The sequence below is a fragment of the Lysobacter capsici genome, from assembly GCF_018732085.1.
GTDB lineage: Bacteria > Pseudomonadota > Gammaproteobacteria > Xanthomonadales > Xanthomonadaceae > Lysobacter > Lysobacter capsici_A.
In genome coordinates this window covers 5,735,713-5,793,383 of record NZ_CP076103.1, presented here as the reverse complement: position 1 = coordinate 5,793,383, position 57,671 = coordinate 5,735,713, and the positions used below count along the sequence as shown (strand labels likewise).

43 protein-coding genes (2 of these 43 only partly in view) are annotated in these 57,671 nt (G+C 68.5%); 25 read left to right on the top strand and 18 right to left on the bottom strand.

All coding sequences use genetic code 11. From position 1 onward, the window contains the following. Together KME82_RS24020 and KME82_RS24015 are read right to left on the bottom strand one after the other, a co-directional pair. On the bottom strand, window positions 1-1,636 hold the 5' portion of the coding sequence (locus KME82_RS24020; RefSeq protein WP_215496259.1) for a PA domain-containing protein. Its footprint begins 20 nt before the window's first position; the window shows 1,636 of its 1,656 coding nt (coding positions 1-1,636); it begins with the start codon at window positions 1,634-1,636; its stop codon lies off the left edge, out of view. Beyond that, complete coding sequence (locus tag KME82_RS24015) at window positions 1,629-2,063, bottom strand: hypothetical protein (protein ID WP_215499193.1); 435 nt, start codon at window positions 2,061-2,063, stop codon at window positions 1,629-1,631. The genes KME82_RS24020 and KME82_RS24015 overlap by 8 nt, the downstream gene beginning before the upstream one ends. A gap of 365 nt (window positions 2,064-2,428) precedes the next feature. Here KME82_RS24015 and KME82_RS24010 point away from each other — a divergent pair, with 365 nt between their 5' ends. Further along, entirely contained in the window at window positions 2,429-8,446 is a 6,018-nt protein-coding gene (locus tag KME82_RS24010) for a beta strand repeat-containing protein (protein ID WP_215496258.1), read from the top strand. A gap of 258 nt (window positions 8,447-8,704) precedes the next feature. On the opposite strand, the gene KME82_RS24005 is transcribed toward KME82_RS24010, so the two are convergent. Both KME82_RS24005 and KME82_RS24000 read right to left on the bottom strand, forming a co-directional pair. Beyond that, a complete protein-coding gene (locus KME82_RS24005) occupies window positions 8,705-9,703 on the bottom strand; it encodes a pteridine-dependent deoxygenase (RefSeq protein ID WP_215499192.1) in 999 nt (332 codons plus the stop codon). Window positions 9,704-9,717: 14 nt separating this feature from the next. Then, window positions 9,718-11,016, bottom strand: a complete 1,299-nt coding sequence (locus KME82_RS24000; protein ID WP_430538869.1) for an NAD(P)/FAD-dependent oxidoreductase — start codon at window positions 11,014-11,016, stop codon at window positions 9,718-9,720. 339 nt (window positions 11,017-11,355) lie between these two features. On the opposite strand from KME82_RS24000, the gene KME82_RS23995 reads away from it, so the two are divergent. From KME82_RS23995 to KME82_RS23965, 7 genes are all read left to right on the top strand, one after another. Beyond that, entirely contained in the window at window positions 11,356-11,625 is a 270-nt protein-coding gene (locus tag KME82_RS23995; protein ID WP_215496256.1) for a phosphopantetheine-binding protein, read from the top strand. Window positions 11,626-11,846: 221 nt separating this feature from the next. Continuing rightward, entirely contained in the window at window positions 11,847-12,554 is a 708-nt protein-coding gene (locus tag KME82_RS23990; protein WP_252255512.1) for a ketosynthase, read from the top strand. 216 nt (window positions 12,555-12,770) lie between these two features. Continuing rightward, entirely contained in the window at window positions 12,771-13,091 is a 321-nt protein-coding gene (locus KME82_RS23985; protein ID WP_215496255.1) for a hypothetical protein, read from the top strand. Continuing rightward, window positions 13,088-14,068 (top strand): acyltransferase, encoded by a 981-nt coding sequence (locus KME82_RS23980; protein WP_215496254.1) that lies wholly within the window; start codon window positions 13,088-13,090, stop codon window positions 14,066-14,068. Before KME82_RS23985 ends, KME82_RS23980 begins: the two co-directional genes overlap by 4 nt. Next, window positions 14,028-14,717 (top strand): LolA-related protein, encoded by a 690-nt coding sequence (locus tag KME82_RS23975; RefSeq protein ID WP_286673226.1) that lies wholly within the window; start codon window positions 14,028-14,030, stop codon window positions 14,715-14,717. The genes KME82_RS23980 and KME82_RS23975 overlap by 41 nt, the downstream gene beginning before the upstream one ends. After that, window positions 14,717-17,083, top strand: coding sequence for an MMPL family transporter (locus KME82_RS23970; protein WP_215496253.1), 2,367 nt, complete (start codon window positions 14,717-14,719; stop codon window positions 17,081-17,083). Before KME82_RS23975 ends, KME82_RS23970 begins: the two co-directional genes overlap by 1 nt. Next, window positions 17,070-17,501 carry a phosphotransferase gene (locus KME82_RS23965; RefSeq protein WP_215496252.1) on the top strand — a complete coding sequence of 144 codons (432 nt, stop codon included), beginning with the start codon at window positions 17,070-17,072 and terminating at the stop codon, window positions 17,499-17,501. The genes KME82_RS23970 and KME82_RS23965 overlap by 14 nt, the downstream gene beginning before the upstream one ends. 260 nt (window positions 17,502-17,761) lie before the next feature. Here the strand turns inward: KME82_RS23965 and KME82_RS23960 are convergent, their stop codons facing one another. Then, window positions 17,762-18,028, bottom strand: coding sequence for a hypothetical protein (locus tag KME82_RS23960; RefSeq protein ID WP_215496251.1), 267 nt, complete (start codon window positions 18,026-18,028; stop codon window positions 17,762-17,764). Between the two features lie 106 nt (window positions 18,029-18,134). Between KME82_RS23960 and KME82_RS23955 the strand changes: the two genes are divergently transcribed. The 4 genes from KME82_RS23955 (at window position 18,135) to KME82_RS23940 (ending at window position 21,209) form a co-directional block, all read left to right on the top strand. Further along, window positions 18,135-18,641 (top strand): hypothetical protein, encoded by a 507-nt coding sequence (locus KME82_RS23955; protein WP_215496250.1) that lies wholly within the window; start codon window positions 18,135-18,137, stop codon window positions 18,639-18,641. A gap of 129 nt (window positions 18,642-18,770) precedes the next feature. Then, window positions 18,771-19,511 carry a 3-oxoacyl-ACP reductase FabG gene (fabG, locus tag KME82_RS23950; RefSeq protein WP_215496249.1) on the top strand — a complete coding sequence of 247 codons (741 nt, stop codon included), beginning with the start codon at window positions 18,771-18,773 and terminating at the stop codon, window positions 19,509-19,511. Window positions 19,512-19,735: 224 nt separating this feature from the next. Next, entirely contained in the window at window positions 19,736-20,374 is a 639-nt protein-coding gene (locus KME82_RS23945; RefSeq protein ID WP_215496248.1) for a hypothetical protein, read from the top strand. Between the two features lie 337 nt (window positions 20,375-20,711). Then, the gene (locus KME82_RS23940; RefSeq protein ID WP_215496247.1) at window positions 20,712-21,209 is read left to right on the top strand and encodes a DUF4156 domain-containing protein; all 498 of its coding nucleotides are present in this window, start codon (window positions 20,712-20,714) and stop codon (window positions 21,207-21,209) included. 417 nt (window positions 21,210-21,626) lie between these two features. Here KME82_RS23940 and KME82_RS23935 read toward each other — a convergent pair whose 3' ends face one another. Genes KME82_RS23935 through KME82_RS23925 form a run of 3 tightly spaced genes read right to left on the bottom strand, consistent with a single transcriptional unit; the run spans window position 21,627 to window position 24,521 of the window. After that, window positions 21,627-22,511, bottom strand: coding sequence for a glycosyltransferase family 2 protein (locus tag KME82_RS23935; RefSeq protein ID WP_215496246.1), 885 nt, complete (start codon window positions 22,509-22,511; stop codon window positions 21,627-21,629). Then, the gene (locus KME82_RS23930) at window positions 22,504-23,292 is read right to left on the bottom strand and encodes a beta-ketoacyl synthase chain length factor (protein ID WP_215499189.1); all 789 of its coding nucleotides are present in this window, start codon (window positions 23,290-23,292) and stop codon (window positions 22,504-22,506) included. The genes KME82_RS23935 and KME82_RS23930 overlap by 8 nt, the downstream gene beginning before the upstream one ends. A gap of 23 nt (window positions 23,293-23,315) precedes the next feature. Then, window positions 23,316-24,521, bottom strand: a complete 1,206-nt coding sequence (locus KME82_RS23925; protein WP_215499188.1) for a beta-ketoacyl-[acyl-carrier-protein] synthase family protein — start codon at window positions 24,519-24,521, stop codon at window positions 23,316-23,318. Window positions 24,522-24,803: 282 nt separating this feature from the next. Here KME82_RS23925 and KME82_RS23920 point away from each other — a divergent pair, with 282 nt between their 5' ends. From KME82_RS23920 to KME82_RS23895, 6 genes are all read left to right on the top strand, one after another. Next, complete coding sequence (locus tag KME82_RS23920; RefSeq protein ID WP_215496245.1) at window positions 24,804-25,487, top strand: YdcF family protein; 684 nt, start codon at window positions 24,804-24,806, stop codon at window positions 25,485-25,487. Between the two features lie 398 nt (window positions 25,488-25,885). Beyond that, window positions 25,886-26,038, top strand: coding sequence for a hypothetical protein (locus KME82_RS23915; RefSeq protein WP_215496244.1), 153 nt, complete (start codon window positions 25,886-25,888; stop codon window positions 26,036-26,038). Window positions 26,039-26,072: 34 nt separating this feature from the next. After that, window positions 26,073-26,222 carry a hypothetical protein gene (locus KME82_RS23910; RefSeq protein ID WP_215496243.1) on the top strand — a complete coding sequence of 50 codons (150 nt, stop codon included), beginning with the start codon at window positions 26,073-26,075 and terminating at the stop codon, window positions 26,220-26,222. 120 nt (window positions 26,223-26,342) lie between these two features. After that, window positions 26,343-28,808 (top strand): DUF6624 domain-containing protein, encoded by a 2,466-nt coding sequence (locus KME82_RS23905; protein WP_215496242.1) that lies wholly within the window; start codon window positions 26,343-26,345, stop codon window positions 28,806-28,808. Next, window positions 28,805-30,001 (top strand): hypothetical protein, encoded by a 1,197-nt coding sequence (locus tag KME82_RS23900; RefSeq protein WP_215496241.1) that lies wholly within the window; start codon window positions 28,805-28,807, stop codon window positions 29,999-30,001. Before KME82_RS23905 ends, KME82_RS23900 begins: the two co-directional genes overlap by 4 nt. After that, entirely contained in the window at window positions 29,998-31,320 is a 1,323-nt protein-coding gene (locus KME82_RS23895) for a cupin domain-containing protein (protein ID WP_215496240.1), read from the top strand. The genes KME82_RS23900 and KME82_RS23895 overlap by 4 nt, the downstream gene beginning before the upstream one ends. Window positions 31,321-31,483: 163 nt before the next feature. Here the strand turns inward: KME82_RS23895 and KME82_RS23890 are convergent, their stop codons facing one another. After that, entirely contained in the window at window positions 31,484-32,194 is a 711-nt protein-coding gene (locus tag KME82_RS23890; RefSeq protein WP_215496239.1) for a helix-turn-helix domain-containing protein, read from the bottom strand. A gap of 620 nt (window positions 32,195-32,814) precedes the next feature. Then, window positions 32,815-33,762: a hypothetical protein gene (locus KME82_RS23885; RefSeq protein ID WP_215496238.1), complete on the bottom strand. Its 948-nt coding sequence runs from the start codon at window positions 33,760-33,762 to the stop codon at window positions 32,815-32,817. Here KME82_RS23885 and KME82_RS23880 point away from each other — a divergent pair. Next, window positions 33,761-35,725, top strand: a complete 1,965-nt coding sequence (locus tag KME82_RS23880) for a serine hydrolase domain-containing protein (protein WP_215496237.1) — start codon at window positions 33,761-33,763, stop codon at window positions 35,723-35,725. The genes KME82_RS23885 and KME82_RS23880 overlap by 2 nt on opposite strands. An 887-nt stretch (window positions 35,726-36,612) precedes the next feature. Here KME82_RS23880 and KME82_RS23875 read toward each other — a convergent pair. The 3 genes from KME82_RS23875 to KME82_RS23865 all read right to left on the bottom strand — a co-directional run bounded on the left by KME82_RS23875 (window position 36,613) and on the right by KME82_RS23865 (window position 41,664). Beyond that, the gene (locus KME82_RS23875) at window positions 36,613-38,451 is read right to left on the bottom strand and encodes a DUF885 domain-containing protein (RefSeq protein ID WP_215496236.1); all 1,839 of its coding nucleotides are present in this window, start codon (window positions 38,449-38,451) and stop codon (window positions 36,613-36,615) included. A 206-nt stretch (window positions 38,452-38,657) separates the two neighbouring features. Beyond that, window positions 38,658-40,877 (bottom strand): S9 family peptidase, encoded by a 2,220-nt coding sequence (locus KME82_RS23870; protein WP_215499187.1) that lies wholly within the window; start codon window positions 40,875-40,877, stop codon window positions 38,658-38,660. Between the two features lie 76 nt (window positions 40,878-40,953). Next, window positions 40,954-41,664 carry a glutathione binding-like protein gene (locus KME82_RS23865; protein ID WP_215496235.1) on the bottom strand — a complete coding sequence of 237 codons (711 nt, stop codon included), beginning with the start codon at window positions 41,662-41,664 and terminating at the stop codon, window positions 40,954-40,956. Window positions 41,665-41,907: 243 nt separating this feature from the next. Here KME82_RS23865 and KME82_RS23860 point away from each other — a divergent pair, with 243 nt between their 5' ends. Further along, a complete protein-coding gene (locus tag KME82_RS23860) occupies window positions 41,908-42,552 on the top strand; it encodes a TIGR00645 family protein (protein WP_215496234.1) in 645 nt (214 codons plus the stop codon). A gap of 160 nt (window positions 42,553-42,712) precedes the next feature. On the opposite strand, the gene KME82_RS23855 is transcribed toward KME82_RS23860, so the two are convergent. Then, on the bottom strand, window positions 42,713-43,747 hold the full coding sequence (locus KME82_RS23855; protein WP_215496233.1) for a hypothetical protein: 1,035 nt from the start codon (window positions 43,745-43,747) through the stop codon (window positions 42,713-42,715). Window positions 43,748-43,800: 53 nt separating this feature from the next. Here KME82_RS23855 and uvrD point away from each other — a divergent pair, with 53 nt between their 5' ends. Continuing rightward, entirely contained in the window at window positions 43,801-45,993 is a 2,193-nt protein-coding gene (uvrD, locus tag KME82_RS23850; protein WP_215496232.1) for a DNA helicase II, read from the top strand. A 598-nt stretch (window positions 45,994-46,591) separates the two neighbouring features. Here uvrD and KME82_RS23845 read toward each other — a convergent pair. Next, window positions 46,592-48,952: a TonB-dependent receptor plug domain-containing protein gene (locus KME82_RS23845; RefSeq protein WP_215496231.1), complete on the bottom strand. Its 2,361-nt coding sequence runs from the start codon at window positions 48,950-48,952 to the stop codon at window positions 46,592-46,594. 174 nt (window positions 48,953-49,126) lie between these two features. On the opposite strand from KME82_RS23845, the gene KME82_RS23840 reads away from it, so the two are divergent. Beyond that, the gene (locus KME82_RS23840; RefSeq protein ID WP_215496230.1) at window positions 49,127-50,347 is read left to right on the top strand and encodes a phytase; all 1,221 of its coding nucleotides are present in this window, start codon (window positions 49,127-49,129) and stop codon (window positions 50,345-50,347) included. A 92-nt stretch (window positions 50,348-50,439) separates the two neighbouring features. On the opposite strand, the gene KME82_RS23835 is transcribed toward KME82_RS23840, so the two are convergent. Next, the gene (locus KME82_RS23835) at window positions 50,440-50,988 is read right to left on the bottom strand and encodes a hypothetical protein (RefSeq protein ID WP_215496229.1); all 549 of its coding nucleotides are present in this window, start codon (window positions 50,986-50,988) and stop codon (window positions 50,440-50,442) included. Window positions 50,989-51,161: 173 nt separating this feature from the next. Here KME82_RS23835 and KME82_RS23830 point away from each other — a divergent pair, with 173 nt between their 5' ends. Together KME82_RS23830 and KME82_RS23825 are read left to right on the top strand one after the other, a co-directional pair. Continuing rightward, window positions 51,162-53,300, top strand: coding sequence for a S9 family peptidase (locus KME82_RS23830; protein ID WP_215496228.1), 2,139 nt, complete (start codon window positions 51,162-51,164; stop codon window positions 53,298-53,300). A gap of 38 nt (window positions 53,301-53,338) precedes the next feature. Further along, window positions 53,339-53,797, top strand: a complete 459-nt coding sequence (locus KME82_RS23825) for a GNAT family N-acetyltransferase (protein ID WP_215496227.1) — start codon at window positions 53,339-53,341, stop codon at window positions 53,795-53,797. Window positions 53,798-53,861: 64 nt separating this feature from the next. Here the strand turns inward: KME82_RS23825 and KME82_RS23820 are convergent, their stop codons facing one another. Next, entirely contained in the window at window positions 53,862-54,296 is a 435-nt protein-coding gene (locus KME82_RS23820) for a GNAT family N-acetyltransferase (protein WP_215496226.1), read from the bottom strand. A gap of 113 nt (window positions 54,297-54,409) precedes the next feature. Then, the gene (locus tag KME82_RS23815) at window positions 54,410-54,670 is read right to left on the bottom strand and encodes a DUF2782 domain-containing protein (protein WP_252255867.1); all 261 of its coding nucleotides are present in this window, start codon (window positions 54,668-54,670) and stop codon (window positions 54,410-54,412) included. Between the two features lie 262 nt (window positions 54,671-54,932). Between KME82_RS23815 and polA the strand changes: the two genes are divergently transcribed. Then, window positions 54,933-57,671, top strand: the 5' portion of a protein-coding gene (gene polA / locus KME82_RS23810; protein ID WP_215496224.1) for a DNA polymerase I. 45 nt of this gene lie beyond the right edge of the window; 2,739 of the gene's 2,784 nt are visible here — the first part of the coding sequence; it begins with the start codon at window positions 54,933-54,935; its stop codon lies beyond the right edge, outside the window.

The following is a 57,671-nucleotide window of genomic DNA, read 5'->3' as shown; positions in this document are numbered from 1 at the left end:
CGCACTGCCGCACCTTGCCCAACTGCGTGGTGGTGATCGCGCCGATCTGCTGCAACTCGGTGGCGTGATCGGAGATGCAACGCAGGTAGAGCGCACGGCTGCCGTGGGCATGAGTCGCGCACAGCTTGCTCTCGGCGGTGATGTTGGCGCCGATGATCAGGCCGGGCGTTTCCAGCGCCTTGACCGTGGTGTCGCAGGTGCCGAGGATCGCGTTGCCCGGATTGAGCGTCCAACCGATGTCGACGAACATCGCCGGGGTCAGATCGACGTCGAACTGGGCCTGCACTTCCGGCGTATCGAACGGTTCCATCAGCGCGTTGGGCTGCAGGTCGGTGTCGAAGTGCGAGAAGGTCGAGCCGACCGCGACGACGGTCGGCGCGTATAGCCGCGTGCGGCCATTGCGGTCGGCGCCTTGCAGGAAGTTCGGATCGACCAGCGCGCCCGCCGTCGCCGGCAGATTGGCCTTGACCAACGCACCGTCGCCCTGCGAGATCATCACCGTGGGAATGGTGATGTCGGTGATCGGCGGAGCCGAGTTGCCCATGCCCGCCACGCCGCCGGTGTTGTTGACGATCACCACCGCGACCGCGCCGTTGAGCTGCGCGTTCTTGGCCTTGACCGCGAAGTTGCAGGTGCCGCGATCGATCACCGCGACCTTGCCGGCGATGGCGGCGGCGTTGACGAACGGGGTTTCGCAACCGTCGCTGACCGAAGCCGCGGCGACGCCGTCGTTGACCAGCACCAGCTGACCGGCCGGGAAGCTGGTCGCCGACGGGGCCGGGCCGAAGTCGGCGAAGCCGATTTCGTAACTGCCCGCGGCCGCGGCCGGTGCGGTCACGTTGAGCACGGTGCGCCGATCCAGGACCAGCGGCGCCTGAGCGTTGACCTGAGCGCCGTTCCACACCGTGCGGCCCGGGGTCTTCATGGCCGTGGCGCGCAACGCGTCGGTCATCGCCGGGTCGTTGAAGGCCTTGTTCTGGACGTTGTCGTAGGCGTTGCTGGTGTAGACGTCGCTCAGGCCCGCGAGCAGCGCGCCGGTGTTCTTGTTGATGAACCCCTGCGCGCCCAGGCCGTGGCCGAGCTCGTGCATGACCACGTTGAGGAAGTTGATCTTGCCTTCCGGGGTCTTGCCGTCCAGGCCCAGGTACCAGCCCGAGCCGGCCAGGCAGTCGGGCTTGCCGAGGTCGCCGTTGAACTGGGAGAAGATGTCGGCCGGATCGTCCGGATCGGGGACGAGGTCTTCGCCGGCGATCGCGTCGGCGAGCGCGGAGTGGTACAGCGTGTTCGGGCGCGAGCCGGGGAAGTCGTTGAGGATCCAGTTGGTGCCGGCCGCGCCGAGGGTGCCGCCGGTGGCGGTACAGGTCAGGCGGGCGAAGGTGGCGTACACCTTGATCTCGACGTTGCTCTGCAGCACCGCGCCCCACGCATCCATCGCGTACTGGTAGACGATGCGGCGCTGTTCGCCGATGGAAACGCCCGGGTTGCCGCCGACCGGAGCGGCCGCGGTCGGGTCGTTGAGGCCCACGGCGGTGCCGTTGTCGCCGTTGATCAGGGTGAGGTTGGCGGCTTGCGCGCTCGGCGCGAGCGCGAAGGCGCCGGCGAGTGCGATGGAAATGGCGAGCAGTGACTTATTCACGCGGCAACTCCCCCTGGTGGGTGGCGGGGGCGGCATCGTCGCTGGGATCGCTGTGCTGGATGACGATCTTGCCGTTCGCGTCGCGGGTGGCGGTCAGCGTGCTCATCTCCGACAGCGGCATCTTGCGCGCGACCGCGCCGTTCGACATGCGGCGCTCGGTGGCGCGTACCTGGCTTGCATTGGCCGGGAAGGTCCCGCGCATGGCGCTGGATTTCGCCGTCGACTTTTGTTGCGTCGCCGCAGCCTGGTCGAGCGCCTGGCTCTCGGCTTCGGTCAGCGGACGCAGTTTTCCGTTTGCGTCGATGCCGACCTTGGAACTGGAAACCGATGCGCCCGAGGTGGACGGTTCGGCGGCTTGGGCCACGCAACAGGTGGCAAGGAGCAAGCCGGGCAATAACAGCCCGACTTTCAAGCGAGTACTCATGATCAATCCCCCTAAGAATTGGCAATGGTGACTCGTTCGGACGGTGTTTCTATACGAACGAATGCGGTTATCTGGCTGAAACAACATCAACCGCGCCCGAGTTTGCGCACGAAACCCGATCGAACACAAGGACGGAAAAGACAGGGCAAAACCGGACATGGTCCGTTTGCTGCGTTGCAGCGTGATGAACAGGGCCATGCTCACTCTGTTCATCAGGCCACAGAATTTATATACCGGATTCGCTGTAAAAAAGTGCACAAAACCGTTTATGGTTTACCAAACCGGTGCCGGGGAGGGCGCGGTCACAAGCATGGTCGCGCTTCGACGGTTCCGAAACCGGTTCTTGTCAGCCATTAGGGGGAAAACGCATGAATCGCAGCACCCTACTGGCGCTGGCTATTGCCAGCGTCATCGGTATGAACGTTGTCGCAGCACCCGTAGCGTTCGCAGGCACGACCTGCGATCTCAACGATGGCGACACCAGTAACGAGAACAACGGCGGCAGCTCCGCCAACGGCGCCGACGCGATCGCGTGCGGCAACGGCAACACCGCCGAGGGCGCGGAAAGCGTATCGATCGGCCAGGCCAACAGCGCCGACGGCGCGAGCGCCAGCGCGCTGGGTTACGTCAACACCGCCAGCGGCGACGACAGCAGCGCGGTCGGCAATTTCAACCAGGCCAGCGGCGCGGGCAGCAACGCCTTCGGCCGCGGCAACCTGGTGCTCGGCGACAACGCCAACGCTTTCGGCAGCAACAACAGCGCCGACGGCGCCGGCGCGGTCGCGCTGGGCGGCAACAATTCGGCGGCGGGCGTGGGCGCGGTGGCGGTCGGCAACGACAATGCCGCCGACGGCGACGGCAGCCACGCCTCGGGCGGCGGCAACATCGCCGCCGGCGCCGCGTCGCTCGCGGTCGGCAGCGGCAACACCGCCAGCGCCGACGATGCGACCGCGGTGGGCCGGATCAACGAAGCCAGCGGCACGGGCGCGACCGCGGTCGGTTTCGTCAACTCCGCCACCGCCGACGGCGCGAGCGCGCTGGGCACTTTCAACAGCGTCACCGGCGTCGGCGCCAACGGCGTGGGCCGCGGCAATCGGGTCGAGAGCGAAAACGGCAATGCCTTCGGCGGCGACAACGTCGTTACCGGCGTCAACGCCACCGCGCTGGGCAACAGCAACACCGTCAGCGGCGCGCGCAGTCTCGCCGCCGGTGTCGGCGCGCAAGCCACCGCCGACGACGCGGTCGCGCTGGGCAACGGTTCGGTCGCCGATCGCGCCAACACGGTCTCGGTCGGTGCCGCCGGCAGCGAACGTCAGATCACCAACGTCGCCAACGGTACCCAGGCCAACGATGCGGTCAACCTGAGCCAGTTGCAGGCGCTCGGCGACGGCTTCGTGGTGCGCGGCACCCAGACCGGCGCGAACAGCGTCGCCGCGGGCGCGGGCAGCGAATCCAGCGGCGCCGGCAGCAGCGCGCTCGGCAGCGGCAGCGTCGCCAGCGGCGCGGACAGCACCGCCGTGGGCGCATCCAACGCCGCCAGCGGCAGCGGCGCCAGCGCGGTGGGTTTCGTCAACACCGCCAGTGCCGACGACAGCAGCGCGCTGGGCAATTTCAACCAAGCCAACGCCGTCGGCGCGAACGCCGTCGGCCGGCTCAACCTCGCCACCGGCGTGAACAGCAACGCGGTGGGCGGCGACAACATCGCCAGCGGCGACAATGCCAGTGCGGTCGGCAGCCTCAACGAAGCCGGCGGCGCCAACAGCAACGCCTTCGGCAGCGGCAACATCGCCAGCGGCGTCGGCGCGGCGGCACTGGGCACCGACAACACCGCCAGCGCCGACGATGCCAGCGCGATCGGCGTGGCCAACGAAGCCAGCGCCAACAGCGCCAGCGCGGTGGGTTACGTCAATATCGCCAGCGGCGCCAACGCCAGCGCGCTGGGCAACTTCAACACCGCCACCGGCAGCGGCAGCGTCGCGGCGGGCCGCGGCAACACCGCCAACGGCTTGAACAGCAACGCGATCGGCGGCGACAACACCACCGACGGCGACAACGCCACCGCGATCGGCACCGGCAACCTCGCCAATGCCGCCAACAGCAACGCGGTCGGTAGCTTCAACCAGGTCGACGGCGACGCCGGCAACGCGTTCGGCGCCAACAACACCGTCACCGGCGCGAACGGCAATGCCTTCGGCGGTGACAACACCGTCGACGGCGCCAACGCCACCGCGATCGGCAGCGGCAACACCGCCAGCGGCGCGAACAGCCTTGCCGCCGGTTTCAACAGCCAGGCCACCGCCGCTGATTCGGTTGCGCTGGGTTCCAACTCGGTCGCCGATCGCGCCAACACGATCTCGGTCGGCGCGCTGGGCGCCGAGCGTCAGATCGCCAACGTCGCCGACGGCACCGACGACACCGACGCGGTCAACGTGCGTCAGTTGCAGGACGCGATCACCACCGCCGGCGACGGCTTCGTGATTCGCGGCACCCAGACCGGCACCGACGCGGTCGCAGCCGGCGTGGGCAGCGAAGCCAGCGGCGACAACAGCAGCGCATTGGGCAACGGCAGCCTCGCCAGCGGCGCAAACAGCACCGCGGTGGGCAACCTCAGCATCGCCAGCGGCGACAACGCCAGCGCGGTGGGTTGGGGCAACACCGCCGGCGGCGCGGAAAGCGCGGCGTTCGGTACCTTGAACGATGCCAGCGGCGACTTCTCCAGCGCGTTCGGCTACGTCAATCAGGCCGTCGGCGAGAACAGCAGCGCGTTCGGCAATTTCAACACGGTGCTCGGCGCGGGCAGCAATGCCTTCGGTTCGACCAACCAGGTGAACTCGGCCAACGCCAGCGCTTTCGGCAACGCCAATGTCGTCGACGGCGCCAATGCGACCGCGATCGGCAGCGGCAACACCGCCAGCGGCGCCAACAGCCTCGCCGCCGGCTTCAACAGCCAGGCCACGGCGGCCGACTCGGTCGCGCTGGGTTCCAACTCGATCGCCGATCGCGCCAACACGGTGTCGGTGGGCGCGGCGGGCGCGGAGCGCAACATCGCCAACGTCGCCGATGCGACCGCGGCGACCGATGCGGTCAACCTGCGTCAGTTGCAGGCGATCGGCGACGGCTTCGTGATCCGCGGCACTCAGACCGGCGCGAACAGCGTCGCGGCCGGTGCCGGCAGCGAGTCGAGCGGCGCGGGCAGCAGCGCATTGGGCAGCGGCAGCGTCGCCAGCGGCGACGACAGCACCGCGGTCGGCGCGGCCAATACCGCCAGCGGCAGCGGTTCCAGCGCGGTCGGTTTCGTCAACACCGCCGGTGCCGACGATGCCAGCGCGTTCGGCAACTTCAACCTCGCCAATGGCGTGGGTTCAAATGCGTTCGGTCGCCTCAATACGGTCAACGGCGTCAACGGCAATGCCTTCGGCGGCGACAATACCGTCGATGGCGCCAACGCCACCGCGGTCGGCAACGGCAATACCGCCAGCGGCGCCAACAGCCTCGCCGCGGGTTTCAATAGCCAGGCCACCGCTGCCGACTCGGTCGCACTGGGTTCCAACTCGATCGCCGACCGCGTCAACACGGTCTCGGTCGGTGCGGCCGGCGCCGAGCGTCAGATCGTCAACGTCGCCGACGGTTCGCAGGCGACTGACGCGGTCAACGTGCGTCAGTTGCAGGCGATGGGCGACGGCTTCGTGATTCGCGGCACCCAGACCGGCGCGAACAGCGTCGCGGCCGGTGCCGGCAGCGAATCCAGCGGAGCGGGCAGCAGCGCGCTGGGCAGCGGCAGCCTCGCCAGCGGCGCGGGCGCATCCGCGCTCGGCGGCGGCAATACCGCCAGCGGCGACGACAGCACCGCGGTCGGTGCGGTCAACGAGGCCAGCGGCAGCGGTTCCAGCGCGGTCGGTTTCGTCAACACCGCCGGCGCCGACGACGCCAGCGCGTTCGGCAACTTCAACCTCGCCACCGGCGTGGGTTCGAACGCGTTCGGTCGCGGCAACACCGTCAACGGCGTCAACGGCAATGCCTTCGGTGGCGACAATACCGTCGCTGGCGCCAACGCCACCGCGATCGGCAACGGCAACAGCGCCAGCGGCGCCAACAGCCTCGCGGCCGGTTTCAACAGCCAGGCCACGGCGGCCGACTCGGTGGCCTTGGGTTCCAACTCGATCGCCGACCGCGCCAACACGGTGTCGGTGGGCGCGGCGGGCGCGGAGCGCAACATCGCCAACGTCGCCGATGCGACCGCGGCGACCGATGCGGTCAACCTGCGTCAGTTGCAGGGCGCGATCAGCACCGCCGGCGACGGCTTCGTGATCCGCGGCACCCAGACCGGCGCGAACAGCGTCGCGGCCGGTGCCGGCAGCGAGTCGAGCGGCGCGGGCAGCAGCGCGCTGGGTTACCAGAGCGTCGCCAGCGGCATCGATTCCACCGCGGTCGGCCGCGCCAACGTCGCCAGCGGCGCCGAGAGCGTGGCGGTCGGTACGGTCAACGAAGCCACCGGAGACTTCTCCAGCGCGATCGGTTACGTCAACCAGGCCGGCGGCGAAAACAGCAGCGCGGTCGGCAACTTCAACATCGTGACCGCTGAAGGCGCCAACGCCTTCGGTCGCGCCAACCAGGTGACGGCGCGCAACGCCAACGCGGTCGGCGGCGACAACGTGGTCTCGGCGGAGAACGCCAACGCCCTCGGCAACGGCAACACCGTCGACGGTGTCAACGCGACCGCGATCGGCAGCGGCAACACCGCCAGCGGCGCCAACAGCCTCGCCGCCGGTTTCAACAGCCAAGCCACGGCGGCCGATTCGGTGGCCCTGGGTTCCAACTCGATCGCCGACCGTGCCAACACGGTCTCGGTCGGTGCGGCCGGCGCCGAGCGTCAGATCGTCAACGTCGCCGACGGTTCGCAGGCGACCGATGCGGTCAACGTGCGCCAGCTGCAGAACGCGATCACCACGGTCGGCGACGGCTTCGTGGTCCGCGGCACCCAGACCGGCGCGAACAGCGTCGCGGCCGGTGCCGGCAGCGAAGCGAGCGGAGCGGGCAGCAGCGCGCTCGGCGACGGCAGCCTCGCCAGCGGTGCGGGTGCGTCCGCCCTGGGCGCCGGCAACACCGCCAGCGGCGACGACAGCACCGCGGTCGGTGCGGCCAATGAAGCCAGCGGCAGCGGTGCCAGCGCGGTCGGTTTCGTCAACACCGCCGGTGCCGACGATGCCAGCGCGTTCGGCAACTTCAACCTCGCCACCGGCGTGGGTTCGAACGCGTTCGGTCGCGCCAACACGGTGACCTCGGTCAACGGCAACGCGATCGGCGGCGACAACACGGTGAATGGCGACAACGCCACCGCAGTGGGCAACGGCAACACCGCCACCGGTGCCAACAGCGTGGTGCTCGGCAACAACAGCCAGACCACCGCGGCCGATTCGGTCGCGCTGGGCAACGGCTCGCTCGCCGATCGCGCCAACACCGTGTCGGTGGGCGCGGCCGGTCGCGAGCGCCAGATCGTCAACGTCGCCGCGGCCAGTCAGGACACCGACGCGGTCAACCTGTCGCAGCTCAACAACGTGATGGGCGTGTTCGGCGCCGGCGCCAGCTTCACCGGCGGCGTGTTCGTCGCGCCGACCTACACGATCCAGGGCAGCGCGTTCAACGACGTGGGCTCGGCGTTCGGCGCGGTCGACGGCCGGATCACCGATCTGTACGGGCGCATCGCGGCGATTCCGGCCGGTCCGCAAGGCCCGCAGGGGCCGCAAGGTCCGCAAGGCCCGACCGGCCCGCAAGGTCCGCAGGGCCCCGACGGTCCGACCGGCCCGACCGGTCCGGGCGGCTCGCCGTTGTCGGCGAACTACGACGATGCCTCGCGTAATCAGCTGACCCTGGAAGGCGCCAACGGCACCCGCGTGTCCAACCTCGCCGACGGCACCGCGCCGACCGACGCGGTCAACCTGCGGCAGATGCAGGCCGGCGACGTCGCCTCGGTGCAGACCTCCACCAACTACACCAACACCCAGATCCAGCAGGCCAACACCCGCGCCGATGCCGGCGATGCGCGCACCTTGCAGTCGGCCAACAGCTACACCGACCAGCGCATCAACGGTCTGAGCCTGGACTTCGGCACCTTCCGTTCCGAGGTCAACGATCGTTTCGAAGACCTCGATCGTCGGGTCAGCCGCAACGGCGCGATGTCGGCGGCGATGGCGCAGATGTCGGCCAACAACGCCTACGCCAAGCCCGGTCGCGGTCGCTTGTCGGTCGGCGCCGGTTTCCAGGAAGGCGAAAGCGGCCTGGCGATCGGTTACGGCCGCCGCATCAACGAGAACGTGTCGATCAGCATCGGCGCGGCGTTCTCGGGCTCGGAGAGCTCGGGCGGTGTGGGCTTTGGGGTCGATTTGTAAGAGCGCGGGAATCGGGAATCGGGAATGGGGAATCGTAAGAGCGGCTGACGATTCCCCTTGCCGATCACGCCCGATACGAAACGCAATAAAAAAAGGGAGGCTTCGGCCTCCCTTTTTCTTTGTCTTGCCTCAAGCTCTTTCCCGATTCCCGATTCCCGATTCCCGATTCCCGATTCCCGATTCCCGATTCCCGATTCCCGATTCCCGATTCCCGATTCCCGATTCCCGATTCCCGATTCCCGATTCCCGATTCCCGCCCTACCCATGCACCCCGTCGATCTCCACCCGCAGCTCATGCCGGCAGATCGCCGCATGCAGCAGGATGCGCGGAACGCGGTTGCCATAGCGGCGATCCAGCGCCGCGGCGACGGTGTCGATGTCCTGCACGTCGCGCACGTAGACCTTCAGGCAACTGCCGGCGCCGAACGCGGACGGCAGGTTCGGCCAGCGTTGCCGCGCGGCGTCGATCAGGCTGTCGAAGTTGGTCAGGGTTTCGTCGAGCTGGGCCAGCACCGATTCGACGTGCCTGGACTCATGGCCGACCACGGCCGCGGTGCCCGACAGCAGCAGCGGCATCGCGCCGGGCTGCGGCGGCAGCATCGCGCGGGCGAAGCTCGGCGACTGCGGGCCGTACTGGCGCGGATAACGGTAAGCACTGACCTGGCGCGGGTTTTCCAGCGGCGTGCCGGGCGTGCGCGAGGCCAGCCAATACACCTGCAGACGGCGCGCGCCGTCGACCCGGCCGATCGCGGTCGCGGCCGGCAAGCGCGGGATCGGGAAGTCGCCCAGGCCGGCCGCGCGGCCGACGCAGAACACCCGGTAGCGTTCTTCGTCGCCGTGGCCCAAGGTGATGCCGTCGAGGTAATTCCAGATCCGCAGCAGGTGCGGATAACCGCGCTGGGCGGTAAACGCGATCAGCTTGCGGTACAGGTACTCGGCCGCGCGCGCGATCTCGCCGTTGGTGGCTTCGCCGGGCAGCGGTTCGGGTTCGTCGAGTTCGATCACGCCGAACTGCAGCGCGCCGTCCTCGGACCAGGCCAGGTCGCCGTCGCGGCCGCTGGACACCGGGCCGCTGGCGCGCCAGCGTTCCAGCCGGCGGTCGCCGAACGGCTCCAGCGCCACGCGCAGGTAGCGCGGGTCGTTGTGATGCGGCGCGTCCTGACCGAAGCCGAACACCGCCAACGTGTCGTCGTGCGCGAGCAACTGCTCGGGCGTGCCGTCGAGGTAGTCCACCTGCAAGTGCGGGCCGCTCAGCATGGCGGGCGCGGCGCTCACGGATTGCCCTGCTGCAGCGTGTCGCCGCGGAATTCCACGCCGACCTGGCGCTTGCGCCGCAACCAGCCGCGCAAGGCCTGCGGCGCCATGCGCACGGCGGTCATCGCATAGATGAAACGGAACAGGCGCAGGCGCCGCAGCACCGCCTTGTTGTCGAATACGTCGCCAGCCAACATCGAGATCACCGCCTGTTCCACCTGCCAGAAATTGCGCGGCGCATTGAACAGTTCGCGCATCACCGGGGTGGTGAAGCGGTAGATGAACCACTGGAAATGCTTGAGCCCGCGCTTGAGTCGCACCACCATGCCGCGTTGCAGTTCGGCCTCGCGCGCCGGTTCGCGCAGCGCGCCGTCAACCACCGAAGCGGCCTGCTCGCCGCTGTTCATGCCCAGGTACACGCCGGAGGAAAACACCGGATCGACGAAGGCATACGCATCGCCGACCATCACCCAGCCCGGCCCGGTCATCTGCGAACAGGTGTAGGAATAATTGCCGGTGACATGCACCTCGCCGCAGCGCTGCGCGCCCTGCATGCGCCTGGCCACCGACGGTTCCGATTCCAGCGTCTTCATCAAGAACGCCTCGGTCTCGCCGCGGCGCTGCTTGAGGTATTCGGGGAAACACACCGCGCCCACGCTCATCACATCGCCCTGCAACGGGATCAGCCACATCCAGCCATGCGCGAAACGCTGCACGGTGATGTTGCCGGCGTCCTCGCCGTCGCGGCGTTGCACGCCGGTGAAGTGGCTGAAGATCGCCGCCGACTGGTGCAGGGTGTTCTTCTGCTTGAGCTTGAGCTGCGAGCCGATGAAGGTGTCGCGGCCGCTGCCGTCGACCAGGTAGCGCGTGCGCACGCGCAGCTCGCGACCCTCGTGGTCGCGCGCGACCGCCGCGACCGGGCGGCCTTGTTCGTTGAACTCGACCTTCTCGACCTTGACCCGTTCGCGCGCGTCCACGCCGTTGGCCTGGCTGTGGCGGAACAGCAGCTCGTCGAACTGTTCGCGCTTGACCTGGAAGGCGTAGCCGAACTGCGGATTGAGCGCGCGTTCGAAGCGGAAGGTGTTGTAGCGCTCGGCGTCGATCGGGAATTCGGCGCCGGGCTTGTGGGTGCCGATCGCGCGCACCTGTTCGAGCACGCCCAGGCGCTCGAGGATCGCCAGGTTCATCGGCAGCAGCGATTCGCCGATGTGGAAGCGCGGGTGGCTGCCCTTTTCCAGCAGCAGCACCTTCCAGCCCTTGCGCGCGAGCAGAGTCGCGGCGGTGGTGCCGGCGGGACCGCCGCCGACGACCAGCACGTCGACGTCGAGCGGGTCGACCTCGGGCCGGCCGGTGTCCGATGGCGGATTGGGAACGTTCGATGGGGCGGTGCCGACGGGCGCGGCGGCCGTCCCGGGCACGCGAGCAGATGAGTTCATGCGCAAATGATAGCCTGCGGCTCCGCTGGACTGTGCGCAGGTCAGGTCAAGACGCAGGGCCGCAGATTTATCGCCGAAAATGCGCAAGCGGTTGAAATTGCTGGCGAATGGGGCGGCTGGGCGGGTCGGCCCCGCGGCCCGCGCGCTGTGACCGGTTGCACGCTGCGCCGCGATGAAGGATCGTGGCGCCCCTCGCTTACGCCGTTACCGGATCGCACGATGTCTGAACAAAGTCCCGCCGAACGCGAACTGGCGCAGCTGCTGGTTGAGAGTCTGAATCTTGAAGACGTGGCGCCGGAGCAGATCGATCCGGACGCGGCGCTGTTCAACGACGGCCTGGGCCTGGATTCGATCGACGCGCTGGAACTCGCGCTGGCGATCACCAAGCGCTACGGCTTCCAGTTGCGCTCCGACAGCGACGAGAACCGCCGCATCTTCGCCTCGCTGCGCGCGCTGTCGGGTCACATCGAACAGCACCGCGCGGCCTGAGCCGTCGTCGCGCGCCGACACCGGCGGCGCTTCGATTCGGCCCGGTTCGGCGCAACCGACGCAGTCGGCAGGTTCGGCGTGACGCGGCCTGCTCCGGCCGGTCACGGTACGGCCCCGCATCGCGCATCCATGCCGTTCGGCCGGCGCATCCGGCGCGCGCCGCCGCTATCGTGGCTCGCCATGCACGCCCCGCCCACACGCCCCGCCGGACCTTCGATCCCGTGAACGATTCATCGTCCAGCCTCAGCGGACCGGCGCGACTGCTGCTCGCGATCGCCTATCCGTTGCTCGCGCACTGGGCCAGCCACGAAGGCAGCGGCGTGCTGGCCGCGTTGGCCCTGGCCGACCTGGTGGTGTTCGTCACCATCGACGGCCTGCTCGGACTGCGCCCGGCGCCGTGGATCGCGACCGTGTTGCTGCTCGGCGCGCTCGCCGCGATCGCGCCGACGCCGTACGCACAGATGCTGCTGCTGACCCCGCCGGTGCTGTTCAACGGCTGGCTGGCGTGGTGGTTCGGGCGCAGCCTGCGCGCGCCGCGCGAAGGCCTGATCACCCGCATCGTCGCCGCCCTGCACGGCTGCGCGCCGCGCGAACTGGCGCCCGACCTGTACCGCTACACCCGTCGCCTGACCCTGCTGTGGGCCTGCGTGCTGGCCGGGCTGGGCCTGGTCAATGGCGCGTTGGCGATGATCGCGGTGCCCGATGGAGTGCTGGCGCAACTGGGCTACACACCGGCGCTGGCGATCACCCAGGAGCAGTGGTCGTGGTTCGCCAACATCCTCAATTACGGCGTGGTCGGCGGCATGTTCGCCGGCGAGTACCTGGTCCGCCGGCGGCTGTTCAAGGATCGGCCGGAGAAGGGATTCTTCGATTTCCTGCGCAAGATGGCGCAGCTGGGGCCGGGGTTCTGGAAAGAGCTGTTTTCCTGATGAATCCTTCTCCCGCTTGCGGGAGAAGGTGGCCCGCAGGGCCGGATGAGGGCACCGGTGGCGGAGTAAGTCTGCGAACCGCCGCAAGCCCCTCGCCCCAACCCTCTCCCGCACGCGGGAGAGGGAGTTGACGGGGAAACCGCCATTTTCGTCACGTTTCCCAGGCGCCTGCTTTATCCTTCGGCTTCACCGTCCGCGCCGTAGTCTGTCCGCATCATGCCGTTTGCCCTCGCCGCCGATCATCCCTGCCTGCCGGGCCACTTTCCGGGCCGCCCGCTGGTGCCCGGCGTGGTGCTGCTCGATCGGGTGATCGAAGCGGTCGAAGCGCTGCACGGGCCGCTGAGCGGTCTGCGCCTGCCGCAGGTGAAGTTCCTGCGGCCGTTGCTGCCGGAGCAGTCTGCGCAGATCGAACTGGACACCCTCGGCGCGGCGCGCTGGCGGTTTCGCGTGCTGCATTCGGGCGAGCTGCTGGCCAGCGGCGAGATCGTCGCCGAGCCGCCGCCCGCTCCCGCCGTCGCCACGGACGAACCGGCATGAGCGCGTCGCACTGGAAGCAACGTCCCGAAGGTGGCAGCCGTTTCGCGTTTCACCTGATCCGCTTCATCGCCAGCAACGGTGGCCGCTCGATCGCGCGGCTCACGCTGTACCCGATCGTCGCCTACTTCCTGATCGTGCGCGGTCCCGAACGCCGCGCCTCGCGCGCGTACCTGGCGCGCGTGCTCGATCGCCCGCCGACCTTGTTCGACGTCGCCCGCCATATCCACACCTTCGCCGCGACCATCCTCGACCGGCTGTACATGCTCAGTCGCGGCATGGACCGCTTCGACGTCAGCATCAGCGGCCTGGAACCGATCGACCGCCAGCTCGACCGCGGCCAGGGCATGCTGCTGTTCGGCTCGCACCTGGGCAGCTTCGAAGCGCTGCGCGTGCTCGCGCGGCAACGGCCGGACCTCAAGGTGCGGGTGGTGCTCGATCGCGCCCACAACCCGCAGCTCACCCAGTTGCTCGATGCGATGGACCCGGAAATCGCGCGCAACGTCATCGACGCCGGCCAGGACGGGCCGTCGATCGTGTTCGCGATCAAGCAGGCCACCGACGAAGGCGCGCTGGTCGCGCTGCTGGTCGACCGCGCCGCGCCCGGCGAGCCGTCGACCAGCGCCTCGTTCCTTGGCGCGAGCGCGCAGTTTCCGACCGCGCCGTGGCTGATCGCGGCGGCGCTGAAACTGCCGGTGGTGCTGGCGTTCGGCCTGTATCGCGGCGGCTCGCATTACGACCTGGTGTTCGAAACGTTCAGCGAGGGTGTGGCGATCGAACGGCATAACCGTCCGGCGATCCTCGCCGCGCTGGTCCAGCGCTACGCCGAGCGCCTGCAGGCCCAAGCCCGCAGCGCGCCTTACAACTGGTTCAACTTCTACGATTTCTGGCATGCCGATGACCCTCAACAAGCCCTGCCTGACGCTGGCGTTGGCGCTGATGTCCAGCGTCGGGTCGCTGCACGCCGCTCCGGTTACTGAGGCCGCGCTCGCGCAAGCCTCGGCGGCGGCGTCCGCGCCGGCGGCCGATGCGCCGGCCGATCCCGCGGTGATCCTGCCGCGCCTGGCCCAACCGATTCCGGCGCGCACCGATTTCGTCGAAGTGCGCGGCTCGGCCTTGCTCAAGGCGCCGCTGCGCGTGTCCGGCGAATACCGCCGGCCCGACGCCTCGACCCTGGTGCGCGAAGTGCGCGCGCCCTATGCCGAGACCACGACCATCCGCACCGGCGCGCAGCCGGGGCAGGGCGAGGTCAGCATCGCCCGCGCCGGCAAACCGGCGAAAAAATTCTCGTTGTCGCGCGCGCCCGAACTGGTCGCGTTGCAGGCCAGTTTCGGCGCGCTGCTCGGCGGCGATCGTGCCGCGCTCGAACAGCATTACCGCCTGAGCGCGCAAGGTACCCGTCGGCAGTGGACGATCGCGATGACGCCGAAAGATCCCAAGGTCGCCGCGCGCATCCGCGAGATCGTGCTGCTCGGCCGCGACGATGAACTGCGCTGCATCGAAACCCTGCCGGCCCGCGGCAACGAACAACAGCGCACCTTGCTCAGCAGCGCCGCGCGCGCCGCCGCCGGCATCGACGATGCGAGCCAGCTCGCCGCGTTGTGCCGCGGCCACGGCGCCGTGCGTTGATGACGCCCGCGCGTCGGATCGGGTTCGCCCTGCTGTGGCTGGCGGTGCTCGCGCTCGCCGGCTGGGCGATCGGCAGCCAGCTCAAACTCAGTGGCGACCTGCGCCGGTTCATGCCGAGCGCGCAGACGCCCGCGCAGAAACTGCTGATCGACGAACTCGGCGAAGGCCCGGGTTCGCGCCTGCTGCTGATCGCGCTCGAAGGCGACGATCCGGCCGCGCTGGCCGCGCAATCCTCGGCGATGCGCGAGCGCCTGAGCGCGCAGCCGCAGTTCAAGCTGGTCGCCAACGGCGCCGGGTTCGGCCTGGAATCGGTGCCCGAGCGGCTGCGTCCCTACCGCTATCTGCTGTCGCCGACGTTCGATGGTCAGCCGCTGGACGCGGCCTATCTGCGCGATCAGCTCGACACCCGTGTGCAGGACCTGGGCTCGCCGGCCGGCGAATTGATCGAGCCGTTGCTGGCCAGCGATCCGACCCTGGAAATGCTGCGCCTGGCCGAAGCCTGGCAACCGGCGCAGGCGCCGCAGACGCTCGATGGCGTGTGGTTCGATCGCGCCGGCAAGCAGGCCTTGCTGGCGGTGGAAACGCGCGCGGCCGGGTTCGATCCGACCGGCCAGCAAAGCGCGATCGACGCCATCCGCGGCGCGTTCGAACAGGCGCGCGGCGCCAGCAATTCGCGTCTGACCATCAGCGGGCCGGGCGCGTTCTCGGTCGAGATCGGCGGCCGCACCCAGCGCGAAGCCAGCCTGATCGGCAGCATCGACAGCCTGGTGTTCATCGCCTTGCTGTGGCTCGCGTACCGCAGCTGGAAAGCGCCGCTGATCGGCGGCCTGCCGCTGGCGACCGCGGGCCTGGCCGGACTGGGCGCGGTCGCGGCGATCTTCGACGGCGTGCACGGCATCACCGTCGCCTTCGGTTTCACCTTGATCGGCGTGGTCCAGGATTATCCGATCCACTTGTTCAGTCATCAGCGGCCCGGGCTGTCGCCGTGGGCCAGCGCGCGCAGTCTGTGGCCGACGCTCGGCACCGGCGTGGCCTCGACCTGCATCGCCTATCTGACCTTCTTCGTGTCCGGCGTCGACGGCTTGCAGCAGCTCGCGGTGTTCACCATCGTCGGCCTCGCCACTGCCGCGCTGGCGACGCGCTTCGTGCTGCCGGCGCTGATCGATCCGGCGCCGCGCGATGTCGCCACCTCGGCGCGGCTGGCGCGGGTGTGGAGCGCGCTCGCGCGCTGGCCGCGCCTGGGCGTGGCCAGCGTGTCCTTGATCGCGGCGCTGGCATTGGCGGTGATCCTGTTCGTGCCGGGCGCGTTCTGGCAGAACGATCTGGCCAAGCTGACCCCGGTGCCGGACGCGGCGTTGGCGCGCGACGCGCAATTGCGCGGCGAACTCGGCGCGCCGGACGTGCGCTACATCATCGCCATCGAAGGCCGCGACGCCGAGGCCGCGTTGCAGGCATCCGAAGCGTTGTTGCCGGAACTGCCGCTGCTGCGCCAGCGCGGCGCGATCGCCGGCTACGATCTGGCCGCGCGTTACCTGCCGAGCGTCAAGACCCAGCGCGAACGCCAGCGCCTGTTGCCCGATGCGGCGACCCTGCGCGCCGCGCTCGACAGCGCGGTCGCGGCGACCCCGTTCCGCAGCGACGCCTTCGCCGAGTTCCTCGATGATGTCGAACGCGCGCGACATGCGCCGCCGCTGACGCCGCGCGATCTGGCCGACACGCCGCTGGCGGTCAGCGTCGACGGTCTGCTGCTGCAACGCGGCGATCACGCCACCGCACTGGTGTCGTTGAGCGGTCTGCACGATCCGGGCGCGGTGGCGCAGGTCGTGCGCAAGCACGGCGGTCAGTTGCTCGATCTCAAGCAGGCGTCGGAGTCGCTGGTCGCCGAATACCGCGGCCGGGTGTTGCTGGCCTTGGGCCTGGCCGGCGTACTGCTCGCCGCCGCGGTGTGGATCGCGCTGCGTTCGCCGCGACGGGTGCTGCGCGTGCTCGCGCCGATGGCGTTGACCACCTTGCTGATTCTCGCCGTGCTGCGCGGCCTGGGCGTGGAACTGAATCTGTTCCATCTGGTCTCGCTGATCCTCGCCGCCGGCCTGGGCCTGGATTACGCCCTGTTCTTCGACCACGCCGGCGACGACCGCGCCGAACAGCTGCGCACCTTGCACGCGGTGATCGTGTGCAGCCTGACGACGCTGCTGGTGTTCGCACTGCTCGGCCTGTCCTCGATCCCGGTGCTGCGCGCGATCGGCGCCACCGTCGCGTTGGGCGTGGCGTTCAATTTCGTGCTTGCGTTGCTGATCGTGCGCGAGCCGACTGCGATGCTCGGTGCCGACGACCCCGATGCGGAGGCCGGCGGTGCACACGCGTGAGGCGATTGCCGCGCTGATTCCGCATCAGGGCCTGATGTGCCTGTGGGAAGAAGTGGTCGACTGGGACGACGAGCGCATCGTGCTGCGCAGCCATGGCCATCGCGACCCGGTGCATCCGTTGCGGCATTCGCAGCGTCTGCATGCGGTGCACCTGTGCGAATACGGCGCGCAGACCATGGCCGTGCATGGCGGCCTGCTGGCCGCGCGCGACGGCGTGGCGATCCGTCCCGGCGTGCTGGTCGCGTTGCGCGGCGTGCAGTTGCAGGTCGCACGCATCGACGATTTGCCGGGCGCGCTCGAAGGCGTCGCGCGCAAGCTGATCGATACCGGCGAGAGTTGGCAGTACGAATTCGAGATCCGCCATGCCGGCGATCTGATCGCCCAGGGGCGCGCGGCGGTGATGGCGCGGCCGGATTGATCCGCCAGCGCGATCGCGCCGCTTGAAATCTTTTGTAGGAGGGGCTTGAGCCCCGACCTTTCGGCTCAGATCGCTGCGCTGCTCAACACAAGCACAAGCGGCCTTGAGGCCCGGCGATCTGAAACAAGAGCATCGGGGCTGAAGCCCCTCCCACAAAAGACTTCGTGCCTGCGAATGATGTTCGTATTGATGCATGAGGCCATCGCGCTCAGAGCCCATGGTGTACGGCAGAGCGAAACCAGGGCGCTGGCTCAAACCGATCAGTCGTCTTGAGTGCGTGCTGCATGCCGAGGAGCGGCATCGTTTGGGCCGCAGGTCTGTTCGAGTGCCTGGAAAAGAGCGGGAGCCAAGCTTTCTTGATGCGCATCGAGTGAGGATGCCAGTCCGTCCGCCTGCAATCCGATTTCCTTGGCCGCCGCCAGTGTCAGCTCGTACCGGGTCCGTATCGCTCGTAATGCCGCGATGGGGTCGCCGGTTTCGGCTTCGATCCGAAGATACAGCGCGTGCGGGGTTTCGTCCTGGTGCATGACGGCGTGTCTGTCCAATCCAGGCCGCATGATTTCACACCCGCGCCTGCGACGCGTTCCTCCCGACATACACGCTTCTGCCGCGTGCTCGCCGAGGACTGGTTCCATGCCCATGCAGTTCCATTTCACAGACCTGAGCCTGCATCACGACGAAGTGCAGGTCGGCCATCGCTTCACCCTGCGGGTCGGGCTCAGCCAGCGCCGCGGTGCGCAGTTGGCCTGGTTCGAGCGCAACGATCGCCACGACAACCGCGATATCCCGCAGGACACCTGGGTCGACATGCACCGTTTGTTCGCCACGGATCTGCCGGTGTTCCAGTCGTGGCTGGACACCACGGTCGATAACGGCCGCACCGAACTCGAATTCCCCGCCTTGTCGTGCATGCCGCTGCAGCCGTACGCGCGACGCACGCTGGAATGGTGCGTGGTGGTGGTCGACGGCGAAGACGAACACGGCGACGACGACAGCCGCGAATGGGCGATGTGGCGCGGCGTGCAGGAGCTGGCCTGCGACGGCGAGGGCCGGGTGATCACGCATACGCTCACCCCGGCCCAGCCGCTGCACGGACGCAGCGATCAGCCACCGCATCCGGACGACCGTCCGCAGTACTGATCGGCGCGCGTCGGACGCTCGCCCCCCCGGCGATCGTCGCGCACCGTCCGCGGCGGGTCCCCGCTCCGCGCCGCTTCCGTCGCGGCGGCGGGACGGGGACAATCGGCTACCGTCCACGGAGCCGTCCGCATGCCCGAGCCTGTCAATTCCGCGCGCCGCGCCCTGGTCACCGGCGGCAGCGGCGATCTGGGCAGCGCGATCTGCGTGCGCCTGGCCGCCGACGGCTGGCGGGTGATCGTCCATGCCAACGGCCATCTGGAGCGCGCGCAGGCGGTCGTCGCGCAGATACGCGACGGCGGCGGCGAGGCCGAAGCGATCGCTTTCGATGTCGCCGACGGCGAGGCCGCGCGCGCGGCGATCGAAGGCCTGCTCGCAGCCGGCCCGATCCAGGGCGTGATCAACAACGCCGGCATCCACGACGACGCACCGATGGCCGGAATGAGCGATGCGCAGTGGAAGCGGGTCATCGACGTATCGCTGCACGGCTTCTTCCACGTCACCCAGCCGTTGCTGCTGCCGATGGCGCGCACGCGCTGGGGCCGCATCGTCAGCGTCTCGTCGGTGGCGGCGGTGCTGGGCAATCGCGGCCAGACCAATTACGCCGCGGCCAAGGCCGGCCTGCACGGCGCCAGCAAATCGCTGGCCCGCGAAATGGCCAGCCGCGGCATCACCGTCAACGTGGTCGCGCCCGGGGTCATCGAAGGACGCATGGCCGCGCAGGCGTTTCCGCCCGAAGTCATCAAGCAGATGGTGCCGGCCGGCCGCGCCGGCCGCGTCGAGGAAGTCGCGGCGCTGGTGAGTTTTCTGTGCGGCGAACAGGCCGGTTACATCAACGGCCAGGTGATCGGAATCAACGGCGCGATGGGCTGAGAACACGCCGTCGGCGCACGGGATACGCAGAAGACGGCCGACGACGTGATCGAGTGGCACACGATGCCGCCGCTCGGCCGACCCGGATTTGTGCGGGCCGGGCCATGCCCGCATAGTATTCGTCGCGGCGACCGATGGGGATCGGCCGCCGCTTCATCGAAACGACAACATCGGCGAGGCGCATGCGGCTGCGTGCGACTTCGTCGTATTCACAGGGGGTGGGTATGCAATCGGTAAAGAAGATCGGCCTGGCGGTATGTCTGGCGTGGGCGATGTCCGCGCCGCTGGCGGCGTATGCGGACGGCGAACTGGTCGAGTACGTCGAGGCGCGCAACGAAACCAATCCGCCGCCGTCGGTGCCGCTCAAGCGCTTCGATCGTTTCGAGATCGCGCCGCTGGGCATGGACGCGCCGTATGCCGGGCAGCGCGGCAACGAACTCGCGCGCGAGCGCCTGCAGGCCAATCTCGATCTGCGGGTGCCGCCGATTCTCAAGGCCTGGAACGAGTCGGCCGGTTCGGCCGAGGCGCCGCGCACCTTGAAGATCGAGCCGGTGGTGCGGCATATCCGCTACATCAGCGGCGGCAAGCGTTTCTTCGGCGGCGTGCTCGCGGGCGACTCGGCGATCCTGGTCACGGTCAAGATGTCCGACGCGGCCAGCGGCGAGGTGATCGCCGAGCCGGAGTTCTATCAGCACGCCAATGCCTGGGGCGCGGCCTATTCCTTCGGCGGCACCGACAAGGCGATGAACATCCGCATCAGCGAAATGGTCGCGACCTATCTGACCGACAACCGCGATCAGGCGGTCGGTGGGCGCACCGGCAAGAATGAGAAAAAGCACAAGGACGAGCGCAGCAAGTCCTGAGGGGCGTGCGCGCTATCGGGGCGTTTGCGTACGCGTTCATCGCGCGAGGGCGGACGGCTCTTCGCGTCGTGCCGGCGCAGCGAGTCCTCGGTGGCGTGTGCGGTGCCGGGCAGACGCGGTTCGCGTTTGCCCGATCGCGCCCCAGCCTGGTCGGGATTCGCTTGCGTAGGCGTGCGGCGCGCGGGGATGGGCGACTGTTCGCGCCGCGTCGGTGAGGTTCGGCTGGATCGACGTCCGCTCACCTGTATGAGCCCGCGTGGAATACCCGGCCGCCGGGTTGTGTTACCCGATCGCGTGTGGGCGTAGCATGGGGTGGTCCGGGGATTGGAGCCGTATCATGCTTAGATCATTGATTCTCATCGCATTTATCTCCCTGCTGGCGGCCTGCGCCAGTTCCCACGTGCTGACCGGGCAACCGCGTCCGCCGGTGCCGGTGGAGCAGGTGCGGGTGTATTTCGCCCCGCCGCCGAGCCGATACGAGGAAATCGCCCTGTTGCAGAGCAACAGCGGCGCGTTCACCTACGGCGAGCAGAACAAGATGAATTCGGTGCTCGACAAGCTGCGTGTCGAAGCGGCCAAGCTCGGCGCCAACGGGGTGTTGTTCCAGGGCACCGAAGACGGCAGCGGCGGCACCGGCGTGAGCCTGGGCGCGGGCGGCGGCAGCTACGGCGGCGGCCGTCATTTCAGCGGCGGCGGTGTCGGCATCAGCATCAGCCCGCGGCAGAAGTTCGCGCGCGGCACCGCGATCTATGTGCTCAATCCCCCGCCGATGAGCGACCGCGGCCCGCAGGGGCCGGTGGCGCCGGTTCCGCCGCCGGTTCCGCCGCGCGAGTGAGGCCGAGCGGTTGGCTCAGGCAAAGGTAGGGCAGGGCGGCGCAGACAGTGCAGGCGGAGCGGTAAGCGCAAAGCGCAAAGCAGTAAGAGCGAAGCAGCAGGAGCGAAGCAACTCGAACAAGATTGCGCAGAACTTCGTTCCGCACGCGCGACATGACGTGCATGAGCCATACGATGTCGATAGTCGCGCAGTTGCTTTTGCTTTTGCCCACTTTACAAAAAGGGGGCGGCATCCGCGCAGCGGATGCGGGGGATTTGAGCTTTTGCTTTTCGCTTTGAAGCAAGGGTAAAAGCGAATCCCCTTGCCCCCTTTTTACGAAGGGGGAACAGCTCAGGGGCGTGGCGATCTAAGGCTGCGACGTGTTTCATGCAGCGCGAGTTCGCAACGCAGCGGACGCATCGCTGCAGCCCAACCCACTCACCGCGTATTCGCGTGAACCTTATCGCCCATCGCGGCGAACTCGCCGGTCGGATCGTCGATCAGCGGCGGGTTGGCGCGGATGCTGCGGTACACGTCGGGGACGCCGCCGCGGCGCAGGCACTGCAGCACGATGTGCGAGGTGATGCGGCTGAAATCGCGCAGCGGCTTGAAGTGGCTGGCGCGGAATTGTTCGTCGGAGGCTTCGCTGTTGTAGCGCGATTCGATCGGCACCGACACGCAGCGCGTGCCCAGTTGCTGCGCGGCCGACATCAGGATCTGCGCTTCGAACACGAAGTCCTCGCCGGGCACGTCGCGCAGCGCGATCACTTCGGCCGGGTACAGGCGCTGGCCGCTCTGGCTGTCGGCGACCTGATAGCCGGTGCCCCAGGCCACGCCCCAATCGCCGAAGTTGTTGGCCAGCCGGCGATAGGTCGGCTGCGCCGCGCGTTTGCGCAGGCGCGCGCCGATCACGATATGGCCCGGATGGCGGTTGCCGCTGTCGATCAGCCGCGGGATGTCGTCGGCCGAATGCTGGCCATCGCCGTCCATGGTGATCACCGCCAGGAACCCGCGCCGCTGCGCTTCGGCGAAGCCGTCGCGCAGGCTCGCGCCCTTGCCCTGGCGTTGCGCGTGGCGCAGCACGGTGACCGGCAGGTCGGCGATGCGTTCGCCGGTGCCGTCGTCGGACCCGTCGTCGATCACGATCACGTTCGCGCATTGCGCCAGCGCGCCTTCGACCACCTCGCGGATGCGCAAGGCCTCGTTGAGGGCGGGAATCACAACGGCGATGTTGCTGCGGTCCAGTCGCGCGGGGCGAACACGCTCCGGCGCCGTGGCCGGCGAGGCACGGTCGCGTCCTGGCGACGAGGCGAGATCAGTCATGGGCCAATTCCACCTGCAAAATGCGGCCGGCGCCTGCCGGCAGCGCGAGGCGATCATGGCGCGTGGCGAGGGCTTCGAACAAGGGCAGCATCGCCGCGCTGGCGTTGCCGGTTTCGCGAGCGGACAGCTTGCCGTCGGCGGCGCTGGCCTCGCCGTCGCCGAGCCAGGCGCGCAGCCGCGGGCCCGCGGCCGAACCGCGCCGGTCCGGCCGCGCCAGCACCAGCGCCGCGCCGAGCAGGCCGCGGCTGGCGGCGACCTGCGCCAGCGGCCCGGTCGCGGCGCCGTCGTAGCCCACCAGCAACACCGCCTCGTCGCCGGCGGCGAGCTGCGCCAGCGCCTCGATCAGGCCCTGGGCGAAGCTGGCCTCCAGCGCGCTGAGCGCGGTCGCCGGACGCATCGCGCCGGCGCCGATGGTCCAGTAGCCGGCGGCGGCGTTGTGCACCGAATTGTGGAAACGCGTCGGCGAGATCGTGCGCGGTTCGCGGGCCAAGGTGCTGCACATGTAGTCGGTGATCGCCATGTCGCCGTGGCTGGAGGCGAACACCGACGGCAACGCGGCCGGATCGCGGCCGGCGGCCTGGCAGGCGGCCAGCGCGACATCGAGCGCGACCGCCACCGTTTCCGGCGCGCGCCGGCGTTCGTTGGCGGCGAGCAGCAGCGGCGACGGCCGCGACGGCGCGTCGGCGACATCCGCGCCGCCCAGCGCATAGGCGCGCGCGGCGTCCCACGAGGGCAGGCCGCCGCTCCAATAGCCGATGCCTTCGACCACCGCGCTCAACACGGCCGCAGGCTGACGGGAAACACTCATGCGCGCGCGAACACCAGCGAGCAGTTGTTGCCGCCGAAGCCGAAGGAATTGTTCATGGCGTAGTCGATGTCCACCTCGGCGTTGTCGAAGCGGATCTGCGGGCCGTTGGCCGGATCGGGCACGCGGCTGTTGAGGATGCCGGGCAGATGCCCGTGTTGCAGCGCGAGCAGCGCGATCGCCGATTCGACGATGCCGGCGGCGCCGAGCGTGTGTCCGGTCCAGCCCTTGGTCGAACTGGCGTGCAGCGTGGGCGGAAACAGCGACGCCACCGCGAACGCTTCGATCTGGTCGTTGGCCGGGGTCGCGGTGCCGTGCAGGTTCAGATAGCCGACGCGCTCGGCGCCGATGCCGGCGCGCGCCAGCGCATCGACCATCGCCAGCCGCGCGCCGAGGCCTTCGGGGTGCGGCGAGGACATGTGGTGGGCGTCGCTGGATTCGCCGTAGCCGCGCAATTGCAGCGAGCCGGGCGCCTCGTCGGCGTCGCAGCGTTCGAGCACGGCGAACCCGCCGGCCTCGCCGAGCGACAGGCCGACGCGGTGCGCATCGAACGGCAGGCACGGCTCGCTCGACACCAGTTGCAGCGAGTTGAAACCGAACACCACGCTGCCGCACAGCGTATCGACGCCGCCGACCAGGGCCGCGTCGGCCAGGCCGGCCTGGATCAACCGCGCGGCCTGGGCGAACACCTTGGCGCTGGACGAACAGGCGGTGGCGACGGTCACGCATGGGCCGTTCAAACCGGTGGCGGCGGCGACGAAGGCGCCCAGCGAGTGCGGGGTATGCAGCAGCGGACGGCTCAGGTCGGCGGGGAAATGCCGATCCTCGCCCTCCAGCCGCGCGTAGGCTTCCTCGGTCGCGCCGATGCTCGAGGTCGAGGTGCCGACGATCACCGCGACCCGGTCGGCGCCGTGGCGCGCGACCGCGGCGGCGATCGCCTCGGGCAGGCCGTCGGGTTGCAGGCTCAGCCAGGCCAGACGGTTGTTGCGGCATTCCCACGAGGCCAGATGCGCGGGCAACGGTGCCTCTTCGACGCCTTCGACCCGGCCGATCCAGCAATCCAGTGGCGCCTCGCCCGGCGCCAGCGGTGCGAAATCGTTGCGGCGCAGGCCGCTGCGACGCTCGCGCAGGGCGCGGGCCTGGGCATCGAGGCCGCGGCCCAGGGCGGTGGTCGCGGTGTAGGCGCGGATCGCCAGCGGCGGCATCGGTGAGACGTTGGATGGCACTCGGTATGTGTCGTTGCAGGCGGTGAGGCCGGAAGTATAGCCAAGCGGCGGCAGCGGCCGGCCGTGATGGCGGCGCGTATCATGAAGGGACGCGGGCTCGTTCATCGTCGCCGCCGACAGGTGGCGAGGTTTCGATTCGCATCGGCCCGGGGCGAGCGCCTCATCGCAAACGCGGCCGACCGTCCCCATCTTCGCAGCGGCCCGGCGCGATTCGCCGGATCGGTCCATCCTCACCCGTCTTCCGCATCGATCCCAACCGCCGTGACCACCCGCACCGCCCACCGCATCGCATTGTTCGGCGATCGCGACATCCTGCATGTCGCGGTGGTGACCGGCGCGGTGTGCGTGCTCAGCGCCGGGCTGGTCTATGTCGGTTATTTCCTGCACGTGCTGCGGGTCGCGCGCAGCGCGCCGTGCCGGCCCGAACGCGGCGAGTGCGTGCTGCTGTTCGGCAAACACGCGCCGGGCGGGCGCATCGATCGCGATTTCGAAGCCCGCCTGGACCGCACCGTGTCGCTGTGGCGCGAGCGTCCGCCGCACAGCGTGGTGCTGCTCGGCGGCGGCCCGGCCGGCGAACCGAGCGAAGCCGAACTCGCGCGCCGCGGCCTGGTCGCGCGCGGCCTGGGCGACGACGCACCGCTGCGGCTGGAGCAGGATTCGCGCGACACCCTGCAGAACCTGCGCAACGCCCGGATCGTGCTCGGCGACGGCATGCGCTCGCGGGTGACCTTGCTCAGCAGTCGCTATCACCTCGCGCGCTGCGCCTGGTTCGCGCGTCATCTGGGTTACGACTGGGAACTGTGCGCGGCCGAACCGCGCCTGGAACTGGGGCCGCGCATGCTGCTGCGGCTGGCCGGCGAAGCGGCCTACGTGTGCATGAGCGACATCGGCGCGCGCTGGGCGAAACTGACCGGCAACCGGCGCATGCTGTCGCGCTTGAAGTGACGGTGGCCGGCGCGAGTCGCGCCGATCCTGACGGGATGAACGGTTAAGACTGGCGCGATGTGGCGCTTGCGATCGGTCGCTGTGCGTGGTTGTTGCAAACGCACAATCCGCCTCGCCGCCGGGCCATGGTGTGACCGCGCTGATCGTGCTGTTTTTGCTGGGGTTTTTGCAGATTCAGGTGCGCGGCGGATCGTTTGCCTGCGTTCACAAGCATGTCGGCGCGTGAGAACCGGCTCACGAATTAGACAGATAAAAACAGTCGCCGCGGACGGTTCGGCTAGAGTCGGTCCGCCTTGCGGCGATCGCGCTGCTGCGTGATTCATCACCGTCGGGCACATCGTTCGCGGCCGCGCCGCCGGCGCTCCGCGCAGACAACGAGCCGTCTCAGGAGAGTTCACATGAAGCAGATCGCCACCACCGCAAAGGCCGCTTCGGCGTCCAAGCCGTCGGCCGCCAAGTTGCAGCTCACGCCCGCGCAGTTCGAGAAGAAGGCCCCGCAACAGGGTCAGTACGCGCCGCGCAGCTGCAGCCGTTTCATCTACTGCGTCTGATCCGCGAATCGCCACCGCTTACGGAGAACGCCACATGAAAATGAAGAAAGCCTCGACCGCGCCCAAGCCGCTGCCGGCCAAGCGCAAGGCCAGCGCCTTGCAGATCGGCGAAATGCAGACCAAGTCGCCGAGCGCGGCGAACTTCCGCGCCCGCACCTGCGTGCGCGTGTATTGCCTGCTCTGAGCCGGCCACGGCTTTGACTCACCCGCATCGCGGCCGGCCCGACGCCGGCCGCGATGCGTTCGTCGTCCTCGCGCGCCGCGCGCGTGGACGCCCCGCACATGGACGTCGCCGCGGAGTGCGATGAGCGATTTGTCGATTCAACTTCCGGCCCGGGCCGCGCGCGATGCCGCCCAGGCAGCGCCCGAGGCCTCGGCGGTGCTGCGCCGCTGGCTGGGCGCATCGGCCGCAGGCGGCGAGGCGTGGTGGTGGCCGCCGCGGGTACGCATCGACGACGACGGCCTGCTGCAGCCGGCCGGCGCATGGAAAGGGCCGCGCGATGCGGCGCGTATCGGCGCGGCCTTGCGCGATCCGCGCCTGCGGCGCTGGGGCGAATTTCTCGACCTTCTCGATCGCGACTGCACGGCCTTGGCGCGGCGTCATGCCGCGACGGTCGCCGCGGCCGCGTTGTCGCTCGACAACGGCGCGCTGCACGCGCTGGCGGTGCGCGATGCCTTGCTGATCTGCCTGGCCGGACGCCGGGTGCCGTCGCGATTGCGCGAACTGGGCGAACGCCATCGCGACTTCCTGCGCCTGTTCCTGCACCGGCTCGCGCGCGACAGCCGCGGCGGCGTGCTTGCGAGCCACGGCTACCACGGCCGCGTCCAGGCGCTGTGGGCCAATCCCGAAGAAACCCACAACGGCCGCCAGAGCGTGCTGCGATTGCAGTTCGAACGCGGCGGCGCGCTGGCCTACAAGCCGCGCCCGGCCGACAGCGAGATCGCGTTTCTCGCCGACCACGATGCCGGCGGCCTGTTCGCGCGGCTCAACCGGCTGGCGCCGGCGTCGGGCGCGATTCGCCTGCCGACGTTGCGCGTGTTCCATGGACGCGGCGGCGATCGCGCGGCCTACCTGTGGCAGGAATGGATCGAACCGCCGCGTCGCTATCGCCGTTGGCCGGCCGCGCACGGGCGCGTGCAGGCGACGGTGTTGCCGGCGCGGCAGGCGCGAGGGTTCTGGCATCGCGCCGGTTCCTTGACGGCGGCGTGCTTCGGCTTCGGTCTGGTCGATCTCGGCCCGGGCAATGTGCTGTGCGGCGAACGCGACGGCGAGACGATGCTGATCCCGGTGGATCTGGAAGTGTGTCTGTTCCCGGCGCGGCGCCTGGAGGACACCGGCCTGGTCACCGGCGAGCGCGATCACGGCCGCTATCCGGCCGGCCTGGAGCGCGCGCTGGCCGGCGAAGTCGACGGCCCGGTCGTGGCGTTCTTCGGCGATGCCGACGGCGTGCAGCGACTGCATGCAACGCAGCGTCCGTGGCGGCGCGAGCATGCGCGCAGCCTGGTCGTGGATCGCGAAGGCCGCGCGGGGTACGGCGCGTATACGCTGGAATTCCTGCGCGGCATGTTCGATCTGTGGATGCTGGTGCATCTGCATCGCGACGAGGTGATGCGCGATCTGCGCCGCGTCGTGCGCGGCCGCTACACCCGCGTGCTGGTGCGCGCGACCGCCGACTACGCCGCGGCGCGCGATCCGTTCGGCCTGGCTTCTGGCGATGCGCCACCGCCGGTGTCGACCGAGCCGAGACGCGCCTTCAGCGCCAGCGAACGCGCGCAACTGCGACGCGGCGACGTGCCGTACTTCTTTCGCCGCATCCGGGCCGATGCGCCGCTGCTGGCGCTCGCGCCGCCGCCGCAGGTCTGGAACCCGCAGCGGGTCGGCGCACAGCCGCGCGCCGCCGACGAAATCAATCCGTCGCCGGCGTTGTTGGCCGGCGAGAGTTGGGATCTGCTGCAACTCGGCGTCGCGCTGCGCGACGCGGTTGCCTACGTGCTGCCCGAGTTGAGCGCGCACGCCGGGTTGCTGGGCGAACTCGACGACCCGCGCCTGGGCGTGCGTCTGCAATGGCAGGGCGCGCAGGACGGCGAGGTCGCATTCGATTGGCCGGGCGAAGACCGGCGGTTGGTGTATCGATGGGCCGGCGAGACGGTCGGGCTGCGGATCGAGGCGATCTCCGATCCGCCCACGCGCGCCGATGACAGCGCGCTCGATGATGCCGATGCGATCGGCGAACGCCTGTTGCGCATCGATCGCCTCGATGCGGTATTGCGCACGCCGTGGACCGACAGCGGTTTCACCGATGCCGCATTGGAAACGCAATTGCACAGGCAGGTGCAAGCGGCGATGGTCTGGCTGCGCGAGGTGGTCGATCGCCATGGCTGGCCGGGTCGCAGCCTGGTCGGCGCAGACGCGGCGGCGGCCGCGTGCCGATTGCTGCAGCACGCCGACGGGCCGCGCGAGTTCCAGGATCGATGCCTGGCGTTGATCGCGCAGGCCGCGCGCGACGGCGAGATGAGTCTGCGCGATCTGGCCTACCTGACCGATGCGCTGCGCGTGCAGCGCGGGCGCAGGCAATGCTTCGGCACCAAGTTCCGGCGCCGCGGTTCGGCCTTGGTGCCGTGCCCGATCGAACGGCCGGCGCAGGTCGATGCGCGCCGCCGCGAGATGGGCCTGGAACCCTTGGCCGAGTACGCCGAACGCATTCGCGCGACGTTCGCTGCGGATCCGGCCGTGTCGCAGCGCGCCGTGCCGGAGCGCGCCGCGCCATGATCGACTGGTCTGCGTTGCTGCCGCATTGGGATCGACGCCCGTACTGCCTGCCGGGCATCGCGCACCGGCTCACGCCCGAGCGCGCGTTCGCCTTGATCGTGCGCGCGGCCGAACCGTTCCGCGCCGGAACCCGCTTCATGGCGCTGCCGGACGTGCGCTTTTATCTCGATGGCGGCTTGATGCGCGCGCCCGGCGATCTGTTGCCGGGCGAAGAAGATCGCGATGCGCCGGCTTACGTGCGGCGAGTACGCGAGCGTCTGCACGGCGCGCGTTTCCAGTTGCGGGTCAGCCAGCCGCTGTTCCTGGATCAATACTTGTGGTCGGCCACGCGCGATCTGCTCGCGGGTTTGTTCGCGGCGATCGGTTGCCCCGCGTTGCCGGTCGAAGCGGCGCTGTGGGTCGGCGATGCGCAGCCGCGGACGCTCGGCGCGCGCCTGGACCCGCGTCATGCCTGTTTGCGCCTGCCGTTGCTCGGCGCGAGCGAAGTGCGGCTGTGGCGCAGCCGTCCGCGGCCCGAGCGCGCACCGGATCAGATCCTGCGCGCGCAACCCGGCGAACTGCTGTGCTGGCCCGGACGCCGCTGGTACGAGGAAGCCGACGACGGCGCCACCCTCGGTCTGGCCCTGGCGATTCCGACCCACGCCGCCGACGCGATGATCGCGGCCAAGAACCTGCTCGCCGAACAGGTCGACGATGCGCTCGGCGAAGACGAACGCGTCGCGATGCTGGCGTTCCCGCCGCGCGCGGGCCGCCACCGCGTCGCCGCGCTCGCGCCGTTGACCCGAGTGGGCGCAGCGGCGAGCGCGGCGGTGGCCGGCGGCGGTCTGGAACGCGCGTTGCGATTGACCTGGGCCGCGCGCGCGAGCGCGTGGGCGCTGGAACCGGTGCCGGCACCGCGCGAGGAATCGAGCCTGCGCGAAGACGACTGCGTGCAACTCGACTCGCGCAGTCCGCTGCTGCGTCTGCGCGACGCAGAGGGCTGGGTGTGGGCGATCAACGGCCATGTGTTCGCCATGCCCGAGCATCCGCGCGCGCGGCAGTTGCTCGACGAGCTGCGCGCCGGGCGAATGCAACGCGTCGCCGACCTGTGCCGTTCGCACCGCCGCGGCCGCATCGATCGCGGCGCGCTCGATCTGTTGCAGCGTCTGTATGCGCTACGCGCGGTGCGGCGCAGCGGCGAGGAGGCGGCATGAACGCCGAATCGCACGCGTCCGGTCTCCCGGCACCCGATCTGAACGTCCGCGAATCGCTGGACTGGGCCGCCTTCGTGCGCGACGACTGGGATCGCCGTCCGGTGCTGTTCAAGGGCGTCGCCCACGGCCGACCGTTCGCGCTGGACGAAGTGTTCCGCAGCGCGATGGCCGCGACGCAACGCAGCCGCCGTCGCCTGCCCGGCGAACCCGACAACAGCCTGGTGACCCTGGATCGTCTGCAACAACTCGATCCGGCGCCGTGGATGCCGCGACGCGAAGACGCTTCGATGGCCGGGTATCGCGATCGCATGCTGGGCGCGCTCGGCGAGCGACGCTATGCATTGGTGATCAGCGCCTTCCACAGTTATCGCTTCGCCTTGTGGCGCAGCGAGCGCGAATTCTTCGCGCCGCTGTGGCGTCACGCCGGCCTGCCGATCACCGGCGCGATCACCACGCTGTTCCACGGCAATTACGAATCCACCCCGGTCGGCGTGCATCGCGATCGCTTCGCCACCTTCATGATCCCGGTCGAAGGCCGTAAGCGCATGCGCTTCTGGACCGCCAGGCCCTGGGCCGAAGCGGTGTCGACCTTGCCCGATTACCGCGGCCATCTGGCCGGTTCGTTCGCGGTCGAGGCCGAACCCGGCGACGTGCTGTATTGGCCGGCCGACTACTACCACGTCGGCGAAAGTATCGGCGGCGGCGTCACCACCAGCGTCAATCTCGGCGTGCCACGCACCGAGCACCGGCCGGTCTACGAACTGGAAGATCTGCTGGTCGATATCGGCCGGGCCGATGCCTTGATCGACCCGTCCGCGCAATTGCTGCGCGCGCTGATGCGCGACGACGTGCCGGTGAATGCGCGCGATGCGGTCGACGCCGACGGCCTGCTCAGCGACGAGTTACCGCTGGCCTTGGCGCAGGCCTGGCGCTTGACCGCGCAGCTCGCCGATCGGCAGGTGTTGGCGGCGCGGATCGGCGCGGTGTCGTTGCAGCGCTTGTCGGCCGGCGGTTTCGAACCGATGCCGCCGCGACGGCGCACGCGCGCTTTGACGCCGGCGCAGCGTGTCGCCCTGTCGCCCGGCGAGCGGGTGTTGCAGCGACGCGATCGCGACGGCTGGCAGTTCGCGATCAACGGCCATGGCCTGCGCGTGCAGGGCGATGCGGCGATCGAGCGCGCGCTGCTCGCGCGCTTGCACGAAGGCGATACGGCGCGGGTGAGCGAGCTGCGGCGCGGGACGGCAGCGCATCGCGGCGCCGTCGATGCCTTGCTGGCCTGGCTGGATCAATGCCATGGGTTGCGACGGCTGCGCGATTGAGCGCGCCGCGCTGGCAGCGTCATGTGAATGTCATTTTCCGGAATCGAAAACCGCGCGCCGTGATCGCTGCCTGCGCGTCTTGTGACCGCTATCGGCAATGGCGGCCTAACGACTCTTGCCGATCGCGCTGCATTGCGCCGGGTTTTGTGGCAGGCGTGGCGACTCAGGCCTCGTCGGTACGCGGTTTCTTCGCGCCGCGGCCGGCCGCCGGGCGCGCGGCCTCGACGCCGTTCTTGCGCAGCATCGCGTCGCGCAGGTGCGACTCGCCGCCCGAGCACACCGCGAGCACGCGGCACGGGCCGGGCGCGGCGGCGATGTAGGCATGGCCCATCGCGCTGTCGAAATAGATCGAGTCGCCGGCCTCCAGCCGCGCCGGCGCATACAGCTCGCTGTGCAGTTCGATCGTGCCCTCCAGCACCAGCGCGAACTCCTCGCCGGTGTGGCGGATCAGTTCGCCGAACTCTTCCAGCGAGCGCGCGTGGACCTCGGCGATGATCGGCACCAGCCGCTTGTTGAGCAGTTCCGAGGCCGGGTACAGGTGATCGTAGTGTTCGGTGCGGATCGCATAGCCCTCGCCGGCGCGGGTGATGCTGCGGCGTCCGCTGAAGGTGTCGCAGCCGACCGGCGACTGCGAAGAGAACAGCTCGCCGATATCGACCTCCAGCCCCTGGGCGATGCGGGTGAGCTTGTCGAAGCTCAGCGACATCTTGCCGTTCTCGATCTTGGACAGGGTCGAAATCGGCAGGCCGGTGCGCGCGCCGATCTCGGCCAGGGTCCAGCCGCGCTGACGGCGCAGCGCGCGCAGGGCCACGCCCGGGTTGTGGGCGGTGGTCGGCGCGGCGGAGGTGACGTGCTTGCTGCGCTTGGCGGGCATGGAGGCGGCCGAGAGGGGTCACGGCGACTCTAGGCGGCCGCCCCTGCCTTGCCAAGCGCGAGGCCTGGCGGAATGTTCATCTTGGGAAATACGTTTGGTGGTTTGGAAAGCGGCCGAAGGGTGGGGCGACAACGCAGGTCGATGCGCGGTTTTGCGACGCGGTCGACGATCGGCGGTGGTTTGGACGGCGGTGTGTGAGGCGAAGCGGGCGCGATGGCTGGGCCGGGGTTCGGCTTGATGAGGCGATGTGGATGGATCGATTCGCCGTTGGCCGAGCGTCGCTGTCGGGGCGCAGGCTGCCTGCCACGAAAGACTTCCTCGGCGTCGAAGCTGGTGGTCCAGCCCAGCCGTGCTGGCGCAGGACGCTCCGACCGCCCGCGAAAGCGACGAAGTCTTTTGTAGGAGGGAGCTTCAGCCCCGACGCTTTGCGCTCCGCTTGCGATGAACTCGATCCGTGCGGCAACCCGTTTCGACGGCCGCATGCAGTGGAATGCACCGCTCGCAGGACACCACACGGATGCCAGAAAACACCTTTACTGCGCTCCGTTGTGATTCCCATCGACCTGCTTCGCCACAGCATCGCCGTCACCTCGCCGAATGACGCGAATTCGCGCCCGAATTCAGCGATTTCCGCGCTTACACTCTGCGCGCCGACGCTCGGTCGGCATCGCCCGCGGCCGCGTCCTGGATGCGCTCGCGGGCGGCTCGGGGCGCAAGGTCGGGGGAACCATGAAGTCCAAAGGTTGGATGCGCGCCATCGGTGCGGCGGGTGTCGTGGGCGGGCTGTTGCTCGCGGCCGGATCGAGCGGGGCGCAGCAGGCGCCGCCGGCGACGCCGGCCGCGCCGGCCCGCGCCAGCGACATCCGGCCCGCGCCGGTCGCCCCCGCGGCGTCCGCATTCCCCGCCACCACCACCGCCGTGCCGCTGCGTCCGGCGCCCGCGCCGCCGGCCCCGCCGCCGATCAGCTCGCCGCCGAGCGAGCCGCTCAGGCCGCCGCCGCCGCAGGAGCGCGAATCGCCGGCCGCGGCGATCGCGCGCGCCGCGGCCACCCCGAGGGTCGCACCGCCCGCAGGTACGACGATCCCCGCAGCGTCCGGCCCCGCCGTGCCCAGCCGCATCGAGAGCACGCCGCGCCGGACCGCCGCGCCGCCGCGCACCGCGCCCGTTGCGCCGACGCCCGTACCCGCGAACGCCACCACCGCGACGGTCAAGCCAGCGATCGCCCCGTCGCCGCCCAAGCCTTCGAAACCATCGGCAGAAGCGCCCACGTCGGCCACCGGCACCGCGGCCCGCCCGCCTAAACCGGTTGCGTCCGCGAGTAGGCCGGGACCGGGCGAACCGCCGCCGAAACCCGCCGCGCCGAGCGCAGCGCCCGCCGGGTCGGTCGTGGCGAAACCGCCGACACCGGCCCCCATGCCGACAGCGACAGCGAATCTCCCGGCCGCGCGGCCCTCACCCGCGCCACCGCCGTTACCTTCGCCGCTATCGCCGGCACCGCAACCCGCCGCGCCCACCGTGGTCCTGACCGACACCGTCCCGACCGCGTCGCAAATCACCGCGAACGCCATGCACGCGTCCGACCCGGCGAGCATCGAAGCACTGCCGCCGCTGTCTCCCGACCCGAACCCGAATTCGAACGCCGCCAGCGCACCCGGCGCGATCCTGGTCGAAGCCGTCGGCGCCGCGCCGATTCCGCAACTGGGCGCCCTGGACCTGGAAGCCTATGCCGACGGCCTGGTGCCGCAGGCGATCGCGCGCGGCGGTCTGGCCGGCGCGGTCGTGGTCGTGGTCAAGGACGGCCAGGTGCTGCTGTCGAAGGGCTACGGCTATGCCGATGTCGAGCGGCGCAAGCCGATGGACCCGGCGCGCACGCTGCTGCGGCCGGGTTCGATCTCCAAGCTGTTCACCTGGACCGCGGTGATGCAACTGGTCGAGCGCGGCAAGCTCGACCTGGACGCGGACGTCAACACCTACCTGGATTTCAGGATCCGCGACTACTACGGCCAGCCGATCACCCTGCGCCATCTGATGACCCACCGCGCCGGCTTCGAGGAGTCGAGCAAGCACCTGTTCGCCGCCGACCCCTCGCGCCTGCTCAAGCTCGGCGATTACCTCAAGGCCGTGCAGCCGCAGCGCATCTACGCGCCCGGCACGGTGCCGGCGTATTCGAACTACGGCGCGGCCCTGGCCGGTTACATCGTCGAGCGCGTCGCCGGGCAACCGTTCGACGATTACGTCGAAGAGCATCTGTTCGAACCGTTGCGCATGCGCCGTTCGAGTTTCCGTCAGCCCTTGCCGAAGGGATTGGTCGGCGACATGGCGCAAAGCTACGTCGCCGCCGGCGCCGCGCCGGTGCCGTTCGAACTGGTCAATCCCGCGCCGGCCGGCAGCCTGTCGAGCACCGGCGAGGACATGGCGCATTTCATGCTGGCCCAGCTCGACCAGGGCCGTTACGGCGGTGACGCGATCCTGCAGCCGCATACGCTGCAATCGATGCAGGCGAGCGCATCGCGGCCGATCCCGGGCCTGGACGCGATGACGCTGGGGTTTTTTCGACGCGACAGCCGCGGCCCGGTGGTGATCGGCCATGGCGGCGCGACCGAAGCGTTCCAGAGCAGCCTGATGCTGTTGCCGGCGCATCGGCTCGGCATCTTCGTATCCGCCGACGGCCCGGCCCGCGCCGGCCGCGCGCTGCATCGCGACCTGGTCGAAGGCCTGATCCAGCGCTATTACCCCAGCCCGATCGCTGACACGCCGACCTTGCCGACCGCGCATCTGCACGGCGAACAATTGCGCGGGCGTTACGAAAACAGCCGCGGCTCGGCCAGCAATTTCCTGGTGATGGCGCGTTTGTTCGGCAGCGCGACGGTGGTCCTCAACGACGACGACACGATCGGGGTGTCGTCGCTGCGGACCCGCGATGGCCGGATCAAGCGCTGGCGCGAGATCGAGCCGTATGTGTGGCGCGAAGTCGACGGCGACAGCCGGCTCGCGGCGAAGATGAGCGGCACCGAGGTGGTTGCGATCAGCAGCGACGACGTGCCGGCGGCGATGTGGCTGCAGCCGGTGCCGGGCTGGCGTTCGCCCGGCTGGATGCTGCCGTTGCTGTTCGCGACGCTGGGCGTGCAGGCGCTCGCGCTGTGCCTGTGGCCGATCGCCGCGATCGTGCGTTACCAGACCCAGCGTCGTCTGCGTCTGGACGGCCGCGAGCGCGATCTGCGCCTGCTGACGCTGTTCGGCCTCGTCTCGAACCTGTTGCTGGCGACGCTGTGGTGGTGGGTGCTCGCGCGCGCCGACGCGTCGGTGCGGGCGCTCGATGGCGGTCTGGACGGCTGGATTCGTCTGGCCCAGTTGCTCGGATTGTTGAGCGTGCCGATCGCGATCGTCGCCTGCCTCAACGGGCGCGCCGCGTGGCGCGGGCCGATGCAGCGCCTGCGCCGGGTGTGTGCGGGGGCGATGGCGGTGGCCTGCTTGGCGATGGTGTGGTTTGTGTTCGCGTTGAAGACGATGAGTTGGGCGTTGGTGTATTGAGGCGTGCGCCGAATCGCGTGCAGGCCGCATGGAGGCCGCGGATTTCGCGGCCCTTCTGTCGGTGCGGTGTTGTTGCGGTGTGTTTGAAGCAGGCGATTTCGTTGTCGCGGCGGCGTGAGTCGCGATCGCGCGATCGCCAAAACCTCGCAGCCTGCGTCGTAGTTGCGTTGCCGCGGTCGCGGCTCGCGCCGCTCCTACAGGTAGGCCATGTGGCTTTTGTTTGTGTCTGAAGTCACGTCTACCTTCCAGCGCTGCGACGCCTGTAACTCGCGTTAGCAAAAGCACACCCGGAGGGCGGCGCACATGGATGTGCGCCGTGCGCCACCGAGACAGGATGTCTCGTGTGGCGCATGCCCGCGTCGGCATCGATCGTGCGGCTTTTGATTCGAAACAGGAACGCCTTTTTCTTTGGTGACTTTCTTTTGTGGCTCTGGACAAAAGAAAGTTACCCGCCGCTTTAGTGGCGGAAGCTTTTGATCCTGCTTGCAGCTCCTAAAGCTTTAGAGCTTTGAAGCTGTAGAGCCTTTGAAGCCAAAGGCAAGATCAACAGCTTTCGTCCGCAAGCGGCCGAGTTACTTTCTTTTGTCAAAAGCGACAAAAGAAAGGTAACCAAAGAAAAACGCTTTTTTGTGAATCAAGAGCCCGCGCGTGCGGAGCTGACGCAGGCATGCGCCACACGAGACATCCTGTCTCGGTGGCGCACGGCGCACATCCATGTGCGCCGCCCTCCGGGTGTGCTGTTGCTAACGCGAGTTCAGGCCTCGCGGCGCTGGATGGACTGCGTGTCTTCCAGCGTGAGCCGAGCCGAAGCAACGGCAACGGCAAGGGCGATTTCAGCTTGCCCGCGCAATCGGAACAAGGCGTTCCGATTGCCGATCAGCGCAAGATCAGCGCTTGCCCTTGTTCTGCGCCGGCACGAAGTTTTCCTGCGCCGCCTTGGCCAACAGCGCCGGTGGCAACAAGCCCTGATCGAGCAGGAAATTGTTGAACTTCAAACGGTCGAAGCGATCGCCGGTAGCCAGCTCGGTCTGCATGCGCAGCTCCAGGATGCGGCTGTAGCCGTAGAAGTAACTGCCGGCCTGGCCCGGGGCGTTGAACATGTAGCGATCGAGTTCCTGCTTGGTCATCGCCTCGGAGAAACCGACCTGCTCCTGCAGCAGCTTGCCGGCGCTCGCGCGATCGGTCAGGCCGAGGTTGAGCATCGGGTCGAGCATCGCGCGCGAGGCGCGCAGCAGGCGGAACTGCAATGCGATCAGCTGCCCGTCGAGCGGCTCGTACGGCACCATCTCGGCTTCGGCGTACAGCGCCCAGCCTTCGACGTTGACCGAGTTGAACGCGAACATCGAACGCGCCAGCGAAATGCCGCGCTCGATCATCGCGGTGAACTGCAGTTCGTGGCCCGGGCGGCCTTCGTGCGCCGACAGCGTCCACGCCGCCGATTCGTAGTTGAAGTCGTCGTAGTGCAGGGTCTTGCCGGACGGATTGGGCACCGCCACCGGCAGCACGAACTGGCCTTGTTGGCCGGTGTTGCCGACCAGCGGCGCGGGCAGGAAATGCGGCGCCGGCTGCGAGGCCGATTCGGCGTCGCTGCCCAGGCGCATCACCATCGGCCGCTGCGGCACGTCGACGATCTGTTCCTTGCGGATGATCGGATCGATCGCGTCGATGACCTTGCGGTAGCGCGGTTCGAGCTGGTCGTTGGGGATGGTGTCCTGCTTGAGCGCGCGGATCACCGCGACGTAATCGTGCGGATCGGCGATCTTCAGGCCCTTGGCTTTGGCGACCAGCGGCGCGAGCTGGCGCATCGCCGCGCGGGTTTCCATGAACTCGACCTGGGCGCGGCGCATCAGCAACTGCGGATCGATGTCGATGCCGTACTGCTTGAGTTGATACGCGTACAGCTCCGGCGGCAGGCGCGCGTCGCTGCGCGCCTTGGGCAGCACCGCGCTGCGGGTCCACTGGCCGTACTCGCGCAGCTGGGTTTCCATCGCCTTGAGCGCCGGTTCGGCGCCCTGGATCTTGTACTTGTCGAACAGCTTGCGGATGCCGGCGACGTAGGTGTCGACGTTGCCCAGGGCCTGGTCGACTTCGAGCTTGGTCGGCTGCAGCAGGCTGGAATCGGCGGCCAGGCGTTCTTCGTAGCGCTGGCGGGCGAGGGTGGTCAGCGGTTCGCTGCCCGGGGTCATGCCGACATAGGCCTGCAGGCGCGCGAGCGCCTGGGTGCGGCGTTCGGGCGGGGTCTGATCGGAGAGCAGACCGTTGATGCCGGAGAACACCGTCTGCGGCGCGTCGAACCACGGCAGCATCAGGCGTTCGTTGAGTTCGTTGCCTTCGACGTTGTCGTCGATCGCGCCGATCAGGATTTCCAGGTCCTGGCGCACGTTGGGATCGCGTTCGACCTGCAGCTTCTCGTGCAGTTCGGCCTTGGCCTTGGCCATGGCGGCGCGGAAGCGCTGGTTCACCTGCGGCTTGAGGTCGGTGACCTTGTCGTCGTAGCCGGGAATGCCGAAGAAGGAGAAGCCTTCCGGGGCGAAATCGGCCTGGGCCTTGATCAGGATCTGGGTGTAGCGGTTGCTCGTTTCGACCCAGGCCGGCGACGGTTTGGCGGCGGGCGCCTTGGCCTTGGTGTCGGATTTCGCCGCATCCCCGGCGTGTGCAGGCGCGGCGGACAGGACCAGGACGGGCGCGGACAGCGCCAGGGCGACGGCGAGAACGAGCGGCTTCATGAGGTGACCCGGGTGGAGTGAAGGGCTCCAGCATCGGCTTCGCGGCGGTCGGGGCCAAGCGCCGAAGGTCATGTGGGTGGATGAAGGGGACGCGGCCCTCACCCCAGCCCTCTCCCGCAAGCGGGAGAGGGAGACAAGCAGAATGCGGTGGTTTTAGCCCCTCTCCCGCTTGCGGGAGAGGGCCGGGGTGAGGGCCGCGAGCGACCTCAGCGCTTCAGACACCGATCGAAGAAATCCTCGGTCAAGCGAAACCGATGCAGATTGTCGCGCCCGCGCAACCCATGCTTCGCACCGGGATAGGTCATCAGTTCGAACGGCTGCCCGCGCTGCTGCAAGGCGCTCATCAGCACGGTGGAGTTGGTGAACAGCACGTTGTCGTCGGCCATGCCGTGGATCAGCAGCAGCTTGGAGGTCAATCCGTCCAGATGCTCGAGCACGCGGCCTTCGCGATAGCCGTCGGGATTGCTCTTGGGCAGGCCCATGTAGCGTTCGGTGTAGTGGCTGTCGTACAGGCCCCAGTCGGTGACCGGCGCGCCGGCGACGCCGCAGGCGTAGGCGTCGCTCGCCTTCGCCAACAGCATCAAGGTCATGTAACCGCCGTTCGACCACCCGTACACGCCGATCTTGTCGCCATCGACCCACGGCTGCGACTTCAGCCACTCCACGCCCTTGAGCTGATCGGCGACTTCCACCGTGCCCTGCTTGCGGTACAACGCGCCGCCGAACGCCGCGCCGCGCCGCGGCGTGCCGCGGTTGTCGACCGAGAACACCACATAGCCGTGCTGCGCCAGGTACTGATTGAAATCCGGCGCCCACACCCGCTTGACCGTCTGCGAGGCCGGGCCGCCGTACACGTTGACCACCACCGGATAGCGCTTGCCCGCATCGAATCCGCTGGGCTTGATCAGGCTGTAGTGCAGCGCGGTCTTGCCGTCGGCGGCCTTGATTTCGCCGTATTCGATCGGCCGCTGCGCGGCGCGGTACGGCGCGAACGGGTGCTTGGCATCGTCGAGATCGTTGGCGATCAGCGCGGCGATGCGGGTGCCGTCGTTGCGATACAGCTCCAGTTGCGGCGGCGTGGTCGGGTTCGACCAGGCATCGACGAACACGCTGCCGTTGAGGGCGAAGCTCGGGCTGTGATAACCGTCGGCCTTGGAGATGCGCTCGATCGCGCCGCCGCTCAACGCCACCCGATACACCTGCGAATCCAGCGGCGAATCCTTGCCCGCGGCGAAGTACACCTGGCCGGCGTCTTCATCGACCGCGAGCACGCTGTCCACCGGCCACTCGCCCGAGGTCAGCGCCTGCGCCTGCTTGCCGTCGGCCGAGAGCAGGTACAGGTGCTCGTAACCGCTGCGCTCGCTGTTCCACAGGATCCGGTCGTCCTTGAGGAAACGCAGATCGTTGTGCAGCGGCACCCAGGTCTTGGAGGTTTCGGTGATCAGCGTGCGTTGCTCGCCGCTGCGCAGGTCGGCTTCGATCAATTCCAGTTTGTGCTGGTCGCGCGACTGGCGCTGGAAGGTCACGCGGTCGGCGTCGCGCCAATCCACGCGCGCCAGGTAGATGTCTTGTTCCTTGCCCAGATCGATCTCGCTCGGCGCGGCAGCCTGCGCGCCGACGCGCGCTACCAGCAGACGCACGCGCACGTTGGCGTCGCCCGCGGCCGGATAGCGCTGCTCGACCACGTCGGTGCGATCGGGATACACCTCGTAGCGCTTTTGCACCGGTACCGGCGATTCGTCGATGCGCGCGAACGCGATCGCCGAATCGTCGGGTGCCCACCAGTAACCGGTGTGGCGGTCCATCTCTTCGTCGGCGACGAATTCGGCCACGCCGTTGCCGATGGTGTCGCTGCCGTCCTTCGTGAGCTGGGTCGCCTTGCCGTCGGCCAGGTCGATCACCCACAGGTTGCGGTCGCGCACGAAGCTGACGAACCCGCCCTTGGGCGACAGCTTGGGATCGGTGGCGAAGCCTTCACCGTTCGTAAGCTTGCGCACCGCGGCCTTGCCGGTCTTGGCCAGGTCGTACAGGTACAGCTCGCCGCCGAGCGGGAACAGCAGGCGCTTGCCGTCGGGCGACCACTGGTAATCGACGATGCCCGACAGCGCAGCGATGCGCTGGCGTTCGCGACGCGCCTTCTCGGCATCGCTGAGCACTTCCGCGCCGGGCAGCACGTCGTCGGAATCGACCAGCAGCGTGGTCTTGCCGCTGGCGATGTCGTAGGCCCACAAGTCCAGTCGGTTCTTGTCGCGGGCCTTGCCGCGCAGGAAACCGACCCGGCTGCCGTCCGGCGCGATCTTCGGCTTGACCAGGCTGGTACCGGACAGCGGCGCGTCGCCGGTGAGCGCTTCGAGCGTCAGGCCGCCGGCGCCGGGAGTGGTGGTGGCCGTAGCCGGAGCAGCGAAGGCGGGAGTGGTCAGCGACATGGCGAGCAGGCACAAGGCAAGGCGGCGGGTGGTCTTCATCAGGGCGATCGGTCCGGGACGTGCTGCGGGTGAGGCATCAGGTGGGCTGCGCCGGCGAGCCGAACAGGTGGCGGCGCATTTCGTCGGTCATGGTCTTGTCGGCGCGGTACACCTTGCCCATTTCGTAGGCCCGCTGGAAGGCCGGGCGCGCGGCCAGCTCGTCGTGCCAGCGCTGCACGTTGGGATAGCGGGCGAGGTCGACATGGTGCCATGCGTGTTCGTGGGCCCAGGGGTGGCAGGCGAAATCGGCGATGCTGAGTGTATCGGCGGCGATGAACTCGCGCCCGGCCAGGCGGCGGTCGAGCACGCCGTACAGGCGCTCGGTTTCGCGCTGATAACGCTCGATCGCGTACGGCACCTGCTCGGGCGCATAGCGGGTGAAATGGTGGTTCTGTCCGAGCATCGGGCCGTAACCGCCGACCTGCCAGAACAGCCATTCGTTGACTTCGACCTGGCCGCGCACGTCGCCGGGCGAGAAACGGCCGGTCTTGGCCGCCAGATACTGCAAGATCGCGCCGGATTCGAAAACGCTCACCGCCGCGCCGCCATCCGACGGCGCATGGTCGACGATCGCGGGCATGCGGTTGTTCGGCGAAATCGCCAGGAAGTCGGGCTTGAACTGATCGCCCGCGCCGATATCGACCGGCTTGATCGAATACGCCAGCGCCGCGCCGGCCTGATTGGCCTCTTCCAGGAACAAGGTGATCTTGTGGCCGTTGGGCGTGGGCCAGTAATGCAGGTCGATCATGGGAGATGCTCCGCGGAGAAAGCCTGGAGTGTAAGTGCGCGCGTCCGCGCGCCGCCGCCGCGCCGATGGAATGGCGTGTGCCGCAAACCGCGCCGCAGCGGGCTTTGCGCCGGCTTTGAACGGGTAACGCGCGAGCAGAAAACCGCCGCGCAGATGAACCCTCGGGTGGCCCCGACGTGGCGATGTCACCCCCGGGCGGCTACTCTTGGCCGCCTGTACCGTCTTCACATTCACGAGTTCCGCATGACCGATCCCAAGATCAACCGACTCAACCCCCTGCCGGCCCTGATCTTCAGTTCGCGCTGGCTGCAACTGCCGTTGTACCTGGGCCTGATCGTCGCCCAGGGCGTCTACGTGTTCCAGTTCATCAAGGAACTGGTGCATCTCGTCCAGGATGCGACGACCCTGACCGAGCAGGGCATCATGCTGATCGTGCTGGGCCTGATCGACGTGGTCATGATCTCCAATCTGCTGATGATGGTGATCGTCGGCGGCTACGAGACCTTCGTCTCGCGCCTGCGCCTGGAAGGCCATCCCGATCAGCCCGAGTGGCTCAGCCACGTCAATGCCAGCGTGCTCAAGGTCAAGCTGGCGATGGCGATCATCGGCATCTCCTCGATCCACCTGCTCAAGACCTTCATCGGCGCCGGCAACCTCGGCCTGCCGCTGTGCGGTACGCCCGATGCGTTCACCGCGGCGCAGGCGGCGGCCCAGGCCACCGCGAACGGCGTCGCCAACGCGACCGCGCGCTGCTCGGAGCTGACCTCCGAAGGCGTGATGTGGCAGTCGCTGATCCACTTCCTGTTCATCATCTCGGCGATCGGCATCGCCTGGACCGACAAGCTGATGAGCACCACGGTGGCGAAGCCGGCCAAGGGCGCGCACTGAGGTTGCGGCGGCGAGCGTGACGCGGGTTGCGACCCGCGTCCGCGGTCGGATCGACGAAGTTGCACGTAGCAACGAGCCCGGGGCCTGTGCCTCGGGCTCGTTCGTTTGTGCGGATGGGGATTGATCGGCGAACTGCGGGATCGCTGCGTGGCGGCTAGCGTTAGTCGGCGGGCTTGAGCGTCCGCGGCGCCATGATCGCGCGGCGCAGCCGCACGGCCTCGGGCTGGGCGGAGAAACGCAGCGCGCCGTTGTCCGCGCGTTGCAGGCCCAGCGCGCGATAGGCCTCGTCCTGCGAGGGGAAGTCCTGCATCGCGGCGTAGCGCCGGTACAAACGGGCGAGCACGCCGTTGCCGCCGGCGCGATCGAGCGCGGCGACGAAATCTTCCGGTTCCATGCTCGCGTCGTCGTCGAGGCAGCAGCGTGCGTACGCGGCGAGCACGCGGTCCAGGTCGGTGCGCTGTTCGCGGCGCAGCGCGAGGTCGGCGTCGAGCCAGAACGCCGCGCCGGCCCAGTACACGCGCATGGTGCTGCCGCGGTTGCGGCCGATCTGGTCCATGCGCGCGCCCGCGCCGACCTGGCGCCCGCGCTGGAAACCGGCTTCGATCCGCCGCCACGCCTCGTCGCCGTCGAGCAGGCCGGCGCGCGCGCGCGACACGTTCTGGTAATAGCTGGCCAGGCCCTCGGCCAGCCAGCGGCCGTCGTCGCCGAGGTAGGGGTGCATCAGGTGCGAGAGCTCGTGCACGGCGGTCCAGTCGTCGCGCAGTTCCGGATAGGTCGCGTCGTCGCGCACGTACAGCAGCACCGAGACGCCGTCGTTGCGGCGGGTCTGACCCCACGGCACCGGGCTGGAATCGCGGCCGCGCCGTGGCACCAGGCGGATGCGCACCAGCGCGTCGCGCAGCGGGAAGCGGCCCGAGGAGGTCAGCGCGGCGTTCGCGCATTCCTCGATCCAGCGGCGCAATAACGCGACGCGCGCGGCGTCGGGCGGGTTCTCGATGCGCACCCGCAGGCGGGTGTCGCCGGCGCGGATCGTCCATTCGGCGTTCGAATCGGCTCGATCGGCGGCCGCATTTGCGAATTGCGCCGCCGCGATCGGCGCGGCGGACTCGGCCGCTGACGCATTCACCGGCGCCGCGGCGCCGGCGCAAACGAGCAAACTCAGCAAGGATGCGGCGCGGACGGACATGATCGGCATTGGAACTCCATCGGACGGGAAGGTTCCCGCGGCATCGCCGGTACAATGGGGCGATGGACGTATCGCACCTGCTCGACGCACTCAACCCGGCCCAGCGCGAAGCCGTTTCGGCGCCCGCCGGCCATTATCTGGTCCTCGCCGGCGCCGGCAGCGGCAAGACCCGCGTGCTGACCCACCGCATCGCCTGGCTCAACGAAGTCTTCGGCGTGCCCAACCACGGCATCCTGGCGGTGACGTTTACGAACAAGGCCGCCGGCGAGATGCGCGCGCGCGTCGACGCGCAGCTGCCGCGCGGCGCGCGCGGCATGTGGATCGGCACCTTCCACGGCCTGGCCCACCGCCTGCTGCGCCTGCACTGGCAGGAGGCCAAGCTGCCCGAAGGCTTCCAGGTGCTCGACAGCGACGACCAGCTGCGCCTGGTCAAGCGCGTAGTGCAGGCGCTGGAACTGGACGAAACCCGCTTCCCGCCGCGCCAGATCGCCTGGTGGATCAACGCGCAGAAGGACGAGGGCCGGCGTCCGCGCAATATCCAGCCGGCCAACGACGACTGGGCCGACGTGATGCTGCGCTGCTACGAGGCCTACCAGGAGCGCTGCGAGCGCGCCGGCCTGGTCGATTTCGCTGAGCTGCTGCTGCGCGCGCATGAATTGCTGCGCGACAACCCGGCGCTGCTGACCCATTACCGCACCCGTTTCCGCGAGATCCTGGTCGACGAATTCCAGGACACCAACGCGATCCAGTACGCCTTCGTGCGCGTGCTCGCCGGCGACACCGGCCATGTGTTCGTGGTCGGCGACGACGACCAGGCGATCTACGGCTGGCGCGGCGCCAAGGTCGAGAACGTGCAGAAATTCCTGCGCGATTTCCCCGGCGCGCAGACCATCCGCCTGGAGCAGAACTACCGCTCCAGCGCCAACATCCTCGACGCGGCCAACGCGGTCATCGCCCACAACCCCGACCGCCTGGGCAAGAAACTGTGGACCGACACCGGCCACGGCGAGCCGATCGATCTGTACGCGGCCTACAACGAGATGGACGAGGCGCGGTTCGTGATCGAGCGCCTGCGCCAGTGGGTACGCGATGGCGGCAGCTACGGCGACGTGGCGATCCTCTACCGCAGCAACGCGCAGTCGCGCGCCTACGAAGAAGCCTTGTTGTCCGAGCAGGTGCCGTACCGCGTGTACGGCGGCCAGCGCTTCTTCGAGCGCGCCGAAATCAAGGACACCCTGGCCTATCTGCGCCTGCTGACCAATCGCGCCGACGATGCCGCGTTCGAACGCGCGGTCAACACGCCCACGCGCGGCATCGGCGACCGCACCCTGGACGAAGTGCGCAAACGCGCGCGAGCCGAGGCGGTGTCGCTGTGGGATGCGGTGCGGCTGGTGGCGGCCGAGAACGTGCTCGCCGCGCGCGCGCGCAATGCGCTGGCCGGGTTCATGGCCTTGATCGAAGCGCTGGAAGGCGATGTCGTCGACATGCCGCTGCCGGAGAAGATCGACCACGTGCTGCAGCGCTCGGGCTTGCGCGATCACTACGCCAACGAGTCGCGCGGCCAGCTCGATTCGCGCACCGACAACCTCGACGAACTGGTCTCGGTCGCCTCGCGCTTCAGCCGCAGCGACGAAGACGAAGCCGCGGCGATGCCGGAACTGATCGCCTTCCTCAGCTACGCCGCGCTCGAGGCCGGCGAAGGCCAGGCCCAGGCCGGCGAGGACGGCGTGCAGCTGATGACCTTGCACAGCGCCAAGGGCCTGGAGTTTCCGCTGGTGTTCCTCGGCGGCCTGGAAGAGGGGCTGTTTCCGAGCAGCCGTTCGACCGAGGAATCCGGCCGGCTGGAGGAGGAGCGGCGCCTGGCCTATGTCGGCATCACCCGCGCGCGCGAGAAATTGGTGCTCAGTTACGCCGAAACCCGGCGCATTCACGGCATGGAGACCTACGGTTCGCCGTCGCGCTTCCTGCGCGAGATTCCGAGCCAGTTGCTGCACGAAGTGCGGCCGAAGGTGCAGGTGTCGCGGCCGATGTACAACAACTCAGGGCGTCGCGACGGCGGCGGCCTCAACCGCGGCCATGCGGCGATCGAAGCGCCACCGGTCAAGCTCGGCGCGCAGGTGCGTCATGCGAGTTTCGGCACCGGCACGGTCACCGATTACGAAGGCAGCGGCGCGCATGCGCGGGTGCAGGTGAACTTCGACGATGTCGGCAGCAAGTGGCTGGTGTTGGCGTATGCGAATCTGGTTCCGGCGTGAGGGCCTGGGGCTGCGGGCGTTAGGACGTACGGAGTAAGGGCGAGAAGGGCGTAAGCGTGTGAGTTTGACAGCCCAGCTTATGCCGGCTCCGAGGTGTGCGCTCAGTTCATAACGCCGGCTTGAGGCCGTCATCCCCGCGAAGGCGGGGATCCAGGGCTTCACCGCGACATGACTCTGAAGTCTCTGGATCCCCGCCTTCGCGGGGATGACGGGTGGGTGAGGCTGTGTCGCAATCGAGCGGATGGGATGGGATGGGATGGGATGGGATGGCGATTGATTGATTCGCGCCGATCCTCGCATGCCGCCTGATTGGCTTCGGCCACCCGCGTACCCCCAAGACCGCCATTCCCGCGAACGCGGGAATCCAGTGACTTTGACGCGGCTTGCACGAAAGGCGCTGGATGTTCGGCTTCGCCGAAGTAAAGCACAGCCCGCGTTCGCGGGAATGACGAACTGGGATAGCGGGTGGGATTGAACAAGCAGGTCGATGGAGGACGATGCCTCCGTCAGTCCGTCAGTCCGTCAGTCCGTCAGTCCGTCAGTCCGTCAGCTGGTCAGCCTCAAGCCCTCAACCTCTCAACCCTCAACCTCTCATCCCTCAAAACGCATACCGCATAACCACCTGATAAACCCGCCCAGCCTTCTCGCTTTCCCGCTCATACTCGTCGTACTCGCGATCCACCTGATCGGCCAAGGTATTGAACTTGTGGAACGCCTCATCCTTCGAAGCGTTCAACAGATTCGAACCGGTCAATCGCACCGCCACCCGCGAGCCGAAGCGTTTCTCGACGAAGGCCTCCAGATCGGCGCCGTAATGAGTCGACACCTCCTCGCCGAGCACGCGGGCATAGGCGTCGCCCTGGCGCCGGTAGCTCGCACCGAACGACATCCCCAGCGACGGCAGGTCCTGGATAAAACCGACGTTGAGCACCGAACTGGGCTGGTTGTTGAAACGGCGTTGGCCGAAGTCGTCGTCGACTTCGCTGTCCAGCCACGAGTAATTGAGGAACACGCCGGTGTCGGGCAGGCCCAGCGCGGTCAGCGGTGTGGACAGGTCGAATTCGGCGCCGTAGACACGGGCATCGCCGACGTTGGCGGCGGTGAACACGAAGCTGTCCGGGTCCAAGACCGGATAGCCCGGCGTGCCCGGGCCGGCGTCCGGATGCTCATCGAGGAACTCCTCGACCGCGTCGTCGTGATCGTCCAGCGCGGTCGCGCTCGGCCGGCCGGTGCCGACGATTTCGATGAGGTCGCGCACTTTGCGGTAGAACAGGTTGATCCCGACCACGCCGCGCTTGCCGAGCCTGCGCTCGTAGCCCAGGTCCAGGCCCCACGCGGTTTCCGGCCGCAGCGCGGGATTGCCGAGGAAATCGTTGTCGCCGTATTCCTCTTCCAAGGTCAGCGGCAGCAATTGATCGAAATTCGGCCGGCGCACGGTGCGCGCTAGCGATGCGCTGAGCCGGTCCTGCTCGGTCAGGTTGTAGCGCAGATGCGCCGACGGCAGCAGCAGGCCGTAATCCTTCTGGTCGCGGCGGCTGTCGTCGCCTGCTTCGGCGGCGCTGACGATCTTCGAACGCGTGGTCTCGTAACGCAGGCCGGTTTCCCAGTCGATGCGTTCGTGCTTGCCGGAGAACATCAGGTACGGATCGATGCGGCGCTCCTCGATCCGGCTGCTCTGGCGGTCGAACTCCTCGTAGGCCGGCAACGGCTCGCCCTCGTCCTCGGCTTCGACCTCGCTGGTGCGCAATGAGGTCTTGCGGCGCTTGTCCAGCCCGTCCACGCCGAATTCCATCTTCGCCCCGCCCATCGCACGCGTGTGCGCGAGCTTGAAGCTCAGCTCGCTGTCGCGGGTGTCGCCGAGGACGCGCGTGCCTTCGAAACCGTCGAACGAGGGCGGCGTGTCATCGTCGTCGTAGCCGATCTCCTGCTCGGTGTCGAAGCGCCTGTCGTCGAAACGCGCATAGCCCAGGTCGATCTCGCTGCGGCCGCCGGCCATGTCGAAGGCATAGCTCGCATTGAGCGTGGCGTTGCGCTGCTTGATGTCGACGTTCTGGTCGTTGACCGACAGCAGATGGTCGCGCGCGCGACCGGTCGGATCGTTGTACTCCAGCGAATGCTCGGTCTCGGTGCGGTCGGTACGCACATAGAAACCGTCCAGGCTCAGCTTGCCGGTGCCGATCTGACGGCTGTAGGACAGGTTGCCGGAGTAGTCGGTGCCGTCGCGCACGTCGCTCTGGTCTTCGCGGTCGACGAAATCGCCGCCAGGGGCGTCGAAGCGATCGCTGCGCTTGCGCTTGGGGTTGTGACGGCCCTGCACGTTGATGCCGCCGAGCAGGCGGCCGCCGGCGACATCGCCGCTGCCGACCGCGCCGAACACCGGCTTGACCTCGCCGTCGTCGAAATACGCCGCGCCGGCGCGCAGATAGCCGCCGTCGAATTGATAAGCGTCGCGCAGCACGATGTTGAGCGCGCCGGCCACCGCGTCGCCGGAACGGTTCGCGCTCGGGCTGCGGATGATTTCGATGCGTTCGACCAGTTCGGCCGGGATGCGGTCGACATAGAACGAACGGTCGCCGCCGGCGCCGGGCACTTTCTTGCCGTTGATCAGGATCTGGGTGTAGCCCGGGTCCAGGCCGCGCAGGCGCGCGCCGTCGAATTCGAGCACGTCGGACACGAAACCCACGCTCGGCACGCGCTTGAGCATGTCGCCGACGGTCAGCGGTTCGAAGCGCTGGAAATAGTCCAGGCCGTAGCTCAGGGTCGGCGCGGTCGCATCGCTGCGGTCGCGGTAGGCGATGTCGCCGGTGACGGTGACGCGATCGAGTTCGGTGGCCGGATCGGCGCTGCCGCCGGCGCCGGGCACGGTCGCTTCGATCGCAAGCGCCGGACTCGCGAGCGCGGCCAGCAATGCAGCGCCGAGTGCGCGATGGTGGACCCTGTGACGTCGCGGACTGCGCATGGTGTTCGCCGGTGAAGAGATGGCGAACGTTGTAAGTCCGGGCAATGGCAGGACGATGACGGCCGCTGCGCTTCGTGGTTTTTTCGTTCGCTGCCGCGGCGCGATCTGTCATCAATTATGCATGTGACGGTTCTATAACAGCCGCTGGGGACTCCTGTGAATTCGAGCACGTCGATGCGTCCAACTGTCTGTGTGTCTGCACTTCTGCCGGTGCTGCTGGCGCTGTCTGCTTGCGCGACGCCCGAGTCGCCGCGCGCATCGGATCCATCCAAACCGCTGGTCGAGCGCGAACCCGACGAGCGTGGTGGCGCCGACACCGATCCGCTGCTGTCGCGTTCCGGCGTGGCGCACCAGGTCGTCGAAGAAGCCTTCGTGACCCCGGCCACGCAGCAGGACAACATCGATTCGCCCGCGGTGTGGCGCGCGCCCAACGGCCGTTTGTGGCTGCTGGCGACGGCCAAGCAGGGCGGCGCGCTGACGATCTACGACGGCGACGATGGCCGCGCGGTCGGCCGCTTCGGTCGCGAAGGCGATGCGCTCGGCGAATTCCGCCGGCCCAACGGCATCGCCGTGCTCGGCGATCTGGCCTTCGTGGTCGAACGCGACAATCGCCGCGTGCAGGTGCTGTCGCTGTCGATGCCGGCCGCGGCCAGCCGCGAAGTCGGGGTCGCCGACACGCGCACGCCGCAGTTGCGCGCGCTGATGAGTTTCGGCCAGCAGCAATTGCAGCAGCCGTACGGATTGTGGGTGCGCGCGCTCGGCCCGCAGCAAATCGAAGTGATCGTCACCGACGCCTACATGGCCGGCGAGGATGCCGACGGCAACGAAATCCCGCCGCCGCTGGAGCAACTCGGCCGGCGCATGCAGCGGTATCGACTGCAACTCGGCGCCGCGACGCCGGTCGCGCAGCATGTCGCGGCCTTCGGCGACACCAGCGCCGCCGGTGCGATCCGCGTACCCGAGTCGATCTGGGGTGATCCCGCGAACGACCGCCTGCTGATCGCCGAGGAAGATCTCTCCACCGGCACCGCAGTGCGCGACTACACGCTCGACGGCCGTTATCGCGGCCAGACCATCGGCCAGGACCTGTTCAAGGCCCAGGCCGAAGGCATCGCGCTGTGGCAATGCGAGGACGGCAGCGGCTACTGGATCGCCACCGATCAGTTCAAGGATCGCAGCGTGTTCCATGTGTTCGACCGCGTCAGCCTGCGCCACCTGGGCGCTTTCGCCGGCAAGACCGTCGGCAATACCGACGGCGTGTGGCTGCAGCAGAACGGCTCGGTGCGTTTCCCCGACGGCGTGTTCTATGCGGTCCACGACGATCAGGCGGTCGGCGCGTTTGACTGGCGTGGTATCGCGCAGGCCTTGGGCTTGCGCAGTCGCTGCTCGGGTTAAGGCCCGGGAGCAGAGAAAAGCGTGCACAGGAGTGAGGAACGAGCAAGAGCCGCTGTTGCTCGTTTCTCACGGTTCTGCGCTCGTTCCTCGCTTCACCTGTCCGTGAGCTTGAACGACTTCACCAGCAAGTCGAACCCCGGCTGAGTCTGGGCCAGGTCCTCGTCCGCGCTCTGGGTGATCAGGAACGCGCTGCGATGCGCGCCGGTGATCTTGCGGTACTCGCGCAGGTGTGGAACCTTCACGCCGGCCAGGCTCACGGTGTAGTGCTCGCGGATCGTGCCTTCGGTGAAGCCCGACAGATCGAAGCGGGTTTCGCGGCGCAGCACCGACGGCGTCTGCTTGTCGGCCTCGGCGGAAAAATCGCGGGCGAAAGTTTCCAGTTCCAGTCCGCGGTCGGCCTGCACGATCGCGATGAAGATCGCCGAGCCGGGGCTTTCCACGGTCAGGTAATGCGAGCCGGCGACGCGCTGGTCGTCGCTGACTTTCCAGTTGCCCGGAAGTTGCACGTGGACGCCGAGCCGGTCGTAGGGCTTGGGCGCCGACACGTTCGCGGCGGGTTCGCCGCAGCCGGCGAGCAGCAGGGCCAGGCCGACGGCCAGCCAGCCGCTGGCGACACGATGCAATGCGCGAGCACGAGCCATCGACATCCTCCCTACGCCGTCCCCCTGTGGACTCGGCCCACCCTAGCAGCCTGTTGCGTCGCGCGCGTGTGCCGTCGGCCCGCGCATGCGTCCGGGCACGACCAACGACACTGGGAGCGGCAACCGCCGCCGGCCTAGGCTGCGGGTTCATGCCTGCCGAACGGGACCCACCGATGTCCGCACGTTTCGTCTTCGCCGCCGCGCTCGCCCTGTGCGTGCTGCCGTCGTCCGTATCGCCGGCGCGCGCCGCCGACCTGCACGCCGACCCGCGCAATCTGCAACCCAAGGACCTGTTCGACCTGGAATGGGCCGACGCGCCGTCGATGTCGCCCGACGGCCGCCGCATCGTCTATCAGCGCAAGTTCTTCGACATCATGAAGGACCGGCGGCGCAGCAATCTGTGGTTGATCGACGCCGACAGCGGCAAGCAGCGGCCGCTGACCAGCGGCGCGTACGGCGACGGCGCCGCGGTGTGGTCGCCCAGCGGCGACCGGATCGCCTGGGTGTCCGACCGCGACGGTTCGGCGCAGATCTGGGTGCGCTGGATGGACAGCGGCCAGCAGTCGCCGATCAGCCGCTTGAGCGAAGGCCCGTCGAACCTGGCGTGGTCGCCGGACGGACGCTGGATCGCGTTCACCCAGCACGTCGCCGCCGACACCACGCCGCTGGCCAAGCTGCCGGACAAGCCCGAGGGCGCGCAGTGGGCCGACGGGGTCAAGCTGATCGACCGGATGAACTACCGCGCCGACGGCGCCGGCTATCTCAAGCCGGGCTATGAGCACGTGTTCGTGATGCCGGCCGATGGCGGCACGCCGCGCCAGATCACCCAGGGCGATTTCGATTACGAATCCACCCCGGTGTGGAGCCGCGACGGCCGCTCGCTGTACGTGGTGTCCAACCGCGGCCCCGAGGCCGACTACCACCCGATCGACCAGGACATCTACCGTGTCGACGTGGCCAGCGGCGCGACCGTGGCACTCACCGACCGGCGCGGCCCGGACGTGTCGCCGACGCTGTCGCCGGATGGCCGTCAACTGGCCTACCTGGGTTACGACGATCGCAAGCTCGGCTATCAGGTCGCGCATCTGTACGTGCTCGATCTCGACAGCGGCGCTTCGCGCGCGTTGACCGAACGGTTCGACTACGAGATCGAAAATCCGCGCTGGGACAGCCAGGGACGCGGGCTGTATTTCGGCTACGACCGCGAAGGCGTGAGCCATCTGGGCTGGATCGGCGCGAGCGGCGGCGCGGTCGAATCGGTCAGCGACGATGTCGGCGGTACCGCGGTCGGCCGGCCGTACCCGGGCGGCAGCTTTTCGGTCGGCGGCGGCCGCGTCGCCTACACCCACGGCAGCGCGTCGCGCATGGCCGACGTGGCGGTGGTGGCGCGCGGCGGCAAGTCGCGGGTATTGACCGACCTCAATGCCGATTCGCTCGCGCGCAAGCGCCTGGGCGAGGTCGAAACCTTGTGGACCAAGTCCTCGGCCGACGGTTTGTCGGTGCAGGGCTGGATCGTCAAGCCGCCGCAGTTCGAAGCCGGCAAGCGCTATCCGCTGCTGCTGGAAATCCATGGCGGCCCGTACGCGAACTACGGCCCGCGTTTCGCCGTGGAAACCCAGTTGTACGCCGCCGCCGGCTACGTGGTGCTGTACGTGAACCCGCGCGGCAGCACCAGTTACGGCCAGGCCTTCGCCGACTACATCCACCAGAACTATCCCAGCCACGATTACGACGATCTGATGAGCGCGGTCGACGCGACCATCGCCAAGGGTTACGTCGACCCGCAACAGTTGTACGTCACCGGCGGTTCCGGCGGTGGCGTGCTGACCGCGTGGATCGTCGGCCACACCGATCGATTCCGCGCCGCGGTCGTGGCCAAGCCGGTGATCAACTGGACCAGTTTCGCGCTGACCTCCGACGGCCCGTCATACATCACCCAGCACTGGTTCCCCGGCCCGCCGTGGCAGGCCCAGGAAAACTACTGGAAGCGCTCGCCGCTGGCCTATGTCGGCAACGTCACCACCCCGACCATGCTGATCACCGGCGAAAGCGACTACCGCACGCCGATCTCGGAAACCGAGCAGTACTACACCGCGCTCAAGCTGCATCGCGTCGACAGCGCGATGATCCGCATCCCCGGCGCCTCGCATGGGATCGGCGCGCGGCCGAGCGAAACGCTCGCGCAGGTGCTCAATACGCTGGGGTGGTTCGAGCGGTATCGCAACAAGCCCGCGTCGGTCAGCGCCAAGCCCGATGCGGCATCGGCGAACACGCAGACCCAGGCCGCCGCGCAATCCGAACCCGCCGGTTGAGTCGGAGCCTGATCGATCCCAGCCCAAGGTTTTGCAATATGCATCCAGACGATCCGACCACCACCCATGCCGCCGCGCCGCAATCGCGCATAGAAACCGCCAGCGAATCGGAGGCCGAAGCGATTTGCGCCGGCCTGCGCGGTTTCAACAGCGAGATCATCGGCGCGTACGAGTTCAGATCGCTGTGGCTGGCCGCGCGCGATGCCGACGGCCGCGTGATCGGCGGCGTGGTCGGCTATGTCGGCCTGGGCTGGCTACACCTGGAAGTGCTGTGGGTCGAGCAGGCCGCGCGCGGCCGCGGTCTGGGCGCCGCGTTGTTGCTCCAGGCCGAGCGGCGCGCCCGCGAATGGGGCGCGCGTCAGGTTCATCTGGACACCTTCGACTGGCAGGCCGAAGGTTTCTACCTCAAGCACGGCTATCGCGAATTCGGCCGGCTGCATGACTTTCCGCCGGGACGCCAGCGCTTGTTCCTGCAAAAGTCGTTGTCGTCCGAGTAAGTCGGCCGGCTCAAGCGACAACGCAGGCGAGCGGCCGATCAGCTACCGGACTGTATGGCCGCGCTCAATCCAGCTTCACCCCAAAATGAAACGCCTCGATCCGCAACCGTTCGCGCAGGTAAAACGCATGCGCGTCCTGTCGGTGCGTGCCGGAGTCGAGCTGCAGCCGCACGCAGCCCAGCCGTTTGGCTTCGGCCTTGAGCCAGTCCAGCATCGCCTTGCCGTAGCCTTGGCCGCGCACGGCTTCGTCGGTGATCAGGTCGTCGACGTACACGTGCAAGCCCACCGCGAGCATCTCCATGACCCGCCAGCACGCGAACGCGCGCGGCACGCCCTGGGCGTCGTAGGCCACCGTCGCGCGGCAGCCTTCGGCGATCTGGCGGTGCATCTGGGCGAGGAAGCGCGCCTCGTCGAATTCGGGGCGCAGTTGCGACACCACCGGCCAGACCGCGCGCAGTTCGGTGTCGCCGACGATGGTGCGGATTTCGGCGGCGGTCATTGCAGATAGAGAAATAGGATCGGAGAGGTCGTATCAGAAACCGGGGCGCGAACCGGCGCAACGCCGGCTCGGCATGATGTGGGCGCCGCGCGTCGAACCCGGCCTGCCGGACATCACCAACTGAAGAGTTTGTAATACACCGGCGACACCGTGCCTTCGCCCTTGCTGCTGTCGAGGCGGCCGTCGCCGTCGTTGTCGACCAGGTAATAGACCGGGCCGCGCGACGGGGTGACCTTGACCGCGCGCAGCTGGCCGCCGACCCGGTATTCCTCGACGGTGTCGCCGTTCTCGACGCTGTGGGTGTAGACCTCGGCGCCCTTGAGCGCGGCGGTCGGGTCGTCGCTCGCGCCGCCCATGCTGGCGCAGCCGGCCATCAGGGCGGCGGCCGCGAGCGCGGTCAGGACGGGGGCGAGGCGGCGCAGGCGGCCGGATGGGGCGTGCGGCGATGCGAGTGGGGCGCGCATGGCGATTCTCCGTGTATCAGGGTCTCAGCATACGCCGCGGCTGCGTTAAGCGTGTGCATCGGTTTGGCGGTCCGGGCGCGCCGCGGATCGCGCCCGCATTCATTGGCGGCAGTCGGGCCGCGAGCCGGCCGCATTCGCAGACCCGGCGACCGGGCAGCGTAGAATCGCGGGCATGAAAAGACTCGTCCTGATCGATGGTTCCGGCTATCTCTATCGCGCCTATCACGCTTTCAAAGCGCAAGGTAGAGACCTAACAGCCCCTGATGGGCATCCCACCGGCGCGCTGTTCGGCGTGGTCAACATGCTGCGCTCGACCCTGGCCGAACGCCCCGACTACGTGGCCTTCGTCGTCGACGCGCCCGGCAAGACCTTCCGCGACGACCTGGACCCGCAGTACAAGGCCAATCGTCCGCCGATGCCCGACGATCTGCGCGCCCAGGTGCTGCCGATGTGCGAGATCGTCGAGGCCCTGGGCATCCCGATCCTGCGCATCGACGGGGTCGAGGCCGACGACGTGATCGGCACGCTCGCGCTGCGCGCGGCCGGCGATGCGATCGACGTCACCATTTCCACCGGCGACAAGGACTTCGCCCAACTGGTGCGGCCCGGCGTGGTGCTGGTCAACACCATGAGCGGCAGCCGCATGGATTCCGACGAGGCGGTGATCGCCAAGTTCGGCGTGCGTCCGAACCAGATCGTCGACCTGCTCTCGCTGATGGGCGACAGCGTCGACAACGTGCCCGGCGTGGAGAAATGCGGGCCGAAGACCGCGGCCAAGTGGCTGGCCGAGTACGACAGCCTGGAAGGCGTGATCGCACACGCCGATCAGATCAAGGGCAAGATCGGCGAGAACCTGCGCGCGGCGCTGGGGCGGTTGCCGCTCAATCGCCAGCTGACCACGATCAAGACCGACGTCGAGCTCGACCGCGGCCCGCAGCAGCTCGCCCTGCGCGAGCGCGACACCGAGGCGCTGCGCGGTTTGTACGCGCGCTACGGCTTCAAGCAGGCGCTGCGCGAGATCGAAGGCGCGGCCGCCACCACCGCCAACGAGATCGCCGCCGACCGCGCCGGCCTGCGCGCGACCGCCGCCGGGCATGCGCGTTCCAACGCGGCGAGTGAAACGCCGGATGCCGCGCTGTCGGCGAAGGGCGAGTACGAGGCGATCGTCACCCAGGAACAGCTCGACGCGCTGGTCGCGGCGCTGCAATCGAGCGAGGAGTTCGCCTTCGACAGCGAAACCGATTCGCTCGACCCGATGATGGCCAATCTGGTCGGGCTGAGTTTCGCGACGCAACCCGGTCGCGCGGTGTATATCCCGCTGGCCCACGATTATCCCGGGGTGCCGGCGCAGCTCGATCGCGCGGCGGTGCTCGATGCGTTGCGGCCGGTGTTCGCCGACCCGGCGCGGCGCAAGCTCGGCCAGCACGGCAAGTACGACCTGCACATCCTGCGCCGTCACGGCGTGGACGTGCTCGGCTACGCCGACGACACCATGCTGGAGAGCTTCGTCTACAACGCCACCGGCAGCCGCCACGACATGGACTCGCTGGCCAAGCGCTATCTGGGCTACGACACGATCAAGTACGCCGATGTCGCCGGCAAGGGCGCCAAGCAGATCCTGTTCTCGCAGGTCGCCCTCGACGATGCGACCAAGTACGCCGCCGAAGACGCCGACGTGACCTTGCGCCTGCACCGTGTGCTCGGCGCGCGTCTGGCCGCCGAGCCGGAGCTGGAAAAGGTCTACCGCGAGATCGAAATGCCGCTGGTGCCGGTGCTCGAACGCATCGAGGCCAACGGGGTGATGATCGACGGCGACGAACTGCGCCGGCAATCGCAGGACCTGGGCAAGCGCATGCTCGCCGCGCAGATCAAGGCGACCGAACTGGCCGGGCGCACCTTCAACCTGGATTCGCCCAAGCAATTGCAGGCGCTGTTGTTCGACGAACTCAAGCTGCCGGTGCTGGTGAAGACCCCGACCGGCCAGCCGAGCACCAACGAAGAAGCGCTCGAAGCGATCGCCGATCAGCACGAACTGCCGCGGGTGATCCTGGAATACCGCGGGCTGGCGAAACTGCGCAGCACCTACACCGACAAACTGTCGGAGATGGTCAATCCGCATACCGGCCGCGTCCACACCAGTTATCACCAGGCCGGCGCAGCGACCGGGCGCTTGGCGTCGAGCGATCCGAACCTGCAGAACATTCCGATCCGCACCGACGACGGCCGCCGCATCCGTCGCGCGTTCGTCGCGCCGGAAGGGCGGCGTCTGGTCGCCTGCGACTACTCGCAGATCGAACTGCGGATCATGGCCCACCTGTCGGAAGACCCGGGCCTGGTGCGCGCGTTCGAGTCGGGCGCCGACGTGCATCGCGCGACCGCGGCCGAAGTGTTCGGCAAGAAGTCGCTCGACGAGGTCAGCTCGAACGAACGGCGCGCGGCCAAGGCGATCAACTTCGGCCTGATGTACGGCATGAGCGCGTTCGGCCTGGCGCGTCAGCTCGGCATCGGTCGCGGCGAAGCGCAGGACTACATCGCCCTGTATTTCAGCCGCTATCCGGGCGTGCGCGATTTCATGGAGCGCACCCGTCAGGACGCGCGCGACAAGGGCTATGTCGAAACCGTGTTCGGCCGTCGCCTGTATCTGGAGAACATCAAGGCGTCGAACCAGGGCCTGCGCGCGGGCGCCGAACGCGCCGCGATCAACGCGCCGATGCAGGGCACCGCGGCCGACATCATCAAGCGCGCGATGATCGACATCGACGGCTGGCTGTCACAGCACGCCGACCGTGCCAAGATGATCCTGCAGGTACACGACGAACTGGTGTTCGAGGTCGACAGCGCATTTGCCGATACCTTGATCGCCCAGGCCACGCAGCGGATGGCGACCGCGGCCACACTTCGCGTTCCCCTG

Coding starts and splice junctions, on each gene's coding strand:
- KME82_RS24010 (WP_215496258.1), top strand. CDS start 2,429: ATGAATCGCAGCACCCTACTGGCGCTGGCTATTGCCAGCGTCATCGGT.
- KME82_RS24005 (WP_215499192.1), bottom strand. CDS start 9,703: ATGCTGAGCGGCCCGCACTTGCAGGTGGACTACCTCGACGGCACGCCC.
- KME82_RS23995 (WP_215496256.1), top strand. CDS start 11,356: ATGTCTGAACAAAGTCCCGCCGAACGCGAACTGGCGCAGCTGCTGGTT.
- KME82_RS23985 (WP_215496255.1), top strand. CDS start 12,771: ATGCCGTTTGCCCTCGCCGCCGATCATCCCTGCCTGCCGGGCCACTTT.
- KME82_RS23980 (WP_215496254.1), top strand. CDS start 13,088: ATGAGCGCGTCGCACTGGAAGCAACGTCCCGAAGGTGGCAGCCGTTTC.
- KME82_RS23975 (WP_286673226.1), top strand. CDS start 14,028: ATGTCCAGCGTCGGGTCGCTGCACGCCGCTCCGGTTACTGAGGCCGCG.
- KME82_RS23970 (WP_215496253.1), top strand. CDS start 14,717: ATGACGCCCGCGCGTCGGATCGGGTTCGCCCTGCTGTGGCTGGCGGTG.
- KME82_RS23960 (WP_215496251.1), bottom strand. CDS start 18,028: ATGCACCAGGACGAAACCCCGCACGCGCTGTATCTTCGGATCGAAGCC.
- KME82_RS23955 (WP_215496250.1), top strand. CDS start 18,135: ATGCCCATGCAGTTCCATTTCACAGACCTGAGCCTGCATCACGACGAA.
- fabG (WP_215496249.1), top strand. CDS start 18,771: ATGCCCGAGCCTGTCAATTCCGCGCGCCGCGCCCTGGTCACCGGCGGC.
- KME82_RS23945 (WP_215496248.1), top strand. CDS start 19,736: ATGCAATCGGTAAAGAAGATCGGCCTGGCGGTATGTCTGGCGTGGGCG.
- KME82_RS23940 (WP_215496247.1), top strand. CDS start 20,712: ATGCTTAGATCATTGATTCTCATCGCATTTATCTCCCTGCTGGCGGCC.
- KME82_RS23935 (WP_215496246.1), bottom strand. CDS start 22,511: ATGACTGATCTCGCCTCGTCGCCAGGACGCGACCGTGCCTCGCCGGCC.
- KME82_RS23925 (WP_215499188.1), bottom strand. CDS start 24,521: ATGCCGCCGCTGGCGATCCGCGCCTACACCGCGACCACCGCCCTGGGC.
- KME82_RS23915 (WP_215496244.1), top strand. CDS start 25,886: ATGAAGCAGATCGCCACCACCGCAAAGGCCGCTTCGGCGTCCAAGCCG.
- KME82_RS23910 (WP_215496243.1), top strand. CDS start 26,073: ATGAAAATGAAGAAAGCCTCGACCGCGCCCAAGCCGCTGCCGGCCAAG.
- KME82_RS23905 (WP_215496242.1), top strand. CDS start 26,343: ATGAGCGATTTGTCGATTCAACTTCCGGCCCGGGCCGCGCGCGATGCC.
- KME82_RS23900 (WP_215496241.1), top strand. CDS start 28,805: ATGATCGACTGGTCTGCGTTGCTGCCGCATTGGGATCGACGCCCGTAC.
- KME82_RS23895 (WP_215496240.1), top strand. CDS start 29,998: ATGAACGCCGAATCGCACGCGTCCGGTCTCCCGGCACCCGATCTGAAC.
- KME82_RS23890 (WP_215496239.1), bottom strand. CDS start 32,194: ATGCCCGCCAAGCGCAGCAAGCACGTCACCTCCGCCGCGCCGACCACC.
- KME82_RS23880 (WP_215496237.1), top strand. CDS start 33,761: ATGCACGCGTCCGACCCGGCGAGCATCGAAGCACTGCCGCCGCTGTCT.
- KME82_RS23885 (WP_215496238.1), bottom strand. CDS start 33,762: ATGGCGTTCGCGGTGATTTGCGACGCGGTCGGGACGGTGTCGGTCAGG.
- KME82_RS23875 (WP_215496236.1), bottom strand. CDS start 38,451: ATGAAGCCGCTCGTTCTCGCCGTCGCCCTGGCGCTGTCCGCGCCCGTC.
- KME82_RS23870 (WP_215499187.1), bottom strand. CDS start 40,877: ATGTCGCTGACCACTCCCGCCTTCGCTGCTCCGGCTACGGCCACCACC.
- KME82_RS23865 (WP_215496235.1), bottom strand. CDS start 41,664: ATGATCGACCTGCATTACTGGCCCACGCCCAACGGCCACAAGATCACC.
- KME82_RS23860 (WP_215496234.1), top strand. CDS start 41,908: ATGACCGATCCCAAGATCAACCGACTCAACCCCCTGCCGGCCCTGATC.
- KME82_RS23855 (WP_215496233.1), bottom strand. CDS start 43,747: ATGCCGATCATGTCCGTCCGCGCCGCATCCTTGCTGAGTTTGCTCGTT.
- uvrD (WP_215496232.1), top strand. CDS start 43,801: ATGGACGTATCGCACCTGCTCGACGCACTCAACCCGGCCCAGCGCGAA.
- KME82_RS23845 (WP_215496231.1), bottom strand. CDS start 48,952: ATGCGCAGTCCGCGACGTCACAGGGTCCACCATCGCGCACTCGGCGCT.
- KME82_RS23840 (WP_215496230.1), top strand. CDS start 49,127: ATGCGTCCAACTGTCTGTGTGTCTGCACTTCTGCCGGTGCTGCTGGCG.
- KME82_RS23835 (WP_215496229.1), bottom strand. CDS start 50,988: ATGGCTCGTGCTCGCGCATTGCATCGTGTCGCCAGCGGCTGGCTGGCC.
- KME82_RS23830 (WP_215496228.1), top strand. CDS start 51,162: ATGTCCGCACGTTTCGTCTTCGCCGCCGCGCTCGCCCTGTGCGTGCTG.
- KME82_RS23825 (WP_215496227.1), top strand. CDS start 53,339: ATGCATCCAGACGATCCGACCACCACCCATGCCGCCGCGCCGCAATCG.
- KME82_RS23820 (WP_215496226.1), bottom strand. CDS start 54,296: ATGACCGCCGCCGAAATCCGCACCATCGTCGGCGACACCGAACTGCGC.
- KME82_RS23815 (WP_252255867.1), bottom strand. CDS start 54,670: ATGGCCGGCTGCGCCAGCATGGGCGGCGCGAGCGACGACCCGACCGCC.